This window comes from Corynebacterium glutamicum ATCC 13032 (assembly GCF_000011325.1).
Lineage (GTDB): Bacteria > Actinomycetota > Actinomycetes > Mycobacteriales > Mycobacteriaceae > Corynebacterium > Corynebacterium glutamicum.
The window spans coordinates 461,374-519,044 of sequence record NC_003450.3; the positions used below are offsets into that span (position 1 = coordinate 461,374).

Here is a 57,671-nt window from a genome sequence, read left to right on the forward strand (position 1 = left end):
ATTTCGCGGGCGGTGCGCTGCATGCGTTCCCCGCAGGTGGAGTGATGGGTATTCCAAGCAATCCACCAGCAGGCGCGCAAGACACCGCTTTTGATTGGACTCCTGGCCAAGACATTTCTGTTGGCGCCTTAGTGCGCCGTCAGTATGGCGATGAGATCGTCGATACTGTGGTGTCTTCGCTGCTTGGTGGCGTTTATTCCTCCACCGCTGATGATCTGGGTGTGCGCGCTTCCGTGCCGGCACTTGCTGCAGCCCTTGATCAGCTGGCTGAGGCCGGCGAGCCGGTGACTCTGTCAGCTGCGGTCAAGGCCGTGGAAGCTCAGCGGGAAGCCGCAAAAACAACTTCAGAAACCCGCCCCGTTTTCCAGACCTTCAAGGGCGGATACGCGGAGCTGTACGAAGCGTTGGCAGAGCAATGCGGTGCAGATATTCACTTGGATAGTTTCGTTTCCGCCATCACCAAAGATGGTGAAGGTTTTGCCATCAAGGGCGGTGGCGAAGGCACCTACGACAAGGTGATTTTGGCGGTTCCCGCTCCAACCGCCGCTGTGCTGCTCCGCGACTTGGCACCGGCCGCAGCGCCACATTTGCGCGCAATTAAGTTGGCTTCTTCAGCAGTCGTCGGCATGCGTTTCGATTCCAGCGAGGGCCTGCCCGACAACTCCGGCGTCCTGGTCGCTGTTAATGAGCCGGGCATCACGGCGAAGGCCTTCACGTTCTCCTCAAAGAAGTGGCCTCACCTGGAGGCTCGCGGGGGCGCGCTCGTGCGCGCGTCGTTCGGCAGGCTAGGCGATGAGGCGTCGGCACGCATGGACGAGGATTTGCTTGTCGACGCCGCCCTCGACGATCTCCTCACCATAACCGGGTTCGACGGCCGGGCTGCCGGACTGGGTGAAATTTTCGTGCAGCGCTGGTTCGGTGGGCTCCCAGCCTATGGAGTTGATCACATTGCTACCGTTTCGGCTGCGCGTGCAGAGATCGCAGCCGTGCCTGGCGTGGAAGCAATTGGCGCGTGGGCTGGGGGAGTGGGAGTTCCCGCAGTTATCGCAGATGCCCAGGCAGCAGTACACAGGTTGCTGGGATAAGCACCCAAAAACACTATTGACCACCCCAATCGCTGTTGAGAGTTTGTAAAGTTCGACTGTCAACGAGCTGGATTGGCTTCACAGATTGAATTAATACAATGACGCACATGACATCGTCCAATACGGCTCGATCCGCAGAGTGGTTTGAAAAGGCTCAGAAGCTCACCCCTGGTGGTGTGAATTCTCCTGTTCGCGCTTTCGGTTCAGTTGGCGGACAAGCCCGTTTCATCGAAAAAGCTCACGGTTCAACGCTGATCGATGTGGACGGAAATGAATACGTTGACCTGGTCTGTTCTTGGGGCCCCATGCTGATGGGTCACGCTCACCCAGCAGTGGTCGAGGCTGTGCAGAAGGCCGTCGTGGATGGTCTTTCTTTCGGCGCTCCCACCATCGGTGAGGTTGAGTTGGCCCAAGATATCGTCAAGCGCACTTCTGTGGAGGAAGTCCGCCTGGTCAACTCCGGCACTGAGGCCACCATGTCGGCGGTTCGTCTGGCGCGCGGTTACACTCAGCGTTCCAAGATTTTGAAGTTTGAGGGCTGCTACCACGGCCACGTCGATGCGCTGCTCGCATCTGCTGGTTCTGGTGTCGCAACTTTCGCTCTGCCTGATTCCCCAGGCATCACCGGCGCTCAGACTTCTGACACTATTGTTGTTCCTTACAACGACATTGAAGCCGTGCGCAACGCTTTTGCGGAGTACCCAGGCGAGATCGCCTGCATCATCGCAGAGGCAGCCGGTGGCAACATGGGCACCGTCGCTCCAAAGGACAACTTTAACGACAAGCTTCTCGCGATCGCTCACGCTGACGGCGCGCTGCTGATCCTCGATGAAGTCATGACCGGCTTCCGCACCTCTTACCGTGGCTGGTTCGGCGTAGACAAGGTTGCCGCTGACCTGGTCACCTTCGGCAAGGTCGTCTCCGGCGGCCTACCTGCCGCAGCGTTTGGCGGCAAGGCTGAAATCATGAACATGCTGGCCCCACAGGGCCCCGTCTACCAAGCAGGCACACTGTCCGGCAACCCGGTTGCGGTCGCAGCTGGTCGGGCATCGCTTAAGCTTGCCGACGAATCCCTCTACACAACCATCAACGCCAACGCAGATCGTCTCCACGGTTTGATCTCTGATGCCTTAACCCACGAAGGCGTAGCCCACCACATTCAGCGTGCCTCAAACATGCTGTCTATCCGTTTTGCAGAAGGTGAGGGCCACAACTTCTCTGATATGAAGGCAGCCGACATCTTCCGCTTCGCACCGTTCTTCCACACTTTGCTGGACAACGGCGTCTACGCACCACCAAGCGTTTTCGAAACCTGGTTTGTGTCTTCCGCTCTCACGGACGATGATTTCTCCAAGATCGAGCAGGCACTCAAGCCCGCCGCACGTGCAGCAGCAGAAGCGAAGGCATCATGACGCAAACCATTGTCCATCTAGTTCGCCACGGCGAAGTCCACAACCCAGAGAAAATCCTGTACGGACGCATGCCCGGATACAGGTTGTCTTCCCGTGGACGCAGCCAAGCCGCCCGCACTGCAGCTTCTTTTGAAGGCCACGATGTCACCTACATTGCGGCCTCCCCATTGCAGCGTGTGCAGGAAACCTCCGAACCGTTCATCAAGGTCACAGGCCTAGAACTGATCACCGACGAGGATCTTCTGGAAGCAGGCAACCGTTTCGAAGGCCTGCGCACCAAAGGTTGGCGTTCCCAGTTGTGGAACCCCGTGCGTTGGCCTTTGATGTACAACCCCACGCTTCCCAGCTGGGGCGAACACTACACCGACATTTTGGAAAGAATGATGGCGGCTGTGGAACGAGCTCGGGTGGCAGCGGAAGGACACGAAGCAATCCTGGTGACCCACCAGTTGCCGATCGTGTGCGTGCAACGCCACGCCCGCGGACAAAGCCTGTCCCATAACCCAGCGACCAGGCAATGCGACCTCGCCTCAGTGACATCCTTGGTGTTCCAAGACGATCAAATTGTCGGCGTGCATTACAACGAACCAGCTCAGGAGATTTGATCACTCGTGCGTTTGACCAAACTAGCAGCAACAATCGGCTGCGTGACACTCAGCGGACTTGCGCTAGTAGCCTGCAGCAGTGACAGTACCGCTGGTACTGACGCTGTTGCTGTCGGCGGAACCTTCCAATTCCACTCCCCGGATGGAAAGATGGAAATTTTCTACGACGAGGCTGACCGTCAACAACTCCCCGACATTGGTGGAGATTCCCTCATGGAAGAGGGCACACAGATCAACCTGTCTGATTTCGAAAACCAAGTTGTCATCCTCAATGCGTGGGGGCAGTGGTGTGCACCGTGCCGCTCCGAATCCGATGATCTCCAGATTATCCATGAGGAACTCCAAGCTGCCGGAAACGGCGACACCCCTGGTGGCACCGTGTTGGGTATCAATGTGCGTGATTACTCCCGCGACATCGCCCAAGACTTTGTCACCGACAACGGCCTTGATTACCCAAGCATTTACGATCCACCATTTATGACAGCAGCATCCCTCGGTGGTGTTCCCGCATCGGTGATCCCAACCACCATCGTGCTGGATAAACAGCACCGCCCCGCAGCAGTGTTCTTGCGCGAAGTCACCTCCAAAGATGTGTTGGATGTTGCGTTGCCATTGGTAGATGAGGCCTAAATGTCTGAGATTGTGGTAGCCCAAAGCATCGGCCAGCAGTTTGCTGACGTCGCAGCTTCCGGGCCACTGTTCCTTGGCATCCTTGCCGCAGCGCTCGCAGGTCTGGTGTCTTTTGCCAGCCCGTGTGTTGTGCCGTTGGTGCCAGGATATATTTCCTACCTCGCCGGCGTGGTCGGTGGGGAAGTGGAATACAGCGCGCAGGGCACCAAGGTGAAAACCAAGCGTTTCGCCGTGGGTGGCGCAGCCATGCTGTTCATCCTGGGATTCACCGTGGTGTTCGTGCTGGCTACGGTCAGTGTGTTTGGTGCCATCAGCGTGCTCACCCTAAACGCCGACACCCTCATGCGTATCGGCGGCGTGGTGACCATCATCATGGGTATCGTGTTCATGGGCTTCATTCCAGGCCTGCAGCGCGATACCCGCATGGCACCAAAGCGTTGGACCACCTGGTTGGGTGCGCCCCTTCTTGGCGGAGTGTTCGCTCTCGGTTGGACCCCTTGTTTGGGCCCCACCCTGGCTGCGATCATCTCCATTTCTGCAGGTACTGAAGGCATGACCGCTGCGCGTGGCGTGATCTTAATTGTGGGTTACTGCCTCGGACTGGGGCTGCCGTTCCTGCTGATCGCGTTGGGCTCCAGCAAGGCACTCACCGGAGTCGAGTGGTTGCGCAAGCATTCCCGCACCCTGCAAATTATCGGCGGTGTGTTTTTGATCTTGGTCGGAGTAGCGTTGCTCTCTGGCTCATGGGCAATTTTTATCAACTGGGTCCGTCAGTGGACCGTTGAATACGGCGCAACACTGCTCTAGAAAAAGACTTTTAGTAGGAAGAGAATCGGCACGACAATGCTCAAAACAGTCAAGCTGTATGCACGGAAAGCGTGGAACTGGCTCACCAGCATGCGCACAGCACTGGCGTTGCTGTTTCTTCTGGCGATCGCTGCCATCCCTGGCGCATTGCTCCCGCAGCGTTCCCTCAATGAATCAAACGTCATTGAATACATTGAGAACAATGGAAAGCTCGCTGAGTTCTACGACAAGATTCAGCTTTTCGACGTCTTCTCCTCCACGTGGTTTACCGCCATCTATGTGCTGCTCCTGATCTCTTTGGTCGGCTGTATTCTCCCTCGAAGCTGGGAACACTACAAAGCCATGCGCGCACCTGTGGTGCGGGCGCCAAGGAACCTCGAACGTTTGGCTCACAACGGCGAGGGGCTCGTCGAAAAGCGTGAAGAAGAGGTAGAAAAAGACGCCCGTAAACTCCTCAAAGGCTGGAAAATCACCGAATATTCCGCCGAGGAAGACCGCGCGGGAGTGCGCTCCATTGCCGCTGAAAAGGGCTACACGCGCGAACTCTTCAACCTGATTTTCCACCTGGGCATCGTGGGCATGATTGTGACCGCAGGCCTGGGACGACTGTTTTACTACGAAGGCCACGTCATCGTCGTGACCGACGGCGAGCAAAACCAACAGAACTCCGTGTTCTGCAACACTGCCACCGCCAACTACGACTCCTTCCGCGCCGGCGCCAACTTCGACGGCACCGGGCTGACCACCTTCTGCTTTGAAGCGCACGATTTCTCCGCCGACTACCTCGCCAACGGCCAGGCCGAGATGTTCCGCTCGAATATTTCCTACGCAGTCGGCGACGACATCCAAAACGACCCAGAAACCTGGGAAGACTACGAACTTCGCGTCAACCACCCACTGCGCATCGAAGGCGACCGCGTCTACCTTCAGGGCCACGGCTTCGCCCCAACATTCACCGTGACCTGGCCAAATGGCGAGACCCGCACCCAGACCGTGCAGTGGCGCCCAGACGACCCGACCTTCTTCCTGTCCTCAGGCGTGGTCCGTTTCGATCCACCCGCCGGCATGTACCCAGACCTTTACGAGCGCCGCCAAAACCAGTTGGCCATCCAGGGACTTTTCGCACCGACCGCGGAATGGGAAGGCGACAACAACGAACTGCTGACCTCCTCCTACCCGGCGATGCGTGACCCAGCCGTGGCGATCGATATTTACCGCGGCGACAATGGCCTCGATACCGGCATCGGACAGTCATTGTTCAGCCTGGACTCTAGTCTCATGCACAGCGGCGTGCTGCAAAAAATTGAGCGCGTCAACCTCCAAATCGGCGACACCGTCACCCTGGATGATGGCACCACCGTCTCCTTCGACGGCGCGTCAGAATTTGCCAACTACCAGATCAGCCGCGACCCCACACAAAACTGGGTGCTGGTCACCACCGTGATTTCGCTGGTCTCCCTGGTTGGATCCCTGATGATCCGACGCCGCCGCATTTGGGTGCGTTTCTATCCACAAGAAAACGGAACCACCCGCGTGGAAACCGGCGGACTTGCCCGCACCGACCGCGCAGGCTGGGGTGGCGAATACGAGAAATTCCACCGCGAACTGCTGGGTCTGAAGGAGGAAGATGAAGACGAAGAGTACTTCGACCACGACGACTAACACCGCAATTTAAAGGCTTTTCAAGCCTGCCCCACATCGAAGCAGTTTTCACAAAGAATAAGGTTGGAAAATTATGTTGCCCGTCAACCAAACGTATGCGCAGTTCTCAGACACTGCCTTCGTATCGGCATACATCATCTACGTTCTGGCACTCATCCTCTCCCTCGTCTACTACGTAAAACAACAAGGCATTATCGACGCCCGCCGCGAGCAAACCCGCGTCAGCGAACTCGTTGGTGCAGGCGGCAGCGCTGATGTTGATACTGACCTGCCTGATGACATCGCCGACGGTGTCCTCGCCGACGAAGACCTTGCAAAACGCGAAGAAACCGCACGCAAACTAGCCAACATGACCCAATCTCTCATGTGGCTCGGCGTCATGGTGCACCTCGTATCCGTCGTGATGCGCGCGCTGTCTGCCAGCCGATTCCCCTTCGGCAACCTGTATGAATACATCCTCATGGTCACCCTCTTCGCCATGATCGGAGCCGTACTCATCCTGCAGCGCCCACAATTCCGCGTGGTATGGCCATGGATCCTCACCCCAATGCTGGCACTGCTCTTCTACGGTGGCACCCAGCTGTACTCCGACGCAGCACCAGTCGTTCCAGCACTGCAGTCCTTCTGGTTCCCGATCCACGTTTCCTCCGTCTCCATCGGCGCATCCATCGGTATCGTCTCCGGTATTGCATCCCTGCTGTACCTACTGCGCATGTGGCAACCAAAGGGTAAAGAAAAGGGCTTCTTCGGCGCAGTAGCAAAACCACTCCCATCCGGAAAAACCCTGGATAACCTGGCATACAAGACCGCGATCTGGACTGTCCCAATCTTCGGCCTGGGCATCATCTTGGGTGCCATCTGGGCAGAAGCAGCCTGGGGTCGTTTCTGGGGATGGGATCCTAAGGAAACAGTCTCCTTCATCACCTGGGTTCTCTACGCTGGTTACCTCCACGCACGTGCAACTGCTGGTTGGCGCAACACCAACGCTGCATGGATCAACATCCTGGCGCTGGTCACGATGATTTTTAATCTGTTCTTCATCAACATGGTCGTATCTGGTCTGCACTCTTACGCCGGACTGAACTAAGCACTTTTGGTTGGCGGGGTTAGTGAGACCCGCCCTCGTTCTTCATTGAGCGAGGGCGGGTTTGTTGTTTTTTGGGGGCGCTCATGGATTTAGGGGCATTGTGTGCTTGCCTAGTCGATTATTTGTCATCCCTTTGGCTTTCCATCAGTCCTTGAAGCAGTCATAGGGGGAATGTCTTAGTCCACGAAAGTACAGGTACTTCCCGGAATCTCATTTAAAGGCGATCTAAGGGGGCGGGTTTTTCGAATGGGTGTGTGTCTGGGTTGGGTGGGGCTAGGCCCTTAAAAGCGATTCTGGGAGGGCAAGTTTTTCGAGGTTGGGGTGGCTTTTCGGGTGGCGTGTACGTATTAAACCAAGGAGCTTGTTTGAGGGGGAGCGCTTGGTTTGATTCGACAGTTTTCGGGAGTTGAAAGTGAAGAATTAGGCCAGAGGGGGCTCGAAAATCCGTCTCCTTGGTTCCAATCGCACGCTTTACTCTTTCTCGTGCCCCACATTGTCTTTGACTTTCGTTGGATCGTGGCTTTCACCCGCTCATACGTGCACGCCATTTAGCCAACGGATAGGAAGGGTTTTTAGGGAGGCCCTCTCTGGCGATTTAAGGGGTCGAGTTTTTCGAGGTTGGGGTGGCTTTTCGGGTGGCGTGTATGTATTAAACCAAGGAGCTTGTTTGAGGGGGAGCGCTTGGTTTGATTCGACAGTTTTCGGGCATTGAGCCTGACGGAAGGGGAGATCATTCCCATCCAAACAAAGCTCGGCCACTGGCGTGACGTGCGGGATTCCGAAGATCTGCCATTCCAAGTAATCGCATCGCGCACCAGCGTGACCATTATGGAAAACACCCTGGAATGGACCAACAGCCGCCTTGAGCGTGGCGAAGAGTTCACCGAGCTCGACATTTATGCTCACTACTTGGAAGAGTTGGAAGATTACGCCCTCCAATTCACCTTCGATGTCGAGCCCTACTTCACCAACCTGCACTCCTCCAACAGAATGCTCTTCCCTGGACCTCCTGTGGATTTCCCGATCAACGCAGAAACCCGATGCATTCAGCTCGACGCCGGTGTTGCAGTAAAGAAGGACGGCGTGGTGCTGGGTACCTCAGATATGGCGAGGTCCCTGCCTCGAACCGCCGCTGGCCAAGAAGCCTATGAGTACTTCTTCAAGGTGGTTCGTGAAGGCATCATCGGGCAGCTGCGCCCGGGCGTGATCTGCGCTGACGTGCACGAAGCAACCCTTGATTACCTAAGCCCGCAGCTACCTCGCATGATTGACATCGGAATGCTGGGTGCCGACACCGATTTCAACACCATCTACCGCAAGCGCAATGTTGGCCACCTCATGGGCAAGCAGGAATCCTTTGCCAATGAGCTTCGCCCTGGATACAAGCACATTCTTCACCACGGCTCCTATGGTGCCGCGGAGATCCCTTGGCGCTACAACGGTGTAGCCATTGGTACCGAGGATCTGTGGTACATCGGCGCAGACAAGACCTACATTTTGAGCCAGCGCTAAGGAGAACCCAGTGACAGAAATTGCAGAAAACCTTCAGCGCTTGGGTATTGAATTACCTGATCTACCAGCACCGCAGTATTCCTACGTACCGTTCAACCGCCAAGGAAACACCCTCTATGTATCGGGGCAGATTTCACGAACCGCAGCGGGAGACATCCTCGCCGGACGAGTTGGCGAAGACGCAACATTAGAAGAAGGAATCCACGCCGCAGAGGTAGCCACCATCAATCTGCTGGCCAGAATCCACCAATCCATCGGTTTAGACAATGTGGCCCAAATTCTGAAACTGAATGTGTGGGTCAATAGCTCCGATGACTTTATTCAGCAGCCTCAAGTGGCCGACGGTGCATCCCAGCTCCTTGAGGCAGTGTTGGGTGAGGCCGGAAAACATGCACGCACAGCACTACCCACAAATACTCTCCCCCAGGGAGCACTAGTGGAATTGGATGCTGTCGTTGCGGTCACCGAGGCCGCCGAAGTTTAGGACGCGTGGGCGAAAATTTCAGCAACCGTATCAATATGAGCGGAATTAATGCTGAAATACGCCCACTTTCCGCATTGTTCACGGTTGACCAAATTAGCTGCGATGAGCTTTTTCATATGGTGGGTCACCGTGGGGGCGGAAATATTGAGTGTGTGTGCCAGGGCATTCGCGCTCACCCGCGAGCTTTTTGTAGTGAAAATCAGGTACAAGATTTCTAGGCGGGTGGTGTCACCGAGTGCCTTGTAGAAATCGCTGGCCTCTTCGGCGATGTCCGTGATCCTGCTGGGTACGGATTTTAGCGGCGCGAAGCGCTGCTCTGTGGCACTGTCTGCGCTGGATGGGATAACGGAGGTCATTCACTCAATATATAGGTATGGCAAGCCTAAGTGAATTGATTGAGTGAATTGAATGCATCACACCCGATTACAGGGGTATTGAAAATCTTTTTAAAGAAGCCCTTTTAAGAATCCTCAGTGGGCTTCTCTGGACCTTCTTCTGAGCTTTCAGGCTTTGCGTAGCGTTCCCTGGCCCGTTTGAGACGTTCTTCCTCTTCTAATTGGGCAGCCTCGTCGGCGCGACGCTGTTTGAAGCGATTCTTTTCAATATTCCACAAGAATTCTTCATCATCGTCGGGGCCTTTCACTGCACGAGGTGCCTGGCCCTGATTGATCTCCGCGTTACGCTTCCATGTAGATGGCTTGAAGGCCTTCCACAGCAAGACGATTGCGACGATAACCAAAATAATCAGCAAAAGCCTACCCACTTGAACCTCTCCTTAAATATTTGCTTCAACCTCCCACAATACGGAACTTTGAGGCATTCTTGGGTATCGGTATGTATTGAGTAGGGTTGAATATGTGAGTGAGTCCAATACCCCCAATCTCCAGACACACCAAGCGCCGGAATTAAACCCGGAACTACAAAAAGCTGCCCGGAAAAACGTGCTGATTTACGGTCTGGCACGTTTGCTTCTGTTCGTCGTGCTGACCTTGATTATTCATAGCCTGGCTCTGCTGATTAGTGCGCCTGTGCCACTCGTTATGTCTGCGATGCTGGCTCTGATTGTGGCGTTCCCATTGTCCATGCTGGTGTTCAGCAAACTGCGCATGAATGCCACCCAGGCTGTTTCCCAGTGGGATGCACAGCGCAAGGCCCACAAGGAATGGGTTCGAAGCGAGCTGGCGGACCGCTAAAAAATTCCCCTCGTTCTTTGCGGAAGCGAGAGGAAAGGGGAGGGGAGCGTCGAAAAGCGTTTTAGCTAAACGCTAATGCCAGGCCCGTGAGCACGGCCCACAACGCCATGGCGCGCCCTGTTGAGCCGATGACGGGGATGAGATCCTTGCCGGTGGCGTTGTTGCGGATCGGCCCTGCGGCTTTCAGTGCCAGCGGGAAAACGATGATCGCGATCAGCGCTGGCCAGGCGACAAACGCCAGGCAGATGGACATGATGAACGGCGTGGAAATCAGCGCGAGGAACAGCTTACGAGCACCCGCATCGCCCAGGCGGACCGCGAGGGTAATTTTTCCGGTCTTGCTATCGGTTGGAATATCGCGAATATTGTTGGCCAAGTTCACGCCAGCAGACATCGACCCCACGCCAACTGCGGCGGCCAAACCGGCCCAGCTGACGGAACCGGTTTGGGTGAACTGCGTTCCCATGACCGCGACGAGGCCGAAGAAGATGAACACAGCAATCTCGCCGAGCCCGCGGTAACCATAAGGATTTTTACCGCCGGTGTAGAACCACGCGCCCAGCACACACAGGATGCCGATGAGGATCAGCCACCACGCGCTCAACAGGCTCAGCGCGGTGCCGGCGACACCTGCGATACCGAAAGAAATAAACGCCGCAGCTTTCACTTTCTTCGGCTCAGCCAACCCAGAACCAGTGAGTCGCAGAGGACCGGTGCGGTCTTCATCGGTGCCACGAATGCCATCAGAGTAATCATTGGCGTAATTCACACCGATGATCAAAGCCCACGCCACGACAAGCGCCAGCAAGGCCTTCCACCACACAAAACCATCATGAAAAGCGGCGACACCTGAACCGGCAATGACAGGCGCGAACGCATTTGCCCAGGTACGCGGGCGTGCGCCTTGAATCCAATCGGACAAAGTTACAGAATTCGGCTGGGGTTCCGTGTGAGACATAACCTCTATCTTTCCCCATCACATACTCGATCGCGCAATTGCTTGAAATACGTTCGGCAGGCTATGGGGGAGTGTGAAACGCTATTGTGAAATGAATAGATAGGTTCCATAGTCGATCGAGGAGGAGTCGCAGAAGTTTATGTGGGTTGGTTATGCGGTTCGACAGATCGCCAGTGTTTTTCTTACTCTTTTGCGCATGCTGCCACTAGCAGCGCGAAATCGAGTTGCCAGGGGACGCATCCCGGAAACCGGCGATGTGGTGATCTCATTGACCACCCATGGGAAGCGAATTAACTACGTTCACTTCACCATCGAATCGATCGCACGCGGCCATGTGAAAGCACCAATTGTGCTGTGGTTGGACAAACCAGACTTTGATGCGCCGTGGCCTGCCACCATTAAGCGACTTGTCGCCCGCGGTCTGCAAGTACGGTGCAGCGACGGCTTCTACGGCCCCCACACCAAATACTGGAACCAATTCCGAGAAATCCACGGCACCGGCGTGCGTGTCGCCACCGTCGACGATGACATGATCTACCCCGAGTGGTTCCTGCAGCGCTTGCTTTTTATTGGCGACCTGCGCATGGATGCGGTTGTCGCCTACCGGGCGCACAGAATTGAGCTTCGCGACGACCGAATGCTCCCGTACGTTAAATGGAGTGCCGCAGACACCTCAAAAGCGTCATTCCTGCACTTTGCCACGGGAGTGTCAGGCGTTTTGTACCCCGTGACCTTCATTGATTATGTGGTCTCCCAGGGCGATGTATTCCTTGAGAACTGCAAGCGCGCCGATGACGTATGGCTGCATGCCTGCGCACTGCGCTCTGATCACCCTATTCGCCAGGTCTACGCTCAGCCCCGACACTTCGCTGTCGTGCCCACCACCCAAGTGGGAGCACTAGTTGTTGGCAACACCCTCATGGGTGGAAATGATGAGCAGATCGCCAAAGTGTACACCGATGAAGATGTGGCAAAACTAGTTGCAGCCAGCAAGAATGAAGACTAAAACAGCTTCGCGATAGCACGTCGATCAGCTTTTCCAGGACCAATGCTGGGCAAAGATTCCAGATGCTTCAGCCGTTTGGGAAGCTGCCAACGAGGTAGATCGTCGAGGCCTTCAATAACTTCAGACGGACTGATCGATCCGGAGTACGCGGCCACAATTGCTTGGCCTAATCGGGGATCGGGAATACCCACAACACACGCCGCGGTGACACCTTTAATATCTGCGATGGCACGTTCCAGTACCTCTGGGTGCAACTTCAATCCACCGGAATCAATGACGGTATCCACGCGACCAGTCACGGTGAGAATCCCGTCGTGGAGTTCACCTGAATCAGAGGTGGTAAACCAACCCTCGTTGGCGAAATCCGGATGTTCAGGTGCATTTCTGTAGCCCTGCGCAATCATCGGGCCACCCAACTCAATGCGCTCATCCGAAATACGGACTTTCGCGCCGGGAATGGGCTTGCCATCATAAACGCAGCCACCTGAAGTCTCTGAGGAGCCGTAGGTGGTGACAATGTTGATGTCTAGCTGCTCCGCAGAAATTCGGGCCTGCTTAGACAATGCAGCACCGCCAACAAGAATGACATCAAAAAGTTTCAGGGCTTCAATGCCTTGCAAGGAGTCCATTGCTTTAAGTAACTGCATTGGAGTCAAGGATGTATAGACGCGGTCGCCGGTATTTTTCAGTTCTGCCGCGGCGCCTGCGAAAGCGTCAATGTGAAAACCTGTGCTGAGATCAATAGCTAGTGGCTCAACTCCAGCAATGAGGCTTCGAAGAAGCACCTGCATGCCTGCAATGTGGTGTGCTGGCATGGCAAGCAACCACTGGCCTTCGCCACCTAAAAACTGATGCGTAGCATCGGCGGAACTCACCAAATTCAACGGAGTGAGCTGAGCGCCCTTCGGGGTACCTGTAGAACCAGAAGTGGCCATCACCAAAGCGATCGAAGGATCGATGGCGAGGCCAACTCGTTGAGAATCGCGCAGCAACTGTGCACGGGTTTTATCTTGTACAGGGATGGGGAGGAAAGTTTTCTTCCCAGAGATTGCGTCCTCGAGATCTCCCAGAATTGCGGTGGGATCTGCAAGATCAACAGGTAGTGCTTCGAGGACGCGAGTATTCATATTCCGAGATTCTAGTGCCGATGGTTCAGAATTCGGAGTTGTGGCGCTAGATTTAGGCCTTGCGTTTTGCCAGAACCCCGTCGATGCTCCATGCACCTGCGCCAACTGCGATGAGAAGCAGCGCGCCAGCGCCGATTGCGCCGGTGAGTTCCCAACCATTGTTGGTGACAAAGATGCCGGAGGAGACGTGCGCAAACAGTGCTGCGAAGAGCATGTCTATGGCAACGAAGGCGGCAACGATGCGGGTAAATACTCCTAGGATGATAAGGATTCCTCCTAGGAGCTCGACGACTGCAGCAGCTATTGCGGCGATGCCGGCTGCTGGGATGCCGAGTGAATCGAAGAAGCCGGTGACGCCTTCAAGTCCTGTGATGGCGAACTTGTCCCAGCCGTGGGCGATGAGGATGACGCCCAAGAGGATACGTGCGATGAGGAATGCAATTTCCCTGGTAGTTGACATGGTCACTAAAGCTAGAATGAATTAGTTTCCGTGTCAACTATTGGGGTTTCGTCGGAGCTTTCTGGCAAATGTAAAGACCAGCTATTAACGGTCTATTTCCCGAGGTACAGCCCATTTATTCGCCTCAGAAACTGGATCTGGAAGCAGCTCAGCCGGGAAAGTTTGATAAGAAACCGGGCGCATAAATCTCTCGATTGCCAGGGTTCCAACACTTGTCGACTGCGCATTTGAGGTCGCCGGATAAGGGCCTCCATGGATAACCGTGTGCCCAACTTCCACACCCGTTGGCCAGCCGCCGTAAAGAACACGGCCCGCGAGATCCTCCAAGAGGGGGATAAGTTTCGAGACTTCCTGGAAATCATCCTGGGATGCGTGGATCGTGGCTGTTAATTGTCCCTCGAGTGAATTGGCTACTTGGTGGAGTTGATCCGGGGAATCATAACGCACCACCAGCGATGCCGCACCGAAGATTTCTTCCTGCAACACCACATTATTTAGCAACGCCTGCACATCACTTTCAAACACCACCGGGCCCGGCGCGTTCTCTCCATCTCCGGGGGTGCCTTGGGCGAGGATTTTTACACTTGGCTGTGCTGCAAGGTTGTCGACTCCGCGCTGCCATGCCTGAGCGATGCCTTGCGTGAGCATCGTTTGACCCGTGGTTTCTTTAAATTTGGCTGCTACGAGCGCCACAAAAGCATCACCAACAACACCGCGCGGGATGAAAACGAGGCCAGGCTTGGTGCACAATTGCCCGGAACTGCCGGTGACGGAAGCGGTAAACGCCTCAGCCAAGGAACTCGATGCATCCAAATCCGCCAGCGCGCCGGGGAAGACGAACACAGGGTTGGTGGCACTCATTTCTGCAAAGACTGGAACGGGAACTGGGCGGCTAAACGCAGTCTGTGACAGTGCCAAACCACCCTGGCGTGAACCGGTAAAACCGATTGCCGTGATATTCGGATCCGCAGCCAGCTCCTGGCCAATTTCCACGCCACGGCCGTAGACAAGGTTAAACACACCAGCATCAAACTCATGCTTTTCGACGGCTCCCCGCACCGCTTGCCCGACGAGCTCAGCTGTTCCAGGGTGCGCATTATGCGCCTTAAAAACCACAGGGCAGCCTGCAGCCAACGCTGATGCTGTATCGCCACCAGCAGTAGAGAAAGCGACGGGGAAGTTGCTTGCCCCGAATACCGCGACTGGTCCCAACGGAACCTGACGCTGGCGAAGATCAATCCGCGGTCCTCGTTCAATGCGTACTCGGTGGAACTGTCCGCTTCTCACGGTTTCTGCAAACAGGCGGAGCTGGTTGCTGGTGCGGGCTACTTCGCCTGTGAGTCGGGTAGTTCCCAAACCTGTCTCCAGGCTCGCCCGTTGCACGATCTCGCCGGATAGCGCATCGATGTTGTCAGCGATGGAATCCAGGAAATCTGCTCTAACCTCTGGAGTAGTGAGTCGGTAGCTTTCAAAAGCTCGCTTCGCCGATGTTGTGGCGGCGCGCAGCTGTGCGCTGTTTGCTAAAGAGTAGGAAGGGTTCAGACTCGCATTGGTGCGCGGATCGAATCCTGTAATCTCACCATTTTTTCCAGCGACCCACTCGCCATCAATCAGTGAACACCCATGCAGTGCGGTTGCGGTGATCATGCTTTCACCTCAACTGGAAGGCGGTAGGAACCTGCGCCAGAGGTGGCAAGCAAATCCGACAGGTCCGCGATATCTTGCTCGGAAAGGTTACGCAGTGGTGGGCGAACGCCGCCAGCGTTGCGGCCAACAGCCTTGAGTCCGCCCTTAACAATGGAGACACCGTAGCCTTGTGCGCGATCGCGGATATCCAAGTAGGGGAGCACAAAATCGCTCAGCTTCTGCTTTACTGCTGCGCTGTCCTGCGCACGAACATCGGCGTAGAAGCTCAGTGCGAAATCTGGAATGAAGTTGAACATTGCAGAGGAGTAGGTGCTCATGCCCATCTGAAGCAGTGGTAGTGCAAAGGTCTCAGCGGTGGGAAGTCCACCGAGGTAGAACAGGCGATCTCCGCATAGCGTGGTGATCTTTGCTAGGTGCTCGATGTTTCCGGTGCCATCTTTAAATCCAATGAAGTTGGGGTAGCGCTCAGAGAGTCGAGCGATAACCTCTGGGGAGTAGATGGCATTGGCACGGTTGTACACGATGACACCAAGAGAAGTGGATTCACAGACTGCGGCTGCATGGTTGTACAGGCCTTCTGCGTCGCATTCGGTGAGGTAGGGAGGAAGCAGGAGGACACCTTCAGCGCCTGCTGCCTCTGCGCCCTGTGCGTTTGCGATGGCAGACTTAGTTGAGCCAGTAGCAGACCCCAACACGGGAACTTCCGGGCTGGACGCCTGAACTGCAAGTTGAGTGACACGGTGGTTTTCCTCAACGGTAAGGCTGAATCCTTCGCCAGTACCGCCAGCTGCGAAGAGGCCGGCGACTGGGTAGCTGGACTGCCATTCAATGTGCTCGACATAAGCAGCTTCATCTACTTCGAGGTCATCTTGGAAAGCGGTGGCCGGGAAAGAGAGCAGTCCATCCTTGAGGTGGTCTGCGAGATCTTGTGGTGAAAAGCGTGCCATGAGGGCTCCTTGGGTGAGTGTTTTCTAAGACACTTTGGAGTCTAAGAGGAGCCAGTGATACCTGTCCAAGATTAGTTTGGCATGTTGAAATGCTTAAAAGGTATCGTCAATGTTTTTGATGAATTTCCGCACCGCAGGATTATCATTCGAGGTGGAATAAATAGCCTGCAGCTCCGCTAAACCAACAGGTAGATCATAAAAATGGCGATACTCAACACCGCTGTAATTGAGTTTTTTCGCAGACTCCGGAACCAGCGCAACACCCAGTCCAGAGGCCACCAGACTAACCATCGTGGTGATCTGGCTCAGCGTATGTTGCACCTGCGCATCATTGATCGTGAAGTTTCTAACAACGATGTCGTAGAGGTACTTCGCCTTGGTGGGAGAGTGCTGCAGAAAAGGAACCCCAGTCAGATGCTTCCGCAACAGTGGTCGATTCTGATCAAGAAGTGGATGCCCCTTCGGAGCTGCAAGAACCAAGGAATCTGCCTGGAGACGTCGAGTTTGAAGACCCTCAACTGGCGAGCTCAATCGGCCAATGCCAAGATCCAGTAGCCCAGATTCCAAGGCGGCGATCTGCTCGGTGGAGACCATCTCAAAAAGATCGACACTGACCCCCGGCATCTTCTCATGCAACTGATTCAACGTCGGGCCCAGAATGGAAAAACCCGCTGCAGCGGTGTATCCAATATTGAGCTGTCCCCACATGCCAGAGCTAGCCAATCGTGCGCGCTCAGCCGCCTTCTCGGTGGAATTGAGAATGAGGCGAGCATCCTTCAAAAATGCGAAACCCGCAGTGGTCAGTTCCACCTTGCGGTTGTCACGATCAAGCAGGGTTGCACCGACGATCTTCTCCAGCTTTTGAATCTGACGACTCAACGGCGGCTGCGTCATGGATAGCTCTGCAGCAGCTTTTCCGAAATGAAGATGATTGGCGACGGCGACAAAACACCGCAACTGTTCAAGAGTGAACAACAAAACTCCAATTAATTAATTGCGGGTGGGGAAGCCCTCAGCCTGCAGCTTTTTCTGAATTCGATCGATGTCTTCATCCTCAGGTGGCTGACTGTGAACATGCGTGATCAGCTTGCCGATTTTTTCACGCGTAATGGGATTATCGTGCAGCCCATTGTTCTCACCTTCCGCGATGAGAAGCTCTGCGAGCTCATTGAGATCTTCCTCAGTAAGTTCGCGCTCCAAAACGTAAAACAGAGCGAAAGTATCGTGCCGCGGAACACCGGTTGGATAACCTTGGCGGAGCCAATTGAGCGCTCGGCGAGCAAAGTTTGGGCTGTCGTTGTGGCTCATGATTTAAGTTTAGGCCTGTGGGAAAAGAAAATCATTGAATTTCACTATTGATTAATCCGTGGGCTTTGGGGTTACTACAACTCACGACATAGCAATGTCCCTCCCGCTTAACTTAAAAGCGGGAGAGACATTTCGGGTCTTAAAACTACTGGTCTCCGAGGTAGAACGCTGCAGCGTTGTTCCAGAAGACGTTGTCGACATGATCTTCGCCAACCGTTTCAGCGATCAAATCTAGGTCAGCGTCTTCGAAAGGTCGCTTAGTGCGGGTGGATGGAAGATCAGTTCCGATCATCAAAGCAGTGGGATCGACAGCCATGATTGCCTGGATGACTTCAGTTGGATCTAGTTCTACCCGTCCGAATCCGGTTGCTTTGACTTTAATGCCATTTTCTACCAAGCGAAGAAGTGCGGGAAGTCCATCGCGGTGGAGCCCTAAGTGATCAATGCTGACAGCAGGGAGGGAGGCCAAGGTTGATTCCAACTCGTCTAGTTCGCGAGCATCCACATAGAGTTCGGTGTGCCAACCGGCTAGGTCGTGGACTCGGCGTGCCAAGGTCTCGAGATCGTCAAGACCTGCCGAACCACCGCGCTTCAAGTTTAAACGCACAGCCTTCACGCCAGCTTTGTCCAGATCAAGAATCTCCTGATCAGAGGTATCTGCGGGGATCTGAGTGACACCGACATAGCCTGGGCCAAGCACTGCGAGAGCATCTTTGAGGTAGCCCTGGTCGAAAGCCTGGAAAGAACCGGAAACAATCGCTCCGCCAGCAACTTCGAGGCCTTCAACACGCGCAGTGTAATCCTCCACGGTGAAAGGCTCGGGGAGGTAGCCGTTGTTTTCGATCAGTGGGTGCTGGGGATCGATGATATGGAAATGGGAATCAAACAACTTGGCCATGATTTAGTTTTCCTTAGGTGCTTCAGGCAGACGGGAGACAAACTTCTCACGGTTAACCACACCGCGCTGGTGGGTGCCGGTGCTGATGGTGGCGAACTCATCAGCTGCAGTGATGTTGAAGGTAACTGCACGACGGTTGATCTCTGTCACCTCAACATCGATGGTGACCGTGGATCCAGGAACCGTTGGAGCTGCGTGGGAGAAGTTCACATGAGTGCCCAGCGAGATTTCACCGTCGTCCAAATGGGGACGCAGAAGTTCCATGCAGGCCCACTCGATGATGCCGACCATATATCCAGTGGCCAGGACATCTGGCATGGTTTCAAATTCTGCTGCTTCGGGAAGCAGATGCGGAACTGTGCGGTTTGCTGGCACTATGTAGGTCATTTGGTGGGTTAAACCGGTGGTCAGTGTCTCTTTCATGAGGACTCTCCTGAAGCGTTGCGTCGGATGTTAATAATTTCTGTTGCTGTTTGTTTTGCGTCCACGATGCCAGTGATCTCGCCGGTGGTGATGGCACGGACGCTGGCGCCGTCGATAAGCAATGAAAAGAATGACCCGCACTTTGCTGGGTTCGCCAGGCCATCTTGAGCGGAAAGCTCGGTGAGCGTGTGGCGAATCCAGGTATTCGGTGATGTCCCATTTTCTGGTATCACTACGGCGTTAAAGAACTGCGGCGACCAGGCCGGATTCAGCCACGACCCGGTCGACTCAGATCGCGCAGAGTCCTTCGGCGTAGAACAGCCGAGTGGCTTCGGAGAGGATTTTCTCTCCGCTTGTCGAGTACACGCCATCACCATAACTTACAGGTCAGTAAAGCATCTTGCTTTTGGAAAAACTTCTCATATAGGTCTCTGGAATGACAAAAACCAGGCCCCTTTGAAGAGACCTGGTTTGGAGAAAGTTGTTATTCGCAGCTGGTGCTTTTAGCCTTCAGTGCCGAAAATGTCGAAACCAGAGTACTGGTAGATCGTTGCTTTGGTGACCCAGAGAATGCCAGCGATGATAGCAACCGCAATGATGGCAAAGCAGATGGTTGAAGCAATTTTTCCAAGAGCGTTGGTGCCGTTGGAAGAAGGGCTGTGAGCAAAGCGGATTCCTAATGCAAAAAGGGCTGGAAGGCCTGCGCCGAGCAAAATGCCCACGAGGGTGACCTCAAAGATGCTTCCGAAAATAGTAGCGAAGTTCATTACTTGGTTACCTCATTCTCGTTGTTGAGATCTTGAACGGCTTGAGCGGCTGGAGCGGCAGGAGCTTCTGTAATCTCAGAAGCAGCCGGGGCGGAAGGTGTTGCAGGTTCCACGCTGTTTGATTCTTCATTCCAGTCAGCGTTGACGTTGCTTGGATCAACAGGCACGCGACGGGAACGGGCGTAAATGTAGCCAGACAGAATGACCAGAATGGCGAATGCAACGAGGACTCCGAGGAGGTCTGAGCTGATAAGACCAATTCCGTGAGCTACCCACCAGCAGAAAACGCCAACGATCGCGGAGGCAGGGAGGGTGATAACCCAGGCCATTGCCATGCGTCCTGCGACGGACCAACGAACCTTCGCCCCTTTACGTCCAATGCCGGTACCCATGATGGAGCCAGTAGCAACGTGAGTGGTGGACAGTGCCATACCGAAGTGGGAAGAAGTCAAAATGATTGCTGCAGAAGAAGTTTCTGCTGCCATGCCCTGAGGGGAATCAATCTCAACCAAGCCTTTGCCCAGTGTGCGGATAACGCGCCAACCACCCAAGTAGGTACCGATTGCGATTGCCAATGCACATGTAGCCTTGACCCAGAATGGGATGTCAGCGTCAGTTCCCAGGTGACCGGTGGCAACCAGGGAAAGGAAGATAACGCCCATGGTCTTCTGGGCATCGTTGGTGCCGTGTGCCAGGGAAACCAAGGAAGCGGAGCCGATCTGACCCCAGCGGAAGTAACGGTTCTTCTCGTTGTCTCCAACTGCCTTTGTGATGCTGTACACGGCGAAAGTGCCGATGGCGGCCACGAGACCTGCAACAACTGGTGCAGCCAATGCTGGGATGATCATCTTGGACAAGACACCTTCCCACACCACTCCGCCGAAACCGAGTGAAGCAATTGCGGCGCCAATGAGGCCACCGAAAAGTGCGTGAGAGGAGCTGGAAGGAATGCCTAGCAGCCAGGTCAGAAGGTTCCAGACGATGGCGCCAATGAGGCCGGCGAAGACGACAAGCAGGAGCTGGTGGGAATCCCAGGCATTGCTTAGGTCGAATTGGTCGAGGTCAACAACGCCTTTGGCAACAGTTGTCGCAACTTCTACAGAGAGGAATGCGCCAACAAGGTTCAGTGAGGCGGATAGTGCCACGGCGACTTTAGGTTTTAGAGCGCCTGTGGCAATGGATGTGGCCATCGCATTGCCGGTGTCGTGGAATCCGTTTGTGAAATCGAAGGCGAGCGCCGTCACGATAACAATCAATAAAATAATCAGCTCGGTCACGATTGGGAAGTATGCCCTAAAAAGCGTAGAAACCAAATGTCGATTTTGGATTTTCTGACGGTAAATGCCCAGGATAGAGTTCGAATTCCCCATGATTGGGGTGACCATTTGTATTGGGGCTATAGCTATTATTGGTTTGCACCAACTAGCAACATGGGGTTTTAGGTCAGTTTCGAGACCAAATTCGTTAAATTACTTAAGAAAGTAAAAACCTTAAATCAAGGAACCAACAAGATGAACAGTGAGTGAATTCTTTTGATCTTGCTGATATTAACGAGTTTCGGGGGTGGAAAGTTCCTGAATTTCAGAAACTACATGTGCGTACTTTTGGAGTGCCGAAGTTTTCCCCTCACCGTGTGTCAATGGAGATGAGCTGAGCGTGACAAGGGAGTTTGTTGCTGGCAATTAAGATTCTCATCCTGATTTCAGCTAAAGCTTCACGGAAAATGTTTTTAACTTCATTTACGGTGTGCACAGATCAGCTTTTGAAGGCGAATGGTAGTTGGTATAGCACCAATGGCGATTCCGCATTCATATGGATAACTCGATGTCCGAATAAAAGGGATTGAGCGGTGCACCCATGAGGGGGATCGTGATAGCATGAAAGCATTGCCTCCTGTTACGACAGTGAAGGAAGAAGACCCTAGGACCCCAGCCGGACGACTGGACCTAGGGTCTTCGCTTTGTTTTATTCTCATAGTGATTCCGGGGTTAATGAATTGAGAACAACTCTGTCTTGCAATTGTTTCCAGTAGAGATCATTTCCAAGATAGTTAGAGTTAATTTCTCCTAAGAAAATATCTGGAATCCAGAGTAAAGGTTCATCTCCGCCCCGGATGTGTACTATACGAATCTTTGAGGCTTGTCCACGCCCTTGTAGTGCGACGATATGTTCGATGTCCTTTTTATTTTGAGCCACTTGTCGACTTTCCAGGACGACCTATTGGACTCCCATGTTGGATAGCTCAAAATACATATTTTCGAGGCATTTCCTTCGGTAGCGTTCTGTCTTTACTTATCTCGCTGCGATGAGTAACTACAGCTTGCATGGAATCAAGGGTGGATAATGTCTTGACTATCGTTCTGCGACGACTCTCACGCTCGTCTGTCCAATGCAGCTTAATCTGACCTGGAAGGCGTAACGGTATGAGTTCAGTGCGTATCGCGTCCGAGTTGACAGAATCAATAATAGCCGCGCACACCATGTAATCTTGGCGGTTTTGGGATCGCATGGCTGATGATTCGTCTATATAGGCAACTAGCTGCGATTCCACATGTTAAAGCGTAACCTGTTCTGGTTTTTCTTCCGGCGGTCTCGTTGTAAAAAAGGAAAGCAAGCCTCCCCCTCTCAAAGTGAGGCGGAGGCTGGGCATGAAAAACAATTAAGACAGCCGAGCTCGTACCCGGTAAGTGTTTTAGGACCCCATGAACTCACTAGTAGTAGTAAGGGAATTCATTCCAGTTGGGTTCGCGCTTTTCTAGGAATGCTTCCTTACCCTCTACGGCTTCATCCGTCATGTAGGCCAGGCGGGTGGCTTCGCCGGCGAAGACTTGTTGTCCCATGAGGCCATCGTCGGTGAGATTGAAGGCGAATTTCAGCATGCGTTGCGCGGTGGGGGATTTGGTGTTGATTTCGCGGGCTGCTTGGATGGCTTCTTTTTCTAGGTCGCCGTGGTCGGCCACGATGTTGACTGCGCCCATTTGTTGCATGCGTTCGGCGTCGTAGGTGCGTCCGAGGAAGAAGATTTCGCGGGCGTTTTTCTGTCCGACCATTTTCGCTAGGTAGGCGGAGCCGTAGCCAGCGTCGAAGGATCCCACGTCAGCGTCGGTTTGCTTGAAGCGTGCTTCTTGGCGGGAAGCGATGGTGAGGTCGCAAACGACATGGAGGGAGTGCCCACCGCCGGCTGCCCAGCCGTTGACTACTGCGATGACAACTTTAGGCATGGTGCGGATGAGGCGTTGGACTTCCAAAATGTGGAGGCGTCCGCCTTCAACTTTGGTGCGGGCAATATCTACCGTGGAGACATCAGCGGTGGCATCGTCGCGCGCGTGTTCGGTGGCGTATTGGTAGCCGGAGCGGCCGCGGATGCGTTGGTCGCCGCCGGAGCAGAACGCCCAGCCACCGTCTTTTTCGCTGGGGCCGTTGCCGGTGAGCAGGATGGTTCCAACATCTGGGGTGCGGCGCGCGTGGTCGAGGGCTTGGTAAAGCTCGTCGACGGTGTGGGGGCGGAAAGCATTGCGAACTTCGGGGCGGTCGAAGGCGATGCGCACGATGCCATCGGCGCGGGTGGTGCCCACGTGGCGGTGGTAGGTGATGTCGGTGAATTCTTCAAAACCTGGAACGGTGGCCCATTGGGTGGGATCAAAAGGGTTGTCGGTGCTGTAGTTGCTCATAATCTTTAACCTTAAGCCTCTGCCGAAATGGCCAAGGTCTTGGCGTGGGCGTCGATGACTTTTGCTAGGGCGACATCACGGTCGGTTATCTCACCCACATCGTGGCTGGTGAGGGTGATTTCCACAAAACCATAGGTGAGAAGGATATCGGGGTGGTGGTTGGCTTCTTCTGCGGAGTCGGCAATGAGGTTGACAAATTTCATGCCAGTGGAGAATTTTCCGGTGTTGAAATGTGCGGTGAGCTTGGCGTTGGCGGAGGACCAGTGTGGGGAGACGTCGAAAAGCGAATTCATGGCCCCATCTTGCCTTAAAATGGCGCACATGCGCTTACTGCTGACCTCCTTTGGCCATGATCATATTCGGGATTTTGTACGCGGTACCGTGGCGTATATCCCTGATGCGACCAGGCTTTTTGCTGATAGTCCCGAGGCTGCTCCTTTTATGGAGACGGAGCGAAATATGCTGCGCGAGCACGGCTTGAGCATTCGTGAGCTGCCGATTTCCACGTCGACTCCGGAGGAAGTGGATCGGGTGCTTGGTGAGGTTGATGGGGTGTATGTGGCGGGCGGTGAGACTTTTGATCTGATGTGGCTGCTGCGTTCCACAGGCAATGATGAGGTGTTGATTAAGCATGTTCGCGCTGGTCTACCGTATATTGGAACGAGCGCCGGCGCGGTAATTGCAGGTCCTTCGATTGAACCGATCAGCTTTTTGGATAGCCCCGATGTCGCGCCGAATTTAAGCGACTATTCAGGTCTAGGCCTGTGCGAGCATGTCGTGGTGCCCCATGCTGGTGGCACGATCCCGCAATTTCCCATCGATGTGTTTGCGGAAACCGTGCGCACCTACGGCGCCGAATTCCCGCTGGTCCTGCTTAAAGATGGACAGGCACTGCTTATCGACGACCACGGCGTCCACCTAATTTAGGATGGTTCCCCATGAGCACCCCAACTGTTGATGAGATTCTAGAGCGCGCCCACGTGGTGTCGCTGCCGATGCGTGTGAAGTTTCGTGGCGTCACCACCAGGGAGGCTTTGCTGATTGAAGGCCCTGCTGGTTGGGGAGAGTTCGCGCCCTTCCTTGAGTATGACCCGCAAGAATCGGCCAGTTGGCTAAAGTCCGGCATTGAAGCAGCGTGGGAGGGTTTTCCGGCGCCGTTGCGTGATCGCGTGGAAGTCAATGCCACCATCCCAGCTGTTCCGGCCGATCAAGTGGCAGAAGTTTTGGACCGTTTCCCAGGCTGTCGCACCATCAAAGTAAAGGTCGCGGAACCAGGCCAGACCTTGGCTGATGACATCGCGCGAGTTGCCGCTGCCCGTGAGGCACGCCCCGGCGCGATCATCCGTGTTGATGCCAATTGTGGGTGGAGTGTGGAGCAGGCGGTGGAGGCGGCTCAGGCGTTGGCGCCGTTGGATTATTTAGAGCAGCCGTGTGCCACCGTGGAGGAACTGGCGGAAGTGCGCATGACGGTGCAGCGGCGCGGACTTTTTGTGCGCGTTGCAGCGGATGAATCGATCAGAAAATCTGATGATCCTTATCGGGTGGCGGATCTGCGTGCTGCGGATGTGGCTGTGGTGAAGGTTGCTCCTTTGGGTGGTGTGAAAAGGGTACTTGAGGTGGTGCAACATTTGCGGGCGCGCACGATGGACATCACTGTAGCAAGTGCGTTGGACACGGTTGTGGGGATGAATGCTGGGTTGGCTGCGGTGGCGGCGTTGCCGAAGTTGGATGATGACGATCTCATTGATGTGCCACCAGCGGCGGCGGGTCTTGCGACTTCGCAGTTGTTCCTGGAGGATGTCGCGACCCCGCACGCAATCACTGATGGGTTCATGGAAACGCGTGTAATTGCCCCGGAAATGGATCGTTTGGAAACGCTTGCTGCCAGCAAAGATAGGCGTGATTGGTGGTTTGAGCGCGTGCGTGAATCGTATCCGTACCTGGAGACGATCTAGACTGTTGTGCATGTCCAGCACGCCAGCTCAAGATCTTGCCCGCGCCGTTATTGATTCCCTCGCACCACACGTCACTGACGTGGTGTTATGCCCAGGATCCAGGAACTCACCGTTGTCGCTTGAGTTGCTGGCGCGGCAGGATCTGCGTGTCCATGTGCGTATCGACGAGCGCAGCGCCTCATTTTTGGCGCTGTCCCTAGCGCGTACCCAGGCCCGGCCGGTGGCTGTGGTGATGACCTCCGGCACGGCTGTAGCTAACTGCCTGCCTGCTGTTGCTGAAGCTGCGCATGCCCATATCCCGTTGATTGTGCTCTCTGCTGACCGTCCTGCACATTTGGTGGGAACGGGGGCGAGCCAAACGATTAACCAGACCGGTATTTTTGGTGATCTTGCACCGACGGTCGGTATCACTGAGCTGGATCAGGTAGCGCAGATTGCTGAAAGCCTTGCTCAGGGGGCTTCCCAGATTCCGCGTCATTTCAATCTTGCACTTGATGTTCCTTTGGTTGCTCCTGAACTGCCAGAGCTTCATGGTGAGGCAGTTGGAGCATCATGGACGCATCGCTGGATCAACCACGGTGAGGTGACCGTGGACCTGGGGGAGCACACCCTCGTGATTGCCGGTGATGAAGCATGGGAAGTGGAAGGGCTGGAAGATGTGCCCACCATCGCTGAACCTACTGCACCAAAGCCTTATAATCCGGTGCACCCACTGGCTGCTGAAATCTTGCTGAAGGAGCAGGTCTCCGCGGAAGGCTATGTGGTAAACACCAGGCCTGATCATGTGATCGTGGTGGGACACCCCACGCTGCACCGCGGAGTGTTGAAGTTGATGTCAGATCCTGGCATTAAATTAACTGTGCTTTCACGCACCGATATCATCACTGATCCCGGCCGCCATGCCGATCAGGTGGGCAGCACAGTGAAAGTCACCGGCACCCAGGAAAAGCAGTGGCTAAAGATCTGTTCGGCAGCATCAGAACTTGCGGCCGATGGTGTGCGTGACGTCCTGGACAACCAAGAATTCGGTTTCACCGGCCTCCATGTTGCCGCAGCCGTGGCGGATACCTTAGGCACCGGCGATACTCTCTTTGCTGCAGCATCCAACTCAATCCGTGACCTCTCCCTGGTGGGTATGCCTTTTGATGGCGTGGATACCTTCTCCCCACGAGGTGTCGCAGGCATTGATGGTTCTGTTGCTCAAGCAATCGGCACTTCACTTGCTGTGCAGTCCCGCCACCCCGATGAAATCCGCGCGCCACGCACTGTGGCCCTTCTGGGCGATCTGTCGTTCCTTCACGATATTGGCGGACTGCTCATCGGCCCTGATGAACCACGCCCAGAAAACCTCACCATCGTGGTCTCCAACGACAACGGTGGCGGAATCTTCGAACTCCTAGAAACCGGCGCAGATGGTCTCCGCCCCAACTTCGAGCGTGCTTTCGGTACCCCACACGACGCGTCCATCGCGGATCTCTGCGCAGGCTACGGCATTGAACACCAAGTGGTAGACAACCTCCAAGACCTCATCATCGCGCTAGTTGATACCACCGAAGTATCCGGATTCACCATTATTGAAGCTTCGACCGTCCGAGATACCCGCCGTGCACAACAGCAAGCTCTCATGGACACGGTGCACTAAATGGAGTGGTACCAAGTGCGCCGACGGGCCCGACAACTGCTCATTGTCCTTTTTATAGCAGCGATGCTCGGAGCAGCCTCCATGGTGATCGGGCCATTCCTTAACGACCGCACTATCGAAGGCAACTCCGGGCGCGCCTTGGCACAAGTAACCAACGTCGGCAGCTACCGCACAACGGTGGATTTCCAAGATGAAAACGGCATCTATCACTCACCAGCCACCGGCCTGTTGTTCCCCACGGGACTGGGCGAGGGGCAACGCGTGTGGGTGAACTACGCCAAATCAGATCCAGACCTGGTCAAAGTAGAAGGCCGCAAGTGGACACTGTCCATCATCCCAGCGCTTAGTGTCGCAGCTGTCGCCACCGCTACCTGGTCAGTACTATGGCTGGGAGTGGGCAGATTCGGAAGACGATCCGACGACGCCAACGAAACCACAGTGTAAAGCTCTATGCCGGGAGCATTCACCAGGATGTAACCGAAAAGATCTCAACACTTAAATAAAGTTCTCGATAAAGCCATGTTCGGTTAACTGCGATGTAGGCATGATGTGGAGATAATAAGGCCCATGCGGGTAGCAATTGTTGCAGAGTCGTTCCTTCCAAATGTCAACGGAGTCACCAACTCGGTGCTCCGGGTGTTGGAGCATTTGAAAGCCAACGGACACGACGCGCTCGTCATCGCGCCGGGTGCCCGGGATTTTGAAGAAGAAATCGGCCACTACCTGGGCTTTGAAATTGTGCGCGTCCCCACCGTTCGGGTCCCACTGATTGATTCACTGCCCATCGGTGTTCCTCTGCCCTCAGTTACCTCTGTGCTGCGCGAGTACAACCCAGACATCATTCACCTGGCATCCCCATTTGTGCTCGGTGGAGCGGCAGCATTCGCAGCAAGGCAGCTGCGCATCCCAGCAATTGCTATCTATCAAACTGATGTCGCAGGGTTCTCCCAGCGCTACCACCTGGCACCGTTGGCCACTGCAAGCTGGGAATGGATCAAGACGGTCCACAACATGTGCCAGCGCACCCTTGCTCCCTCATCCATGAGCATTGACGAGCTGCGTGACCACGGAATTAATGATATTTTCCACTGGGCTCGGGGCGTGGACTCCAAGCGTTTCCACCCTGGAAAGCGTTCCGTAGCGCTACGTAAGTCTTGGGATCCAAGTGGAGCAAAGAAGATCGTTGGTTTCGTTGGGCGCCTTGCATCCGAAAAGGGCGTGGAGTGCCTTGCTGGATTATCCGGACGCTCAGACATCCAATTGGTCATCGTCGGTGATGGCCCAGAGGCCAAGTACCTGCAGGAAATGATGCCGGATGCGATCTTCACAGGAGCTCTCGGCGGCGAGGAACTAGCCACCACCTACGCATCACTCGATCTGTTTGTGCACCCAGGTGAGTTTGAAACCTTCTGCCAGGCGATCCAGGAAGCCCAAGCATCAGGTGTGCCCACCATTGGCCCACGCGCAGGTGGTCCCATTGATTTGATCAACGAAGGCGTCAACGGCCTGCTTCTTGATGTTGTAGATTTCAAGGAAACCCTCCCCGCTGCAGCCGAATGGATTTTGGACGATTCCCGCCACTCCGAAATGTGCGCAGCTGCTTGGGAAGGTGTGAAAGACAAGACCTGGGAAGCTTTGTGCACCCAGCTTCTCCAGCACTACGCGGATGTAATCGCATTGTCACAGCGCATCCCACTGACATTCTTTGGCCCTAGCGCTGAAGTAGCAAAGCTTCCACTGTGGGTTGCTCGCGCGCTGGGTGTTCGCACCCGCATCAGCATCGAGGCTTAACTCTGCAGAATTAATCCATGGGAGTAGGATTAGCGCCCATTAACGCTTCACATCCTTATATTCCCAAGGAGCACGACCATTTCTGATTCAGCAGTCCAGGAGAATCACGAACCGCACCTCAAGCGCGGTTTGAGCAATAGACACCTTCAGCTCATCGCCATCGGCGGAGCGATCGGTACGGGTCTGTTCATGGGGTCCGGCAAGACGATCTCCGTTGCGGGGCCATCAGTAATTTTGGTGTACGCCATTATTGGTTTCATGCTTTTCTTCGTCATGCGTGCCATGGGAGAGCTGCTGCTCGCCAATTTGAATTACAAATCTTTGCGCGATGCGGTCTCTGATATTTTGGGTCCTGGCGCAGGTTTTGTCACCGGCTGGACATATTGGTTCTGCTGGATTGCCACAGGCATGGCGGACATCGTGGCGATCACTGGATACACCCAATACTGGTGGCCTGAGATCCCATTGTGGCTTCCAGGTGTGCTCACCATTGCGTTGCTGTTTGCCCTGAACTTGGCTGCGGTACGACTGTTCGGTGAGATGGAGTTTTGGTTCGCCATCATCAAAATCGTGGCTATCGTGTCCTTGATCGTCGTGGGACTTTTCATGGTGGTCACAGCCTTTGAATCACCTAATGGCACCACCGCGCAGTTCAACAACCTCATTGAGCATGGCGGATTTTTCCCCAACGGCATCACCGGTTTCTTGGCTGGTTTCCAGATCGCTATCTTTGCGTTCGTCGGGATTGAACTTGCCGGCACTGCAGCTGCAGAGACTGAGAATCCCACCAAGACGCTTCCTCGGGCAATCAACTCCATTCCCATCCGCATCGTGGTGTTCTATGTTTTGGCGTTGGCTGTCATCATGATGGTCACCCCATGGGATCAGGTCCGTGCTGACAACAGCCCATTCGTGCAGATGTTCGCGCTGGCAGGAATCCCAGCGGCGGCAGGCATCATTAACTTTGTGGTCATCACTTCTGCAGCGTCGTCTGCCAACAGTGGTATTTTCTCCACCTCCCGCATGTTGTATGGATTGTCTTTGGAAGGCGCAGCTCCGAAACGGTGGAGCCGGTTGTCCAAGAACTTGGTGCCAGCCAGGGGATTGACTTTTTCTGTGATTTGCCTCATTCCAGCGGTGGGTTTGCTGTACGCTGGCGGCACTGTCATCGAGGCATTCACACTGATCACCACGGTTTCTTCGGTGTTGTTCATGGTGGTGTGGTCCTACATTTTGGTGGCTTATATCGTCTACCGCCGCAACAGCCCGGAATTACACAAAAAGTCGATTTTCAAAATGCCTGGCGGCGTGGTCATGGCAGTTGTGGTGTTGGTGTTCTTCGCAGCGATGTTGGTGGTGCTGTCCCTGGAGCCGGATACCCGTGCAGCGCTCATCGCGACGCCAGTGTGGTTCATCATTTTGGGTATCGGTTGGTTGTCCATCGGTGGAGCTAAGGGCGCTAAGCATCGCAGCCAAATAACCTCCCACTAAAGCTCCTGGGTTAGACTCGAACGCGTGGCTAAAGCAGATTTAGACAAGGACCCCTTCGACGTAGCGTCAATGTTCGATGACGTCGGAAAGAACTACGATCTCACCAATACCGTGCTTTCTTTTGGTCAGGACCGTGTGTGGCGAAAGCGCACTAGGCAGCGCCTGGACCTCAAGCCAGGGGAGAAGGTGCTTGATCTAGCTGCAGGAACAGCCGTTTCCACCGTGGAGTTGGCAAAATCCGGCGCGTTTTGTGTGGCGTGTGATTTCTCCCAGGGCATGCTCGCCGCAGGTAAAGACCGCGATGTGTCCAAGGTTGTGGGCGATGGCATGCAGTTGCCGTTTGCAGACAACAGCTTTGATGCTGTGACCATTTCTTATGGTCTGCGCAATATTCACGATTTCCGCGCTGGCCTGAAAGAAATGGCCCGCGTGACTAAACCTGGTGGACGCCTCACCGTGGCGGAGTTCTCCACCCCCGTGATCCCTGTGTTCGGCACCGTGTACAAGGAGTACCTCATGCGCCTGCTGCCCCAGGCGGCGCGCGCAGTATCGTCCAACCCGGAGGCCTACATTTACCTGGCTGATTCCATCCGCGCATGGCCTAGCCAGGCGGAACTAGCACGGGAGATCAACCAGAATGGTTGGTCAGATTGCGGTTGGCAGAACCTGACCTTCGGCATCGTCGCGCTGCACTCGGCGATTAAACCAGAGAACTAGTCGAGTCCCACAGAGGGGAGCCCTTCCGCGCCCAACTAATCGCGGATCCGGCGGCCTGCCAACCCCTGGCGAGCAGGTCTTTATCCTCCTCTGTGATCAGGTTGCCCATCAAACGCGCAGCCGCCGGCATGATGGCCTTTTGCAGCGGCCCGCGGAATGCGAGCGGCCCAGCCATCGGCAAAAACTGCGGGTACGTCAGCAGTCGAGCAGCCGTGCGCGCCAACATGAAGGTCTCGCCGTACGCGTCGCGCAACCTATGTGGCCATACCAAGGTCAAATCGCGCTTGGGGTTTTCCACAAGCGTGTCGACGGCCATCGCCGCGGTTTCCAGGCCATAGTCGATGCCTTCGCCGTTCAGCGGGTTCACACACGCGGCGGAATCGCCGATCAGCATCCAGTTCGCGCCAGCCACATTCGACACCGCGCCGCCCATAGGCAGCAGGGCAGAGGCGACGTCGTGCTCGGGCCCGAGTTGCCATGCTTTACGACGCTGACCCGCATAGAAGCTCAACAATTTCTTCGTATTGATCTTCGCTGGTCTCGTATCCGTCGAGAGCGCGCCACAACCCAAATTCACCGTGCCGTTGCCCAGCGGGAAAATCCACCCATATCCTGGCTGCACCACACCATCTTCATCGCGCAGTTCCACATGGGAGTGAATCCACGGTTCATCAGACAGCGGAGTTTCACAATAAGCACGAGCCGCAATGCCATACACCTCATCGCGTTGCCACTGCCTACCCAGTTTCTTACCGAAAGGGGAGCGGACACCATCGGCAATAATCACATGCTTCGCCTTGACGGTTTTCTCTTGCCCTGCGTGATTAATCACAACGCCTTCCAAGAAATTCCCCCTCAAAATGGGGTCTTGGGCGCTCGCGTTCTCCCACGTGGTTACTTCCTCATGAGATTTTGCCAAGCGGAATAACAAATCATCGAACTCCATCCGCGACATCGCGGAACCCTTATTCGTGAAATATGTCTCCGGCCACGGCGCCTCAACAGAGCCACCAAAACCATGCAGTTTCAAGCCCTTGTTGAAATAATCCCCGGTAACCTGATCAGCAACACCTAGAAGTTCTAGCTGGTGAATCGCACGGGGAGTAAGGCCATCGCCACACGTTTTATCCCGCGGGAAGGAGGAGGCGTCGATAAGCAATGTTTGAAGCCCAGTCCTGGCCGCATGGACGGCGGCGCTGGCACCTGAGGGGCCCGCGCCGATGATCAACACATCAAAAGTTGTAGACACAAACCCCATTGTCTCAGTCCGGAGAGCAAGAAGACTAACCCAAGGTGCTTCAAGTGCCTTCCGTCGACTACGGTTAAACAAAAAGCTTTTTGTCCATTTCACTGGATTCACCGAAAGAATGAATCCACACTCGATCACCAAAGGTAGCGATGAATGAGTAGCGGCCGAACCGTTCCAACCCGTTCCCACGGGCTCGGAAAAGAAGGTGTATCCACCACAGGAGCATCTCAGGTCGAGTTTGGTGATCCCGAGCTAACGGCCAGGATCAATGACGCCATGGTGCAGGTAGAAGAACTCCTGCACACTGAACTATCGTCCGGGGAAGACTTCCTCGTCGATATCGTCATGCACCTAACACGAGCCGGCGGCAAACGATTCCGCCCCATGTTTGCACTGCTGGCCTCCGAGTTCGGTGAAAAACCACTCTCCGAAAACGTCATCAAAGCCGCCGTTGTCGTAGAGATCACCCACCTGGCCACCCTGTACCACGACGATGTCATGGACGAGGCATCCATGCGCCGCGGCGTCCCAAGTGCTAACGCGCGATGGGACAACTCCGTAGCCATCCTCGCAGGCGACATCCTCCTAGCACATGCATCAGGTCTGATGAGTCAGCTGGGTACCGACACAGTCGCCCACTTTGCCGAAACATTCGGCGAACTAGTCACCGGCCAAATGCGCGAAACAGTCGGGCCACGCGACACCGACCCGATCGAGCACTACACCAACGTAATCCGTGAAAAAACTGGTGTCCTCATCGCCTCCGCAGGCTATTTGGGAGCCATGCACGCAGGCGCCGCACCTGAACACATCGACGCCCTGAAGAACTTCGGCGCAGCCGTCGGCATGATCTTCCAAATCGTCGACGACATCATCGACATCTTCTCGGAAACCCACGAATCCGGAAAAACGCCCGGCACCGACCTCCGCGAAGGTGTATTCACCCTCCCAGTGCTCTACGCACTCCGTGAAGACACCCCCGTCGGCGCAGAACTCCGCGACATCCTCACCGGCCCTCTAGAAGACGACGAGACCGTCAACCACGTCCTCGAGCTCCTCTCCCAATCCGGCGGACGCCAAGCAGCCCTCGACGAGGTCTACCGCTACATGGACATCGCCAACGCAGAACTCGACCGCCTCCCAGACAGCACCGTCAAGGAAGCCCTCCGCAACCTTGCAACCTTCACAGTCAAGCGCGTCGGATAACCCCGTAATCCACCACTTAACCTGCCGATTTGCATAACAGGCGGGGTCTCATAGTAAAGTATGAGGCGCACCAAACGAGGTGCCCGCCAGATTGCCCGAGCGGCCAATGGGAGCGGACTGTAAATCCGTCGGCTTGCGCCTACGTAGGTTCGAATCCTACATCTGGCACAATCACCCGCTGCACTTTCTTAGGAAAGTGCAGCGGGTTTTTGCATGCGTGGACTTTTTGAGGATCTTTCTGGGATCCCCAGAGGAGTAGCGGCGGCGTTGGCTCCGTAAGTTCGATTTCACGGTAGCGGTTTCTCAACTACGGTTTCTTGCGCTCAATTTCTTAAGAGCGATTTCACTCGGTTTTTGGTGGTTTTGCGAATGGTCTCGAAGGTAAGAAATTGGATTTGAGAAATTGTATTTGAGGTATCGAACTTAAGTGGGGGAGTCCTTCGCCTCGATATGGCGGCAGCAGTCCTATTGCTCGACTTCGCGTGTGCTGACTTCTCATACTCAACTTCTCGTCAGACGACTTCAGTAGGAAATCCTGACAGCACCGACTGAAGTCGAGCATAAGAAGTCGGTGTTAAGATGTCGTCGTTGAGGTGTTGCCTTCGAGAAATTGAACTTAAGGCAACCACACCAAGCGTCTGTTGCAGATAACTCAATCCATTGTCACTTTAGGGCGTCTTTGAGTGCTGAAAAGTGGCGCCTGACCAGTGATTTTGTGTTTCTTCAAGTTCACGCTAATCTACTTAAGACTTCAACGGAGCACAGCCAGGCTGTTTTTGAAGAAGTAGATGCCCCCTTAGCTCAGTCGGTAGAGCGTTTCCATGGTAAGGAAAAGGTCAACAGTTCGATTCTGTTAGGGGGCTCTTTTTGCATTTCTGGACCATTTTGGAATCATTTCTGGATCTCTTTAGGTCACAAATGCACACCTGGCAGACGCACTCAAGGCGTGAGTTTTTAGTTTCAGGCCACATGCATCGCAGTAGGGGTGCAATTTAATCCAAGAAAACCTTTAGCTTCCTGCAGATTTGTGTTGCGGTAGCGGTTCGGGTTAAAGTTCTTAAGGCTTCAACGGAGCGCAGCGGTAGTTATACGGACTGCATTTCAAAGAGCTTGACGCCCCCTTAGCTCAGTCGGTAGAGCGTTTCCATGGTAAGGAAAAGGTCAACAGTTCGATTCTGTTAGGGGGCTCTGTTGCTTTTATTCTCGTAAGAGATGTTGAGCAATGTGGCGGTGTAGCTCAGTGGTAGAGCAAGCGACTCATAATCGCTGTGTCGCGAGTTCAATTCTCGCCATCGCTACCGCGGATGAAACCGCTTCTAACTGCAAATTTTTTGAGGTTAGAAGCGGTGTTTTCGCAAATTGACAGGCTGATGGTAACATTGCCTGTGCTCCATAGGGGCGTAGCTCAATTGGCAGAGCAACGGTCTCCAAAACCGTAGGTTGCAGGTTCGATTCCTGTCGCCCCTGCAAGATGAACACCCTTGATCTGGTTAAACAATAAAACCAGATCAAGGGTGTTTTTTGTTTCATCAAGGGATCTTTCACCTGTAGCAGGTATGTCCTAATAAATATTGCGAGGGTTCGCGGGATTAATGTACTCTCGAAGGTTGAACACAGGGCTGCGATTGTGCTGGATCAAATGTCTGCACGAAAAATTGTTATCGCCCCTGGATGAGTAGTGATTTAGAGGAGTGCTGTGAGCGACGAGCAGAATTCTGGCGTAGGCGGAACGTCTCGCCCAACGGGTAAACGCCAGCTGTCGGGTGCTTCCACTACCTCTACCTCTTCTTATGAGGCTAAGCAGGTATCTACACAGAAGAAGTCATCCGGTTCGGATTCTAAGCCTGGCGGCGGTGTTATTTCTTTTCTGCCTGAGGTTGTGGGAGAAGTCCGTAAGGTTATTTGGCCTACTGCGCGCCAGATGGTCACGTACACCCTTGTCGTTTTGGGATTCTTGATTGTTTTGACCGCTTTGGTGTCTGGTGTGGATTTCCTAGCTGGTCTTGGAGTTGAGAAGATTCTGACTCCGTAGGTAGGATGTGTAACATCTTTTTTGAAAAGTCCCGCTGGTTCCCTGGAGGAGCCGGCGGGATAATTTTTGCCCAGGTGGTTGGTTTGGGGCAGCGGTTGCAATTGGATGTAATTGGTTGTTTGTCGCAGTAGCATGGGACGAAAGCTGTTAGATAGCATGTTGCATCCCTGCGTTGGCTGATTATCGCTGGGTTTTAGGGTCGATAGATAGGTTGGGAGAACACGCATTATGAGCGATGAGAACATTAACGAGTTTGAGCAGGACGAGGATCTGAACTTCGGCGCGAGCTTTAGTGATGAATTCGCAGATGACGATTTCGATGCAGAAGCAGACGTAGAAGCAGATGCTGCTGCAGAGGCCTCTGCCCTGGAAGCTGAGCAGGATCTGGAAGAAGAGACCCTAGATGCTCCAGAAGAAGCCGCAGAAGAAGCTCCTGCTGCTGCAGAGTCCGAAGCTCCAGTAGAAGAGGACGAAGAGGCTGACAGCCTTGCTCAGGCGGCTGCTGCACTTGGTGACACCGATGAGCAGGACGCGGATGCAGAGTACAAGGCTCGTCTGCGTAAGTTCACTCGTGAGCTGAAGAAGCAGCCTGGTGTTTGGTACATCATTCAGTGCTACTCCGGCTACGAGAACAAGGTGAAGGCGAACCTTGACATGCGTGCTCAGACCCTTGAGGTTGAGGATGACATCTTTGAGGTTGTTGTTCCTATCGAGCAGGTCACTGAGATCCGTGATGGTAAGCGCAAGCTGGTTAAGCGTAAGTTGCTGCCGGGCTACGTTTTGGTCCGCATGGACATGAATGACCGCGTGTGGTCTGTTGTTCGCGATACACCTGGTGTGACCAGCTTTGTGGGTAACGAGGGCAATGCAACTCCTGTGAAGCACCGCGATGTTGCGAAGTTCTTGATGCCTCAGGAGCAGGCTGTTGTCACCGGTGAGGCTGCTGCTGCGGCTGCCGAGGGTGAGCAGGTTGTGGCTATGCCTACCGATACCAAGAAGCCTCAGGTTGCTGTGGACTTCACTGTTGGTGAGGCTGTGACCATTCTGACTGGTGCTTTCGCTTCTGTTTCTGCAACGATTTCTTCTATCGATCCTGAGCTGCAGAAGCTGGAAGTTTTGGTGTCCATCTTTGGTCGTGAAACTCCTGTTGATCTCAGCTTCGACCAGGTTGAGAAGGTTAGCTAGTAGCTAAACTGCACCACTTACCCCGCATTTCCTAGGCCACATATAAGGGCTTTGGTGATGCGGGGTTTTGCGTGTAGGGTAGACAATCGCGTGTTTTTTAAGCATGCTCAAAATCATTCATCCCCGGTGGCCCGGTTACGTAAAGATCAGCAAAGATGATCAACTAAAGCGATCATCTGAAGTTGTAGCGGGACCGAGCATCCGGACGGTTACTAGTGGGGTTTCATCGTCCCAGTTGTGGCCGGTAACAAGGAAGCAGGTTTAACGATGGCTCCTAAGAAGAAGAAGAAGGTCACTGGCCTCATCAAGCTCCAGATCCAGGCAGGACAGGCAAACCCTGCTCCTCCAGTTGGCCCAGCACTTGGTGCTCACGGCGTCAACATCATGGAATTCTGCAAGGCTTACAACGCTGCGACTGAAAACCAGCGCGGCAACGTTGTTCCTGTTGAGATCACCGTTTACGAAGACCGTTCATTCGACTTCAAGCTGAAGACTCCTCCAGCTGCAAAGCTTCTTCTGAAGGCTGCTGGCCTGCAGAAGGGCTCCGGCGTTCCTCACACCCAGAAGGTCGGCAAGGTTTCCATGGCTCAGGTTCGTGAGATCGCTGAGACCAAGAAGGAAGACCTGAACGCTCGCGATATCGACGCTGCTGCGAAGATCATCGCTGGTACCGCTCGTTCCATGGGCATCACCGTCGAAGGCTAAAAGCTTTCACACCGGTTAGTGGCTCATTCAAAATGAATGGCCACCAACCAATTTTCACCAAAGTTTTATGTGGCAGGGCCAGCTCCGGCCCGTTAAACCACAGAATTCCATGAAAGGGAATTTCTAATGAGCAAGAACTCTAAGGCGTACCGCGAGGCCGCTGAGAAGATCGACGCTGGTCGCATCTACTCCCCACTCGAGGCTGCAAACCTGGTCAAGGAGACCTCCTCCAAGAACTACGACGCTTCCATCGACGTAGCTATCCGCCTGGGCGTTGACCCACGTAAGGCTGATCAGCTTGTTCGTGGCACCGTCTCCCTGCCTAACGGCACCGGTAAGACCGTTCGCGTTGCTGTGTTCGCACAGGGCGAGAAGGCTACTGAGGCTGAGGCTGCTGGCGCTGACTTCGTTGGCACCGACGAGCTCGTTGAGAAGATCCAGGGTGGCTGGACCGACTTCGACGTTGCTATTGCAACCCCTGATCAGATGGCTAAGATCGGCCGTATCGCTCGTGTCTTGGGCCCACGTGGTCTGATGCCTAACCCTAAGACCGGCACCGTCACCAACGATGTCGCTAAGGCTATCGAAGAGGTCAAGGGCGGCAAGATTTCCTTCCGCGTTGACAAGGCTTCCAACCTGCACGCTGCAATTGGTAAGGCTTCCTTCGATGCGAAGAAGCTGGCTGAGAACTACGGCGCTCTCCTCGACGAGATCATCCGTATCAAGCCTTCTTCCGCTAAGGGCATCTACGTCAAGCGCGTGACCCTGTCTTCCACCACCGGTCCTGGTGTTGAGGTTGACACTCACGTCACCAAGAACTACGCAGAAGAGGCATAAGCCTTCCCACGCGTAACTCTTTAGGCCCCATGCTTTGCATGGGGTCTTTTTATTGCTTTTCGACGTCTCCCTCCTTCGTTGCGATCACTAAGAGCAGCTCCGCTCTGGTCAGTGGATCATTGAGGTCGATTTCGCAGATCTCTTCAATGCGGATCATGCGGGTGCGCACGGTGTGGCGGTGGATGCCCAGTTCTTTGGCGGTGTCGCCTATATGTCCGCTGTGCTGAGTAAAAGACACCAAGGTGGGGGCGAGCTCGGTGTTGTTGGTGCGGTCGTGGTCGAGGAGACGGTCGTAGGTGTCGCGGGATCGGATCTTAAGGATTTTGCGCAGCTCGGGGTTTTGGAGCCACAGCAAGGTGCCGTCACGGGGTTCGGCGTGGGTTCCAAGTTGTAGGGTTTTTGCGGTGGCAGTGAGTTCGCGGATGAGTTTCTTATCGATGTTTTCCGCTCGGGTGGGCAGACCAATGCAGAGGCGAACTCCGCTTGCGGCAGTACCAAAAAGTTGCACGATGTTGTGCACGCTGCGGCTTCCGCGAAGGAAGAGGAGTTCGGTGGATTCGGCGAGGCGTAGATGAGCTAGTGCTCGTTCCTGTTTGTACAGTGCGGTGGCGACACTGGAGAGTGCTTTTCGTACTGATTGGGGTGTGTTGCCGGTGATGAGGATGGGGCGGATATTTCCGGAAGCATCAGTGATGTCAGCGAACACGCGGTGAATGGTGGCTAGGTCGTCGCTTCGACCCAGAAGTAGTGACATGGCAAGTGAGCGCACTTCGATTTCTCGGTCGCGCATGGCTTCGGGGCGTTGAAGCAAAATATCGGCAAGGCCTGCGCAGTGTCTGATCAGTGCGCGGTGTTGTTCGCTGGGGCGGGTGGGCATAAGGACTGAGAGCACGTGGTGGCGGTCGCCGTACCGGGTCATACGGTGGATGAATCCAAAGTTGGTGGCATCCGTGAGTGCTTGACTGGATCCGTTAAGGCGCGAGACAGCTTGGGGGAGTGCGTCTAGGTCATCGGTGGTAATAGAGCAAGCCACGCGGCCGTCGCTGTCCACGATGGCTACTGCACCACCCAAATAGTCGGCGGCAGCACGGCACAGGGCTTCGATGCCACCGGAGATGGCGATGGAGTTAAGCCGTTCCTGTTCCAGGAGGAGTTCTTGTTGCAGGCGGCCGGCACGGCGGGTTTGCTCATCACGCACGCTGGAGGTGATCGAGATAAATGGAATTTCACGGGGGACTTCAAAGAGGCCGAGGCCAAGGTGGAGGGAGGCGTCGATAAGCGCCTGCGGAACCTGTGGGAAGGTGAGGCCGGAGCCGAACCCGATCGCGATGACCCCTGCGTCGGCGAGTCGGTGTGCCCAATCGCGAAGCCCGTCGGGCGTTTCTGCGAAGGCGATGCCAACGGATAAGACCACGCTGTTGGGGCTGATGAAGTCGGTGGGGTCAACGAGTTCGCTGATTTGGATGACATCGAAGGTTTTGTTTGTGGGGAGAATTTCGCGGAGTTTGAGCTGGCTTTGGGTGTATAACCAGCGGACATCCATGTCTTGGGTTGGGGTTTCCATGGCGTTAAACTCCTGTCAATTATCCATATGGGCGAAATATTGTCTACAACTTCGCCCTCATGGACATATTAACTTCGTTGCCTCGGAGAGAATACTCATCACCTAGACAACAGTTTGTATCTCACCTCACAGGAGGAACCGTGGAAGATCTCTCATACCGCATCCCGCAGTCGCGCACCGTGGCCGAGCAGGTGCCAGGGCCGAAGTCGAAAGCGCTGGATGAGCGTCGACAAGCAGCAGTAGCACGAGCACTTGCACCGGGTCTGCCTGGATACGTGGTGGACGCAGACGGTGGCATCTTGGCTGACGCGGACGGCAACCGTTTCATCGACCTGGCCTCCGGCATCGCCGTGACCACGGTCGGCGGATCCAACGCGGCCGTCGCGAAAGCCGTCGGCGCCGCAGCTGCCCGCTTCACCCACACCTGCTTCATGGTCTCACCTTATGAAACTTACGTGGCCATGGCGGAGAGACTCAACGCCTTGACTCCAGGCGATCACGACAAGAAGAGCGCGCTGTTTAACTCTGGCGCCGAAGCCGTGGAAAACGCCGTCAAGGTGGCACGCGCCTACACCGGCAAGGGCGCGGTCGTGGTGTTCGACAACGCGTACCACGGACGGACCAACCTCACCATGGCGATGACCGCGAAGAACCGCCCATACAAGTCCGGATTCGGACCACTAGCCGCAGACGTCTACCGTGCACCAATGTCTTACCCACTGCGCGACGGACTGTCCGGCCCGGAAGCCGCAGAGCGCGCGATCTCCGTGATCGAATCCCAGGTCGGAGCCGAAAACCTCGCCTGCGTGGTCATTGAACCGATCCAGGGCGAAGGCGGATTCATCGTCCCCGCACCAGGATTCCTCGCAGCCATTTCCACCTGGTGCCGCGAGAACGACGTGGTGTTCATCGCCGATGAAATCCAATCTGGCTTCCTGCGCACCGGCGACTGGTTCGCCAGCGACGCAGAAGGTGTGATCCCCGACGTCATCACCACCGCAAAAGGCATCGCCGGCGGCATGCCACTATCCGCAGTGACCGGCCGCGCAGAAATCATGGACGCACCCGGCCCCGGCGCGCTCGGCGGAACCTACGGCGGAAACCCCGTTGCTTGCGCCGCGGCACTTGCAGCCATTGAAGTGATGGAACAAGCCGACCTTAAGACCCGCGCGCAAGAAATCGAGACCATCATCCGCGATGAATTCGCGCAGCTGAGTGCCTTCCCGGAGGTCGCCGAAATCCGCGGCCGCGGAGCAATGATGGCCATTGAGCTTATCGACGCTACCGGCCGCCCGAACGCAGCTTTAACCGCCGCAGTGGCTGCGCGCGCAAAAGCTGAAGGTGTGCTGCTGCTGACTTGCGGCACCGATGGCAACGTCATCCGCCTGCTGCCACCACTGGTCATTGCAGAGGACACTCTCCGTGATGGTCTTCAGGTGTTAGTCGCAGCCCTAGAGCGCGAAACCGCGCACCAGAAGGTGGGCTAAAGTGTCTTTGACCTTCCCAGTAATCAACCCCAGCGATGGCTCCACCATCACCGAGCTAGAAAACCACGATTCCACCCAGTGGATGTCCGCGCTCTCTGATGCAGTTGCAGCTGGTCCTTCATGGGCTGCGAAAACTCCCCGCGAAAGATCCGTGGTACTCACCGCAATCTTCGAAGCACTGACCGAACGCGCCCAAGAACTTGCAGAGATCATCCACCTGGAAGCTGGAAAATCCGTTGCAGAAGCTCTTGGTGAAGTCGCTTATGGTGCAGAATACTTCCGTTGGTTTGCGGAAGAAGCAGTGCGCCTGCCCGGCCGCTACGGACAGTCACCTTCCGGAATCGGTCACATCGCCGTCACCCGCGCACCCGTGGGACCAGTGCTGGCGATCACCCCATGGAATTTCCCCATCGCCATGGCCACCCGCAAAATCGCCCCAGCCCTGGCCGCTGGTTGCCCCGTGTTGGTGAAACCTGCTTCCGAAACCCCACTGACCATGGTCAAAGTGGGGGAGATCATCGCCTCCGTCTTTGATACCTTTAATATCCCGCAGGGCTTGGTCTCAATCATCACCACCACTCGAGATGCAGAGCTATCGGCAGAACTCATGGCTGATCCTCGCTTGGCTAAAGTCACCTTCACTGGATCAACCAACGTGGGACGCATCCTGGTCCGCCAATCCGCGGACCGACTGCTGCGCACCTCCATGGAACTCGGCGGAAATGCAGCTTTTGTTATCGACGAAGCCGCAGACCTCGACGAAGCCGTATCCGGTGCCATCGCCGCAAAACTCCGCAACGCCGGCCAAGTATGCATCGCAGCTAACCGTTTCTTGGTTCATGAATCCCGCGCTGCCGAATTCACCTCAAAGCTGGCGACAGCCATGCAGAACACTCCCATTGGGCCGGTGATTTCTGCCCGCCAACGCGACCGGATCGCAGCACTAGTGGATGAAGCCATCACCGACGGCGCCCGCCTCATCATCGGTGGGGAGGTCCCCGACGGCTCCGGCTTCTTCTATCCAGCCACCATCTTGGCCGATGTCCCTGCACAGTCACGGATTGTGCATGAGGAAATCTTCGGACCTGTGGCCACCATTGCCACTTTCACCGACTTGGCCGAAGGCGTTGCACAAGCAAATTCCACCGAATTCGGCCTCGCAGCCTACGGATTCAGCAACAATGTGAAAGCAACACAGTACATGGCGGAACACTTGGAAGCCGGAATGGTCGGAATCAACAGAGGCGCCATCTCTGACCCAGCAGCACCTTTTGGCGGCATCGGACAATCCGGCTTCGGCAGAGAAGGCGGAACCGAAGGAATCGAAGAATATCTCTCCGTGCGTTACCTCGCTTTGCCGTGACACATGAGCTGTCCGGTGAATAACCCGAAGGAAAAAACATGACTACCGAATCAATAGTTGCGCACAATGCTGCAGGTACAGCACCTCAGAATGTGTCCTCTGCTAAGAAGAAGTACCTCAGCGTTGCCCAAGGCGTTGCCCTTATCTACGGAACCAACATCGGCGCCGGTGTGCTCAGCCTCCCATACGCTGCCCGCAACGGTGGTTTCCTCGCCCTGGTTGTTGCCCTGCTCATTGCGGGAACACTGACCACCATCTCCATGCTCTACATCGCCGAAGTATCCCTGCGCACCAAGAAGCCACTGCAGCTTTCCGGCCTGGCAGAAAAATACCTGGGGCAGTGGGGCCGCTGGCTGGTGTTCATTGCCATTGTGGTCAACAGCGTGGGTGCACTGATTGCCTACGCATCAGGATCCGGCATTTTGATAGGCAACCTCACCGGCCTGCCACCAATCGTGGGCACCCTTGGATTCTTTGTTTTAGGCACCTTGATCATGTGGAAAGGCCTGCACACGGCAAGCTTCGTGGAGGCATTGATCACCACTGGCATGGCAACGATCATCATCGTGCTGTGTGGATGGACAGTGCTTGGCCCTGGAATTTCCGCAGACAACCTGATCGTGTTCCACCCATTCTTCATCGTTCCGATCATGAACCTCGCGGTCTTTACCTTCCTTGCCCAATATGTGGTTCCAGAAATCGCACGAGGAGTTAACCCTGCCACCCCGAAGGCAGTGCCACGCGCGATCATCATCGGCATGGTCGCAACTGGTGTCACCCTGGCAGCTGTACCATTCGCGGCACTAGGGCTTCTGGGCACAGGCGTCAGTGAAGTTGTCACCATCTCCTGGGGCGAAGCACTCGCCCCAGTGGCCTATTACATGGCCAATGCCTTCGCACTATTGGCCATGTTCACTTCATTCATCGCCATTGGATTCACCGCGATGCGCAACGTACTAGATATTGGCCACTGGCCACAACACGGATGGCAGCGATCCGTTGCTGTCGGACTAACTGTTCTTCCACCACTGGCAATTTCACTTGCGGGATTAGGCGGATTCGTGGCAGCACTGAGCTACGCCGGAGGATTTGCCGGAGCAATCATGTCCATCATCCCCGTGCTGTTGCTGCGCAACTCCCGCAAGAGTGGTGACCAAGAACCAGTGTGGAAAGCCACCTGGCAAGCGCACCCCATCTTCCAGATCCTGTTGATTGTGGTGTACTCCCTGGCGTTTGTGTACTCGGTTCTCGCGATCGTCGGATTAATGCCTGCGGGTTGGGCATAGTCACTTCCTGTTGTGGCTGCCTGTTGCAGCCAAATACGGCCAACGGCTCCTTGGAAATTTAAGGGGTCGTTGGCCTTATTATTTTAGGGAAAGCCCATCCTTACCTTGCCAAGGGAAGCCTGTACATGCTGGTCAGGGACATTTTTATGGGTGATAATGGGGTTATGAATAAAAAACTTAATACCCCAAATCCCTGGATGTTATTCATCCGCTCATTTGATGGCATCATCACTGTCGCAGCCCTTGTTGCCATCGCAATACATCTCATTTTATGGCTGGCTCTAGATCTAGATGGCCTTGCTAAAAACTGGCCTTTAATAGCCATCGTTATCGTAGGTGGCATTCCGTTGATGTGGGATGTGCTGAAATCAGCCATTAAAACTCGCGGTGGCGCGGATACTTTAGCAGCAGTCTCCATCATTACTTCTGTGTTGTTAGGGGAGTGGTTGGTTGCCGCGATCATCGTGCTCATGCTCTCTGGTGGTGAAGCGCTAGAAGAGGCAGCATCACGGCGAGCCAGTGGCACCTTGGACGCACTTGCCCGGCGCGCACCAAGTACAGCTCACCGCCTGTTGGGTGCAACCATTCTTGATGGAACCGAAGAGATCGCCGTGGAAGAGATCACGGTTGGTGATTTAGTGGCGGTGCTCCCGCATGAACTTTGTCCCGTGGATGGTGAAATCGTGGCAGGCCACGGCACCATGGATGAGTCTTATCTCACGGGTGAGCCCTATGTGGTGAGTAAATCTAAAGGTTCGCAAGCAATGTCGGGTGCAGTCAATGGTGATACTCCGCTGACGATTGTTGCCACAAAGCTTGCCCATGATTCCAGATACGCCCAAATTGTTGGTGTACTCCATGAAGCAGAAAACAACCGCCCAGAAATGCGCAGGATGGCTGACCGTCTTGGCGCGTGGTATACGGTGATTGCACTTGCCCTCGGTGGTCTTGGCTGGATTGTCTCCGGCGACCCAGTGAGGTTCTTGGCTGTTGTCGTTGTCGCCACCCCATGTCCATTGCTCATTGCAGTGCCAGTGGCGATCATCGGTGCGATTTCTCTTGCGGCTCGTCGGGGCATCATCGTGAAGAACCCTGGAATGCTGGAAAACGCTTCAGGAGTAAAGACAGTGATGTTCGATAAGACTGGAACGCTCACCTATGGCAGGCCAGTGATTACTGATATCCACACTGCTCCCGGAGTTGAGGAAGATACAGTCCTAGCTTTGGCTGCTTCAGTAGAGCGCTACTCCAGACACCCGTTGGCTGACGCGATTCGTGAGGGCGCAAAAGCCAGGGAACTTCATCTGCCTGATGTAGTGGAAGTATCGGAACGTCCAGGACAGGGACTAACCGGCACGGTGGGCGAGCACCTGGTTCGAATAACCAATAGGCGCAGCACACTAGAAATTGATCCAGACAGCAAGAACTACATTCCGGTGACAAGTTCCGGCATGGAATCTGTGGTGCTTGTTGATGATAAATATGCAGCACTCATTCGCCTCCGGGATGAACCTCGTGCATCTGCCAGTGAGTTCATCGCGCACTTGCCCAAGAAGCACAAAGTGGACAAGCTCATGATTATCTCTGGTGATCGCGCATCTGAGGTTCGTTACCTTGCGGACAAGGTTGGCATTGATGAGGTACACGCAGAGGCCTCACCGGAAGACAAGCTGAACATTGTTAATCGGCATAATGAGCACGGCGCCACCATGTTCTTAGGTGATGGAATCAACGATGCGCCAGCCATGGCCGTTGCCACCGTTGGTGTCGCGATGGGAGCAGACTCCGATGTCACGTCCGAAGCAGCAGATGCTGTGATTTTGGATTCTTCCCTGGAACGTCTCGACGATCTGCTCCACATCAGTGCACGGATGCGTCGAATAGCGTTGCAATCTGCGGGCGGTGGCATGGCGTTGAGTGTCATAGGAATGATCCTCGCGGTATTTGGATTCTTGACGCCACTGATGGGTGCGATCTTCCAAGAGGTCATTGACGTGCTGGCTATCCTCAATTCCGCTCGGGTCGCACTGCCACGCGGAGCGATTAGTGATTTTGATACGCAAGAAAAAGTTTCTTAGCAGGGTAACCTAAATGTCGTGACATTTCGAGGCGGAAACACTGGCGCAAAGCACGCGGTCGTTGTTGGTTCTGGCCCCAATGGGTTGACCACGGCGGCGGTGCTGGCCAAAGCAGGTTGGCAAGTAGATGTGTATGAGGCGGCGCCAACCCCTGGAGGGGCGGCGCGCTCAGAAAGCGTTCTGGGGGAGGGGACTATCAGCGATTTGGGTGCCGCAGGGCATCCTTTCGGGGTGGCAAGCCCAGCTTTTCACTATTTGGGTCTGGAAGATCACGGCCTGGAATGGGCGTATTCTCCCTTTGCGATGGCCCACCCGTTAGATTATGGCAGGGCCGGACTGCTGGAAACGTCACTCCCAGAGACCGCCAAAAAGCTTGGACCTGATGCACGTCGTTGGAAGAATTTGCACCAGGGCTTAACCAAAAACATTGATAAACACTTGGCCAATCTATTAGGGCCGGTGCTGAAATGGCCAGCACATCCGATTCGGATGGCAAAGTTTGGCCCATTTGCGTTGCTGCCCGCGAAACGTCTAGCCAGTGCCGCTTTTGAAACAGAAGAAGCCCGATCCCTGTTTATCGGTTCGGCGATGCACTCGGTGACTCCACCACACAAGCCGATGACCGCATCACTTGGATTGCTTTTTGGCGCTCTGGGGATGTCGCGAGGATGGCCGGTTGCAGTTGGGGGAAGCGGACGGATCGTCGATGCTCTGGTCAATGTCATAAACCATCACGGTGGCACCATTCACTGCGATTCACAGATTGATTCCCTCTCACAATTCCGCGACACCGATGCCATTATTCTGAACCAAACCCCCTCACAGGTGCTGAAACTCAAAGGAACTGACCTTAATGCAGGGCTTCCGCAACGCATGAGCACCTGGAAACACGGACCAAGTTCCTACAAAGTGGACTACCTCCTCGACGGACCAATTCCCTGGAGCAATCCCCAGGTAGGCCAGGCCACAACCGTCCATGTGGGCGGAAGCTCTGAGGAAATCGCTTTCGCAGAAGCAGAAGTCGCAGCGGGGCGGATGCCCGAACGCCCGTTTATCATTTTGTGCCAACAACAAGTGGCGGATCCTTCACGCGCCCGGGAGGGGCGCCACGTCGTGTGGGCCTACGCGCATGTGCCGCGGGGTTTCGTCGATAAGCGAGCTGCTTTATTAATCACTGCGCAGATTGAACGCTTCGCCCCCGGTTTCCGTGATCGCATCGTGCATTCAGTGGATACCAACGCGGAGGATTTAGAGGCGTGGAACCCCAATCTTGTTGGCGGAGACATCACCGCAGGGTCCGCGCTGCTTCGGCGAATGCCGACCAAAATCGGCGAGAAAACGTACATGGCATCCGCCTCCAACGCGCCGGGCGGGGGAGTCCACGGAATGCCCGGCTGGTGGGCAGCGCAAGCCGTTTTAGCAGATCACAGGTAGAATTGCGACATGGAGCCCACCGTAAAAGCCAGCGCGCGCCACACCATCCACGTCACCGCCGACACCTGGCGCATCCGCCTGAGTGCCTCAGCCCACTCACACCCCAACGACGCGTACGCGCGCCGGGCTACGGCAATTTCCGCCATAGGCAGCGTGCTTATCGACGTCCCCCTCCAAGGCGAACGCATCTCTGAATCCACTGCATACGACGGCCAAATCAACGCCGACTGGAACGCAGAAGTCACCGGCACCGATGTGAACATCGCACGCGACATCATCTCCCGGCTCGCAGCGGTGCCAGACGTTCAAGTCGACGGCCCGTTGTGGTCCTTGAGTGACAGTTTGGCTGCAGAGGCTGCTGTGGAGGCATTGCAAGGTGCTGCCGACACTGCGCGGAACACCGCGACCGCCATCGCAGAATCCCTCGGCGGGCAGCTAGGTGCACTTCTCTACGCAACAACCGACACCCACAGCTCCACACCGATACCAGCACGCGCAGAAATGATGGCAGCAAAAGCCTCCATACCACCGCGCACACTCGACCTAGAACTCGCCCCCTCTGACATCGAAGTCACCAAAGAAATCGCCGTGACCTTTGAATTCCTTGCAGGCTAAACCGCGATTTGGTATTTCGGCCGATCCTGCCCTAAAGTAATAGACCGAAGTTTGAACGATCGGCCACGCGCCAGATCGAGCTCAAGGTTCACCGAAGACCGTAGGTCATCCGCATGACGGATCGAAGGTTTCCTACCCTTAGGAACGGCCCACGCAGGAGACACTTGAACGCCTTAGATTCCTTATGTGGAATGTATAGCGCCCTGTGCTCTTGCACGGGGCTTTTCTCATTGGTTTATTGACCGTGTGAAAGCTCCGCGGATCAGTAGATTACACATAAGAGGAAGGAGGCGAAGTAATGGCAAACCCAAGAAACGAAGCAGCTCTGGCAGAGCTCAAGGCACGTTTCGCTGAGACCGACACCGTCGTTCTCACCGAGTACCGTGGCCTGACCGTGGCTCAGACCACCGAACTGCGTAAGGCACTGGGCTTCGATGTCCAGTACTCCGTCGCCAAGAACACCCTTGTTAAGATCGCCGCTAACGAAGCTGGCGTCGAGGGCCTTGATGATCTCCTGACCGGTCCAACCGCTGTTGCCTTCATCAAGGGCGAAGCAGTTGACACCGCTAAGGTGCTGAAGAAATTCGGCGAAGAAAACAAGGCATTCGTAGTCAAGGGTGGCTACATGGATGGCAACGCGCTGACCGCTGAACAGGTCAACGCAATCGCCGAGCTGGACAACCGTGAGACCACTCTCGCGAAGCTTGCCGGCGCCATGAAGGGCAGCTTGGCAAAGGCCGCAGGCCTGTTCAACGCTCCTGCTTCCCAGGTCGCACGCCTCGCCGTTGCGCTCCAGGACAAGAAGGACGCATAAGTCGCCACCAGGCGCACCAGTTTTACCCCAAACTTTTTCGAGCGTGTTAAACGCTCAACAACAGGAAGGATGCCACCATGGCTAAGCTCACCAAAGACGAGCTCATCGAGGCTTTCAAGGAAATGACCCTCATCGAGCTCTCCGAGTTCGTTAAGGAATTCGAAGAGGTCTTCGACGTAACCGCAGCTGCTCCAGTTGCAGTTGCTGCTGCAGGCGCTGCAGGCGGCGAAGCTGCTGCTGCAGAAGAGAAGGACGAGTTCGACGTCGTTCTCGAAGACGCAGGCGCAAAGAAGATCGGCGTCATCAAGGCTGTCCGCGAGCTCGTCTCCGGCCTGGGCCTGAAGGAAGCAAAGGAGCTCGTTGAGGGCGCACCTAAGGCTATCCTCGAGGGCGCAAACAAGGACGACGCTGAGGCTGCAAAGGCTAAGCTCGAAGAGGCTGGCGCAAAGGTCACCCTTAAGTAAGAACTTTCTTACACCTTTTCAAAACCCCACACCCTGGACTCGATCCAGGGGTGGGGTTTTGTGCTGTCTGGGGTGGGTTTGGGTTGGGTTTTGGGGTTTGTTGGGGTCGGCGGTGTCTTAAGTTCGATTTCACGGTAGCGGTTTCTCAACTACGGTTTCGCGGGCTCAATTTCTTAAGAGCGATTTCACTCGGTTTTTGGTGGTTTTGCGAATGGTCTCGAAGGTAAGAAATTGGATTTGAGAAATTGTATTTGAGGTATCGAACTTAAGTGGGGGAGTCCTTCGCCTCGATATGGCTGCAGCAGTCCTATTGCTCGACTTCGCGTGTGCTGACTTCTCATGCTCAACTTCTCGTCATACGACTTCAGTAGGAAATCCTGACGGCGCCGACGGAAGTCGACCACGTGAAGTCGAGTGTGTGAAGTCGCCCTTTAAGGCCCGTAAAGCACTCCACAACACTTCACGGCAGGCCGTAATTTCCCTGTGAGGTACTTTCTTGCAAGTTGTAGCGCACCGCCGATACCAATGCCTGGCGGGTGCTCCGGTAACATCGTCCGCATGCTGCCTAAATCCCGGATTTTCTCCGCAATCTTGCTCGGAATTGGTGTGGCACTTGTGGTCTGGGGTCTGGTGGCTCCGCGCTTTGTGCACGCTGATGGCCGTTTGCCTCTTGATTTGGAGGCGACGACGTACGTTCTCCATGACTCTGACGCTCAGACCACTATTAATTCTGATCCGTTGGCCGGTGTGGTGACTACGCCGGTGACTCGTCAGTTGCATTTTGAGGTGATGGATCCGGCGAGTGCTGATGATGCCACTATTCGTATTGGTGATTCGATGTTGCGTGGTAATCCTGATACTCAGGGTTTTGAGCAGGAACGGCTCCTGTCAGCGACTGTGTCGAGTTTCCGCATTGATCGCACCTCTGGTGAGGTTTTGTCCGATATTGCGCTGACTAATCAGTTGGCGAGCCCTACGGTGCAGTATTCGGTGGATGGCATTTGGTTGAAGTTCCCAACTGACGCGCAGGAGACCACTTACAACGTGGTGGATCCGGTGCTGAGGTCTGCGCTGCCGGCGGATTTTGTGGAGTCCACGGAGATCGATGGCCGTGAGGTGCTGCATTACCGTCAGGTGATTGATAACGTGAATGTGGCGGAGTATTTCGCGGATGCCAACAACACCACCACGTTGACTAAAGAGGATGGCGGTACCACGACGGGCTATTTTTATCACAATGTGACTCGTGATTTTTGGGTGGATCAGCGTACCGGTTTGGTTGTCGATCTAGCTGAAAATATTGATGATTTTTACGGCGACCGCAGCGGCCAGAAGTACGAACAGAAATTGCTTTTCGACGCCTCCCTCGACGATGCAGCTGTCTCTAAGCTGGTTGCACAGGCCGAAAGCATCCCTGATGGAGATGTGAGCAAAATCGCAAATACCGTAGGTATTGTGATCGGTGCGGTATTGGCTCTCGTGGGCCTGGCCGGGTGTTTTGGGGCGTTTGGGAAGAAACGTCGAGAAGCTTAACCTGCTGTTCAAATAGATTTTCCCTGTTTCGAATTGCGGAAACCCCGGGTTTGTTTGCTAGGGTGCCTCGTAGAAGGGGTCAAGAAGATTTCTGGGAAACGCGCCCGTGCGGTTGGTTGCTAATAGCACGCGGAGCACCAGATGAAAAATCTCCCCTTTACTTTCGCGCGCGATTGGTATACTCTGAGTCGTTGCGTTGGAATTCGTGACTCTTTTTCGTTCCTGTAGCGCCAAGACCTTGATCAAGGTGGTTTAAAAAAACCGATTTGACAAGGTCATTCAGTGCTATCTGGAGTCGTTCAGGGGGATCGGGTTCCTCAGCAGACCAATTGCTCAAAAATACCAGCGGTGTTGATCTGCACTTAATGGCCTTGACCAGCCAGGTGCAATTACCCGCGTGAGGTGCTGGAAGGACCCATCTTGGCAGTCTCCCGCCAGACCAAGTCAGTCGTCGATATTCCCGGTGCACCGCAGCGTTATTCTTTCGCGAAGGTGTCCGCACCCATTGAGGTGCCCGGGCTACTAGATCTTCAACTGGATTCTTACTCCTGGCTGATTGGTACGCCTGAGTGGCGTGCTCGTCAGAAGGAAGAATTCGGCGAGGGAGCCCGCGTAACCAGCGGCCTTGAGAACATTCTCGAGGAGCTCTCCCCAATCCAGGATTACTCTGGAAACATGTCCCTGAGCCTTTCGGAGCCACGCTTCGAAGACGTCAAGAACACCATTGACGAGGCGAAAGAAAAGGACATCAACTACGCGGCGCCACTGTATGTGACCGCGGAGTTCGTCAACAACACCACCGGTGAAATCAAGTCTCAGACTGTCTTCATCGGCGATTTCCCAATGATGACGGACAAGGGAACGTTCATCATCAACGGAACCGAACGCGTTGTGGTCAGCCAGCTCGTCCGCTCCCCGGGCGTGTACTTTGACCAGACCATCGATAAGTCAACTGAGCGTCCACTGCACGCCGTGAAGGTTATTCCTTCCCGTGGTGCTTGGCTTGAGTTTGACGTCGATAAGCGCGATTCGGTTGGTGTTCGTATTGACCGCAAGCGTCGCCAGCCAGTCACCGTACTGCTGAAGGCTCTTGGCTGGACCACTGAGCAGATCACCGAGCGTTTCGGTTTCTCTGAAATCATGATGTCCACCCTCGAGTCCGATGGTGTAGCAAACACCGATGAGGCATTGCTGGAGATCTACCGCAAGCAGCGTCCAGGCGAGCAGCCTACCCGCGACCTTGCGCAGTCCCTCCTGGACAACAGCTTCTTCCGTGCAAAGCGCTACGACCTGGCTCGCGTTGGTCGTTACAAGATCAACCGCAAGCTCGGCCTTGGTGGCGACCACGATGGTTTGATGACTCTTACTGAAGAGGACATCGCAACCACCATCGAGTACCTGGTGCGTCTGCACGCAGGTGAGCGCGTCATGACTTCTCCAAATGGTGAAGAGATCCCAGTCGAGACCGATGACATCGACCACTTTGGTAACCGTCGTCTGCGTACCGTTGGCGAACTGATCCAGAACCAGGTCCGTGTCGGCCTGTCCCGCATGGAGCGCGTTGTTCGTGAGCGTATGACCACCCAGGATGCGGAGTCCATTACTCCTACTTCCTTGATCAACGTTCGTCCTGTCTCTGCAGCTATCCGTGAGTTCTTCGGAACTTCCCAGCTGTCTCAGTTCATGGACCAGAACAACTCCCTGTCTGGTTTGACTCACAAGCGTCGTCTGTCGGCTCTGGGCCCGGGTGGTCTGTCCCGTGAGCGCGCCGGCATCGAGGTTCGAGACGTTCACCCATCTCACTACGGCCGTATGTGCCCAATTGAGACTCCGGAAGGTCCAAACATTGGCCTGATCGGTTCCTTGGCTTCCTATGCTCGAGTGAACCCATTCGGTTTCATTGAGACCCCATACCGTCGCATCATCGACGGCAAGCTGACCGACCAGATTGACTACCTTACCGCTGATGAGGAAGACCGCTTCGTTGTTGCGCAGGCAAACACGCACTACGACGAAGAGGGCAACATCACCGATGAGACCGTCACTGTTCGTCTGAAGGACGGCGACATCGCCATGGTTGGCCGCAACGCGGTTGATTACATGGACGTTTCCCCTCGTCAGATGGTTTCTGTTGGTACCGCGATGATTCCATTCCTGGAGCACGACGATGCTAACCGTGCACTGATGGGCGCGAACATGCAGAAGCAGGCTGTGCCACTGATTCGTGCCGAGGCTCCTTTCGTGGGCACCGGTATGGAGCAGCGCGCAGCATACGACGCCGGCGACCTGGTTATTACCCCAGTCGCAGGTGTGGTGGAAAACGTTTCAGCTGACTTCATCACCATCATGGCTGATGACGGCAAGCGCGAAACCTACCTGCTGCGTAAGTTCCAGCGCACCAACCAGGGCACCAGCTACAACCAGAAGCCTTTGGTTAACTTGGGCGAGCGCGTTGAAGCTGGCCAGGTTATTGCTGATGGTCCAGGTACCTTCAATGGTGAAATGTCCCTTGGCCGTAACCTTCTGGTTGCGTTCATGCCTTGGGAAGGCCACAACTACGAGGATGCGATCATCCTCAACCAGAACATCGTTGAGCAGGACATCTTGACCTCGATCCACATCGAGGAGCACGAGATCGATGCCCGCGACACTAAGCTTGGCGCCGAAGAAATCACCCGCGACATCCCTAATGTGTCTGAAGAAGTCCTCAAGGACCTCGACGACCGCGGTATTGTCCGCATCGGTGCTGATGTTCGTGACGGCGACATCCTGGTCGGTAAGGTCACCCCTAAGGGCGAGACCGAGCTCACCCCGGAAGAGCGCTTGCTGCGCGCAATCTTCGGTGAGAAGGCCCGCGAAGTTCGCGATACCTCCATGAAGGTGCCTCACGGTGAGACCGGCAAGGTCATCGGCGTGCGTCACTTCTCCCGCGAGGACGACGACGATCTGGCTCCTGGCGTCAACGAGATGATCCGTATCTACGTTGCTCAGAAGCGTAAGATCCAGGACGGCGATAAGCTCGCTGGCCGCCACGGTAACAAGGGTGTTGTCGGTAAAATTTTGCCTCAGGAAGATATGCCATTCCTTCCAGACGGCACTCCTGTTGACATCATCTTGAACACCCACGGTGTTCCACGTCGTATGAACATTGGTCAGGTTCTTGAGACCCACCTTGGCTGGCTGGCATCTGCTGGTTGGTCCGTGGATCCTGAAGATCCTGAGAACGCTGAGCTCGTCAAGACTCTGCCTGCAGACCTCCTCGAGGTTCCTGCTGGTTCCTTGACTGCAACTCCTGTGTTCGACGGTGCGTCAAACGAAGAGCTCGCAGGCCTGCTCGCTAATTCACGTCCAAACCGCGACGGCGACGTCATGGTTAACGCGGATGGTAAAGCAACGCTTATCGACGGTCGCTCCGGTGAGCCTTACCCGTACCCGGTTTCCATCGGCTACATGTACATGCTGAAGCTGCACCACCTCGTTGACGAGAAGATCCACGCACGTTCCACTGGTCCTTACTCCATGATTACCCAGCAGCCACTGGGTGGTAAAGCACAGTTCGGTGGACAGCGTTTCGGCGAAATGGAGGTGTGGGCAATGCAGGCATACGGCGCTGCCTACACACTTCAGGAGCTGCTGACCATCAAGTCTGATGACGTGGTTGGCCGTGTCAAGGTCTACGAAGCAATTGTGAAGGGCGAGAACATCCCGGATCCAGGTATTCCTGAGTCCTTCAAGGTTCTCCTCAAGGAGCTCCAGTCCTTGTGCCTGAACGTGGAGGTTCTCTCCGCAGACGGCACTCCAATGGAGCTCGCGGGTGACGACGACGACTTCGATCAGGCAGGCGCCTCACTTGGCATCAACCTGTCCCGTGACGAGCGTTCCGACGCCGACACCGCATAGCAGATCAGAAAACAACCGCTAGAAATCAAGCCATACATCCCCCGGACATTGAAGAGATGTTCTGGGGGGAAAGGGAGTTTTACGTGCTCGACGTAAACGTCTTCGATGAGCTCCGCATCGGCCTGGCCACCGCCGACGACATCCGCCGTTGGTCCAAGGGTGAGGTCAAGAAGCCGGAGACCATCAACTACCGAACCCTCAAGCCTGAGAAGGACGGTCTGTTCTGCGAGCGTATCTTCGGTCCAACTCGCGACTGGGAGTGCGCCTGCGGTAAGTACAAGCGTGTCCGCTACAAGGGCATCATCTGTGAACGCTGTGGCGTTGAGGTCACCAAGTCCAAGGTGCGCCGTGAGCGCATGGGACACATTGAGCTCGCTGCACCAGTAACCCACATTTGGTACTTCAAGGGCGTTCCATCACGCCTCGGCTACCTTTTGGACCTTGCTCCAAAGGACCTGGACCTCATCATCTACTTCGGTGCGAACATCATCACCAGCGTGGACGAAGAGGCTCGCCACAGCGACCAGACCACTCTTGAGGCAGAAATGCTTCTGGAGAAGAAGGACGTTGAGGCAGACGCAGAGTCTGACATTGCTGAGCGTGCTGAAAAGCTCGAAGAGGATCTTGCTGAACTTGAGGCAGCTGGCGCTAAGGCCGACGCTCGCCGCAAGGTTCAGGCTGCTGCCGATAAGGAAATGCAGCACATCCGTGAGCGTGCACAGCGCGAAATCGATCGTCTCGATGAGGTCTGGCAGACCTTCATCAAGCTTGCTCCAAAGCAGATGATCCGCGATGAGAAGCTCTACGATGAACTGATCGACCGCTACGAGGATTACTTCACCGGTGGTATGGGTGCAGAGTCCATTGAGGCTTTGATCCAGAACTTCGACCTTGATGCTGAGGCTGAAGAGCTGCGCGACATCATCAACAATGGCAAGGGCCAGAAGAAGATGCGTGCACTGAAGCGCCTGAAGGTTGTTGCAGCCTTCCAGCGTTCCGGCAACGATCCTGCCGGCATGGTTTTGAACGCGATCCCAGTGATCCCACCAGAGCTTCGCCCAATGGTTCAGCTTGACGGTGGTCGCTTCGCTACCTCCGACTTGAACGACCTTTACCGTCGTGTGATCAACCGCAACAACCGTCTGAAGCGCATGATTGAGCTCGGTGCACCTGAGATCATCGTGAACAACGAGAAGCGCATGCTGCAGGAATCTGTGGACGCGCTGTTCGACAACGGTCGTCGTGGTCGCCCAGTTACCGGACCGGGTAACCGTCCGCTGAAGTCTCTGTCTGACTTGCTCAAGGGCAAGCAAGGCCGTTTCCGTCAGAACCTTCTGGGTAAGCGTGTTGACTACTCTGGTCGTTCCGTAATTATCGTTGGTCCTCAGCTGCGCCTCCACGAATGTGGTCTGCCTAAGCTGATGGCTCTCGAGCTCTTCAAGCCTTTCGTCATGAAGCGCTTGGTGGAGAACGAGTACGCACAGAACATCAAGTCTGCAAAGCGCATGGTTGAGCGTCAGCGCCCTGAGGTGTGGGACGTCCTCGAAGAGGCCATCTCTGAGCACCCAGTGATGCTGAACCGTGCACCAACCCTGCACCGCTTGGGCATTCAGGCTTTCGAGCCTGTCCTTGTTGAGGGTAAGGCTATTCAGCTGCACCCACTTGCTTGTGAAGCTTTCAACGCCGACTTCGATGGTGACCAGATGGCAGTTCACCTGCCGCTGTCCGCTGAAGCTCAGGCTGAGGCTCGCGTGCTGATGCTTGCATCCAACAACATTTTGTCCCCAGCTTCCGGTAAGCCTTTGGCTATGCCTCGTCTGGATATGGTGACCGGTCTGTACTACCTGACTCTGGAGAAGTCTTCCGAGGAGTTCGGTGGACAGGGCGCTTACCAGCCTGCAGATGAAAACGGTCCTGAAAAGGGCGTGTATTCCTCACTGGCAGAAGCAATCATGGCTTATGACCGTGGTGTACTTGGCCTGCAGGCCCCAGTTCGCATCCGTTTGAACCACCTGCGCCCACCAGCTGAGGTAGAAGCAGAGCAGTTCCCAGATGGATGGAACCAGGGCGAGACTTGGTTGGCTCACACCACCTTGGGTCGCGTTATGTTCAACGAGATCCTGCCTTGGAACTACCCATACCTTGAGGGCGTTATGGTCCGTAAGGGTGGCGGCTCCGACAAGATCATGCTTGGCGACGTAGTCAATGACCTCGCTGCTAAGTACCCAATGATCACCGTGGCTCAGACCATGGACAAGATGAAGGATGCTGGCTTCTACTGGTCAACCCGTTCCGGTGTGACCATCGCTATGTCTGACGTTTTGGTTCTTCCTAACAAGGAAGAAATGCTGGACCGCTACGAGGAATCTGCACGCCAGATCGAAGTTAAGTACAACCGCGGTAAGCTCACCGGCCGTGAGCGCTACGACCGTCTGGTCGAGCTGTGGAAGGACGCAACTGACGAGGTTGGACAGGCTGTCGAGGATCTGTACCCAGACGACAACCCAATTCCAATGATCGTGAAGTCTGGTGCTGCCGGTAACATGCGTCAGATCTGGACCCTTGCTGGTATGAAGGGCATGGTTGTGAACTCGAAGGGTGACTACATCACCCGCCCGATCAAGACTTCCTTCC

53 protein-coding genes and 5 tRNA genes (2 of these 58 only partly in view) are annotated in these 57,671 nt (G+C 55.1%); 39 read left to right on the forward strand and 19 right to left on the reverse strand.

Annotated features, from left to right (window positions below; all coding sequences use genetic code 11):
* From CGL_RS02220 to CGL_RS02260, 9 genes are all read left to right on the forward strand, one after another.
* On the forward strand, positions 1 to 1,085 hold the 3' portion of the coding sequence (locus CGL_RS02220) for a protoporphyrinogen oxidase (protein ID WP_011013650.1). The gene continues 262 nt to the left of window position 1, outside the view; the window shows 1,085 of its 1,347 coding nt (coding positions 263–1,347); the start codon falls outside the window, past its left edge; the stop codon is at positions 1,083 to 1,085.
* A 98-nt stretch (positions 1,086 to 1,183) separates the two neighbouring features.
* Positions 1,184 to 2,497 (forward strand): glutamate-1-semialdehyde 2,1-aminomutase, encoded by a 1,314-nt coding sequence (hemL, locus tag CGL_RS02225; protein WP_011265562.1) that lies wholly within the window; start codon positions 1,184 to 1,186, stop codon positions 2,495 to 2,497.
* Positions 2,494 to 3,102, forward strand: a complete 609-nt coding sequence (locus tag CGL_RS02230) for a histidine phosphatase family protein (RefSeq protein WP_003855583.1) — start codon at positions 2,494 to 2,496, stop codon at positions 3,100 to 3,102. The genes hemL and CGL_RS02230 overlap by 4 nt, the downstream gene beginning before the upstream one ends.
* 6 nt (positions 3,103 to 3,108) lie before the next feature.
* Positions 3,109 to 3,732, forward strand: coding sequence for a TlpA disulfide reductase family protein (locus CGL_RS02235; RefSeq protein ID WP_003855585.1), 624 nt, complete (start codon positions 3,109 to 3,111; stop codon positions 3,730 to 3,732).
* Positions 3,733 to 4,539 carry a cytochrome c biogenesis CcdA family protein gene (locus CGL_RS02240; protein ID WP_011013652.1) on the forward strand — a complete coding sequence of 269 codons (807 nt, stop codon included), beginning with the start codon at positions 3,733 to 3,735 and terminating at the stop codon, positions 4,537 to 4,539.
* Positions 4,540 to 4,575: 36 nt separating this feature from the next.
* A complete protein-coding gene (locus CGL_RS02245; RefSeq protein ID WP_011013653.1) occupies positions 4,576 to 6,201 on the forward strand; it encodes a cytochrome c biogenesis protein ResB in 1,626 nt (541 codons plus the stop codon).
* Between the two features lie 73 nt (positions 6,202 to 6,274).
* Entirely contained in the window at positions 6,275 to 7,288 is a 1,014-nt protein-coding gene (gene ccsB, locus CGL_RS02250; RefSeq protein ID WP_003855590.1) for a c-type cytochrome biogenesis protein CcsB, read from the forward strand.
* A 708-nt stretch (positions 7,289 to 7,996) separates the two neighbouring features.
* The gene (locus tag CGL_RS02255; RefSeq protein ID WP_011013654.1) at positions 7,997 to 8,800 is read left to right on the forward strand and encodes a M24 family metallopeptidase; all 804 of its coding nucleotides are present in this window, start codon (positions 7,997 to 7,999) and stop codon (positions 8,798 to 8,800) included.
* 10 nt (positions 8,801 to 8,810) lie between these two features.
* The gene (locus CGL_RS02260; RefSeq protein ID WP_011013655.1) at positions 8,811 to 9,284 is read left to right on the forward strand and encodes a RidA family protein; all 474 of its coding nucleotides are present in this window, start codon (positions 8,811 to 8,813) and stop codon (positions 9,282 to 9,284) included.
* Here the strand turns inward: CGL_RS02260 and CGL_RS02265 are convergent.
* Entirely contained in the window at positions 9,281 to 9,640 is a 360-nt protein-coding gene (locus CGL_RS02265) for an ArsR/SmtB family transcription factor (protein WP_011013656.1), read from the reverse strand. The two genes, CGL_RS02260 and CGL_RS02265, sit on opposite strands and share 4 nt — an antisense overlap.
* A gap of 104 nt (positions 9,641 to 9,744) precedes the next feature.
* Positions 9,745 to 10,047, reverse strand: a complete 303-nt coding sequence (locus tag CGL_RS02270; protein WP_011013657.1) for a hypothetical protein — start codon at positions 10,045 to 10,047, stop codon at positions 9,745 to 9,747.
* A gap of 94 nt (positions 10,048 to 10,141) precedes the next feature.
* Between CGL_RS02270 and CGL_RS02275 the strand changes: the two genes are divergently transcribed.
* Positions 10,142 to 10,477: a DUF4229 domain-containing protein gene (locus CGL_RS02275; RefSeq protein ID WP_231838284.1), complete on the forward strand. Its 336-nt coding sequence runs from the start codon at positions 10,142 to 10,144 to the stop codon at positions 10,475 to 10,477.
* A 61-nt stretch (positions 10,478 to 10,538) separates the two neighbouring features.
* On the opposite strand, the gene CGL_RS02280 is transcribed toward CGL_RS02275, so the two are convergent.
* Entirely contained in the window at positions 10,539 to 11,435 is an 897-nt protein-coding gene (locus CGL_RS02280) for a 1,4-dihydroxy-2-naphthoate polyprenyltransferase (RefSeq protein WP_011013659.1), read from the reverse strand.
* Positions 11,436 to 11,574: 139 nt separating this feature from the next.
* On the opposite strand from CGL_RS02280, the gene CGL_RS02285 reads away from it, so the two are divergent.
* On the forward strand, positions 11,575 to 12,441 hold the full coding sequence (locus tag CGL_RS02285; RefSeq protein WP_003855600.1) for a hypothetical protein: 867 nt from the start codon (positions 11,575 to 11,577) through the stop codon (positions 12,439 to 12,441).
* On the opposite strand, the gene menE is transcribed toward CGL_RS02285, so the two are convergent.
* From menE to CGL_RS02355, 14 genes are all read right to left on the reverse strand, one after another.
* A complete protein-coding gene (menE, locus tag CGL_RS02290) occupies positions 12,438 to 13,568 on the reverse strand; it encodes an o-succinylbenzoate--CoA ligase (protein ID WP_011013660.1) in 1,131 nt (376 codons plus the stop codon). The two genes, CGL_RS02285 and menE, sit on opposite strands and share 4 nt — an antisense overlap.
* Positions 13,569 to 13,620: 52 nt before the next feature.
* Positions 13,621 to 14,028, reverse strand: a complete 408-nt coding sequence (locus tag CGL_RS02295; RefSeq protein ID WP_006286612.1) for a DoxX family protein — start codon at positions 14,026 to 14,028, stop codon at positions 13,621 to 13,623.
* 84 nt (positions 14,029 to 14,112) lie between these two features.
* On the reverse strand, positions 14,113 to 15,675 hold the full coding sequence (locus CGL_RS02300; protein WP_011013661.1) for an aldehyde dehydrogenase (NADP(+)): 1,563 nt from the start codon (positions 15,673 to 15,675) through the stop codon (positions 14,113 to 14,115).
* A complete protein-coding gene (locus tag CGL_RS02305; protein ID WP_003860476.1) occupies positions 15,672 to 16,622 on the reverse strand; it encodes a 5-dehydro-4-deoxyglucarate dehydratase in 951 nt (316 codons plus the stop codon). Before CGL_RS02305 ends, CGL_RS02300 begins: the two co-directional genes overlap by 4 nt.
* A 93-nt stretch (positions 16,623 to 16,715) precedes the next feature.
* Complete coding sequence (locus CGL_RS02310) at positions 16,716 to 17,600, reverse strand: LysR substrate-binding domain-containing protein (protein ID WP_011013662.1); 885 nt, start codon at positions 17,598 to 17,600, stop codon at positions 16,716 to 16,718.
* Positions 17,601 to 17,612: 12 nt separating this feature from the next.
* Entirely contained in the window at positions 17,613 to 17,930 is a 318-nt protein-coding gene (locus CGL_RS02315) for a DUF3349 domain-containing protein (RefSeq protein ID WP_003860484.1), read from the reverse strand.
* Positions 17,931 to 18,075: 145 nt separating this feature from the next.
* The gene (locus CGL_RS02320) at positions 18,076 to 18,828 is read right to left on the reverse strand and encodes an amidohydrolase family protein (RefSeq protein WP_011013663.1); all 753 of its coding nucleotides are present in this window, start codon (positions 18,826 to 18,828) and stop codon (positions 18,076 to 18,078) included.
* A gap of 3 nt (positions 18,829 to 18,831) precedes the next feature.
* Positions 18,832 to 19,251: a thioesterase family protein gene (locus CGL_RS02325; protein WP_011013664.1), complete on the reverse strand. Its 420-nt coding sequence runs from the start codon at positions 19,249 to 19,251 to the stop codon at positions 18,832 to 18,834.
* A complete protein-coding gene (locus CGL_RS02330) occupies positions 19,248 to 19,622 on the reverse strand; it encodes a hypothetical protein (RefSeq protein WP_020948510.1) in 375 nt (124 codons plus the stop codon). Before CGL_RS02330 ends, CGL_RS02325 begins: the two co-directional genes overlap by 4 nt.
* Positions 19,623 to 19,754: 132 nt before the next feature.
* Positions 19,755 to 20,018, reverse strand: coding sequence for a hypothetical protein (locus CGL_RS02335; protein WP_003860492.1), 264 nt, complete (start codon positions 20,016 to 20,018; stop codon positions 19,755 to 19,757).
* On the reverse strand, positions 20,018 to 21,295 hold the full coding sequence (locus CGL_RS02340) for an inorganic phosphate transporter (RefSeq protein WP_011265565.1): 1,278 nt from the start codon (positions 21,293 to 21,295) through the stop codon (positions 20,018 to 20,020). The genes CGL_RS02335 and CGL_RS02340 overlap by 1 nt, the downstream gene beginning before the upstream one ends.
* Before the next feature lie 694 nt (positions 21,296 to 21,989).
* Positions 21,990 to 22,214, reverse strand: coding sequence for a hypothetical protein (locus tag CGL_RS15610; protein WP_231838285.1), 225 nt, complete (start codon positions 22,212 to 22,214; stop codon positions 21,990 to 21,992).
* Between the two features lie 515 nt (positions 22,215 to 22,729).
* A complete protein-coding gene (locus tag CGL_RS02350; protein ID WP_003860502.1) occupies positions 22,730 to 23,689 on the reverse strand; it encodes a 1,4-dihydroxy-2-naphthoyl-CoA synthase in 960 nt (319 codons plus the stop codon).
* Between the two features lie 11 nt (positions 23,690 to 23,700).
* A complete protein-coding gene (locus CGL_RS02355; protein ID WP_011013667.1) occupies positions 23,701 to 23,982 on the reverse strand; it encodes a 4a-hydroxytetrahydrobiopterin dehydratase in 282 nt (93 codons plus the stop codon).
* A gap of 28 nt (positions 23,983 to 24,010) precedes the next feature.
* On the opposite strand from CGL_RS02355, the gene CGL_RS02360 reads away from it, so the two are divergent.
* From CGL_RS02360 to CGL_RS02390, 7 genes are all read left to right on the forward strand, one after another.
* Complete coding sequence (locus CGL_RS02360) at positions 24,011 to 24,616, forward strand: peptidase E (RefSeq protein ID WP_020948511.1); 606 nt, start codon at positions 24,011 to 24,013, stop codon at positions 24,614 to 24,616.
* 11 nt (positions 24,617 to 24,627) lie between these two features.
* Positions 24,628 to 25,644 carry an o-succinylbenzoate synthase gene (locus CGL_RS02365; protein WP_011013669.1) on the forward strand — a complete coding sequence of 339 codons (1,017 nt, stop codon included), beginning with the start codon at positions 24,628 to 24,630 and terminating at the stop codon, positions 25,642 to 25,644.
* A 10-nt stretch (positions 25,645 to 25,654) separates the two neighbouring features.
* Positions 25,655 to 27,286: a 2-succinyl-5-enolpyruvyl-6-hydroxy-3-cyclohexene-1-carboxylic-acid synthase gene (gene menD / locus CGL_RS02370; RefSeq protein WP_011013670.1), complete on the forward strand. Its 1,632-nt coding sequence runs from the start codon at positions 25,655 to 25,657 to the stop codon at positions 27,284 to 27,286.
* On the forward strand, positions 27,287 to 27,730 hold the full coding sequence (locus CGL_RS02375) for a DUF3592 domain-containing protein (protein WP_011013671.1): 444 nt from the start codon (positions 27,287 to 27,289) through the stop codon (positions 27,728 to 27,730). It begins immediately after the preceding gene.
* A 123-nt stretch (positions 27,731 to 27,853) separates the two neighbouring features.
* On the forward strand, positions 27,854 to 29,077 hold the full coding sequence (locus tag CGL_RS02380) for a glycosyltransferase family 4 protein (RefSeq protein ID WP_011013672.1): 1,224 nt from the start codon (positions 27,854 to 27,856) through the stop codon (positions 29,075 to 29,077).
* Positions 29,078 to 29,206: 129 nt separating this feature from the next.
* Entirely contained in the window at positions 29,207 to 30,568 is a 1,362-nt protein-coding gene (gene cycA, locus CGL_RS02385; RefSeq protein ID WP_011013673.1) for a D-serine/D-alanine/glycine transporter, read from the forward strand.
* Between the two features lie 24 nt (positions 30,569 to 30,592).
* Positions 30,593 to 31,285 carry a demethylmenaquinone methyltransferase gene (locus CGL_RS02390; RefSeq protein WP_011013674.1) on the forward strand — a complete coding sequence of 231 codons (693 nt, stop codon included), beginning with the start codon at positions 30,593 to 30,595 and terminating at the stop codon, positions 31,283 to 31,285.
* On the opposite strand, the gene CGL_RS02395 is transcribed toward CGL_RS02390, so the two are convergent.
* The gene (locus CGL_RS02395; protein WP_011013675.1) at positions 31,269 to 32,543 is read right to left on the reverse strand and encodes a geranylgeranyl reductase family protein; all 1,275 of its coding nucleotides are present in this window, start codon (positions 32,541 to 32,543) and stop codon (positions 31,269 to 31,271) included. The genes CGL_RS02390 and CGL_RS02395 overlap by 17 nt on opposite strands.
* Before the next feature lie 144 nt (positions 32,544 to 32,687).
* Here CGL_RS02395 and CGL_RS02400 point away from each other — a divergent pair, with 144 nt between their 5' ends.
* From CGL_RS02400 to rplA, 10 genes are all read left to right on the forward strand, one after another.
* A complete protein-coding gene (locus CGL_RS02400) occupies positions 32,688 to 33,740 on the forward strand; it encodes a polyprenyl synthetase family protein (protein ID WP_011013676.1) in 1,053 nt (350 codons plus the stop codon).
* 85 nt (positions 33,741 to 33,825) lie between these two features.
* Positions 33,826 to 33,908: transfer RNA gene (locus tag CGL_RS02405), tRNA-Tyr, on the forward strand.
* 622 nt (positions 33,909 to 34,530) lie between these two features.
* Positions 34,531 to 34,603 (forward strand) — tRNA-Thr (locus CGL_RS02410).
* A 252-nt stretch (positions 34,604 to 34,855) separates the two neighbouring features.
* A tRNA-Thr gene (locus CGL_RS02415) sits at positions 34,856 to 34,928 on the forward strand.
* Positions 34,929 to 34,966: 38 nt separating this feature from the next.
* Positions 34,967 to 35,038: transfer RNA gene (locus CGL_RS02420), tRNA-Met, on the forward strand.
* A gap of 96 nt (positions 35,039 to 35,134) precedes the next feature.
* Positions 35,135 to 35,207 (forward strand) — tRNA-Trp (locus tag CGL_RS02425).
* A 229-nt stretch (positions 35,208 to 35,436) separates the two neighbouring features.
* A complete protein-coding gene (gene secE / locus CGL_RS02430; RefSeq protein WP_011013677.1) occupies positions 35,437 to 35,772 on the forward strand; it encodes a preprotein translocase subunit SecE in 336 nt (111 codons plus the stop codon).
* A 228-nt stretch (positions 35,773 to 36,000) separates the two neighbouring features.
* Complete coding sequence (gene nusG / locus CGL_RS02435; RefSeq protein ID WP_011013678.1) at positions 36,001 to 36,957, forward strand: transcription termination/antitermination protein NusG; 957 nt, start codon at positions 36,001 to 36,003, stop codon at positions 36,955 to 36,957.
* A gap of 267 nt (positions 36,958 to 37,224) precedes the next feature.
* On the forward strand, positions 37,225 to 37,662 hold the full coding sequence (gene rplK, locus CGL_RS02440; RefSeq protein WP_011013679.1) for a 50S ribosomal protein L11: 438 nt from the start codon (positions 37,225 to 37,227) through the stop codon (positions 37,660 to 37,662).
* Between the two features lie 126 nt (positions 37,663 to 37,788).
* Positions 37,789 to 38,499 (forward strand): 50S ribosomal protein L1, encoded by a 711-nt coding sequence (gene rplA / locus CGL_RS02445; RefSeq protein ID WP_011013680.1) that lies wholly within the window; start codon positions 37,789 to 37,791, stop codon positions 38,497 to 38,499.
* A gap of 49 nt (positions 38,500 to 38,548) precedes the next feature.
* On the opposite strand, the gene CGL_RS02450 is transcribed toward rplA, so the two are convergent.
* A complete protein-coding gene (locus tag CGL_RS02450; protein WP_011013681.1) occupies positions 38,549 to 40,063 on the reverse strand; it encodes a PucR family transcriptional regulator in 1,515 nt (504 codons plus the stop codon).
* Between the two features lie 140 nt (positions 40,064 to 40,203).
* Between CGL_RS02450 and gabT the strand changes: the two genes are divergently transcribed.
* From gabT to CGL_RS02505, 11 genes are all read left to right on the forward strand, one after another.
* On the forward strand, positions 40,204 to 41,550 hold the full coding sequence (gene gabT, locus CGL_RS02455) for a 4-aminobutyrate--2-oxoglutarate transaminase (protein ID WP_011013682.1): 1,347 nt from the start codon (positions 40,204 to 40,206) through the stop codon (positions 41,548 to 41,550).
* 1 nt (position 41,551) lies between these two features.
* Complete coding sequence (locus CGL_RS02460) at positions 41,552 to 42,913, forward strand: NAD-dependent succinate-semialdehyde dehydrogenase (RefSeq protein ID WP_011013683.1); 1,362 nt, start codon at positions 41,552 to 41,554, stop codon at positions 42,911 to 42,913.
* A gap of 38 nt (positions 42,914 to 42,951) precedes the next feature.
* Positions 42,952 to 44,199 (forward strand): aromatic amino acid transport family protein, encoded by a 1,248-nt coding sequence (locus CGL_RS02465; RefSeq protein ID WP_011013684.1) that lies wholly within the window; start codon positions 42,952 to 42,954, stop codon positions 44,197 to 44,199.
* A gap of 125 nt (positions 44,200 to 44,324) precedes the next feature.
* On the forward strand, positions 44,325 to 46,277 hold the full coding sequence (locus CGL_RS02470) for a heavy metal translocating P-type ATPase (RefSeq protein WP_011013685.1): 1,953 nt from the start codon (positions 44,325 to 44,327) through the stop codon (positions 46,275 to 46,277).
* A gap of 18 nt (positions 46,278 to 46,295) precedes the next feature.
* The gene (locus CGL_RS02475) at positions 46,296 to 47,711 is read left to right on the forward strand and encodes a phytoene desaturase family protein (protein ID WP_011013686.1); all 1,416 of its coding nucleotides are present in this window, start codon (positions 46,296 to 46,298) and stop codon (positions 47,709 to 47,711) included.
* 9 nt (positions 47,712 to 47,720) lie between these two features.
* Entirely contained in the window at positions 47,721 to 48,326 is a 606-nt protein-coding gene (locus CGL_RS02480) for an SIMPL domain-containing protein (protein ID WP_011013687.1), read from the forward strand.
* A 298-nt stretch (positions 48,327 to 48,624) separates the two neighbouring features.
* The gene (gene rplJ / locus CGL_RS02485) at positions 48,625 to 49,140 is read left to right on the forward strand and encodes a 50S ribosomal protein L10 (RefSeq protein ID WP_011013688.1); all 516 of its coding nucleotides are present in this window, start codon (positions 48,625 to 48,627) and stop codon (positions 49,138 to 49,140) included.
* Between the two features lie 77 nt (positions 49,141 to 49,217).
* A complete protein-coding gene (gene rplL, locus CGL_RS02490) occupies positions 49,218 to 49,604 on the forward strand; it encodes a 50S ribosomal protein L7/L12 (RefSeq protein WP_003854210.1) in 387 nt (128 codons plus the stop codon).
* Positions 49,605 to 50,162: 558 nt separating this feature from the next.
* Positions 50,163 to 51,137, forward strand: coding sequence for a DUF3068 domain-containing protein (locus tag CGL_RS02495; protein WP_011265568.1), 975 nt, complete (start codon positions 50,163 to 50,165; stop codon positions 51,135 to 51,137).
* Positions 51,138 to 51,539: 402 nt separating this feature from the next.
* Positions 51,540 to 55,037, forward strand: coding sequence for a DNA-directed RNA polymerase subunit beta (locus tag CGL_RS02500; protein ID WP_011265569.1), 3,498 nt, complete (start codon positions 51,540 to 51,542; stop codon positions 55,035 to 55,037).
* Positions 55,038 to 55,120: 83 nt separating this feature from the next.
* On the forward strand, positions 55,121 to 57,671 hold the 5' portion of the coding sequence (locus CGL_RS02505) for a DNA-directed RNA polymerase subunit beta' (protein ID WP_011013691.1). 1,451 nt of this gene lie beyond the right edge of the window; the window shows 2,551 of its 4,002 coding nt (coding positions 1–2,551); it begins with the start codon at positions 55,121 to 55,123; its stop codon lies off the right edge, out of view.

Coding starts and splice junctions, on each gene's coding strand:
- CGL_RS02305 (WP_003860476.1), bottom strand. CDS start 16,622: ATGGCACGCTTTTCACCACAAGATCTCGCAGACCACCTCAAGGATGGA.
- CGL_RS02365 (WP_011013669.1), top strand. CDS start 24,628: ATGAGCACCCCAACTGTTGATGAGATTCTAGAGCGCGCCCACGTGGTG.
- CGL_RS02265 (WP_011013656.1), bottom strand. CDS start 9,640: ATGACCTCCGTTATCCCATCCAGCGCAGACAGTGCCACAGAGCAGCGC.
- CGL_RS02400 (WP_011013676.1), top strand. CDS start 32,688: ATGAGTAGCGGCCGAACCGTTCCAACCCGTTCCCACGGGCTCGGAAAA.
- CGL_RS02330 (WP_020948510.1), bottom strand. CDS start 19,622: ATGGCGTGTACTCGACAAGCGGAGAGAAAATCCTCTCCGAAGCCACTC.
- CGL_RS02295 (WP_006286612.1), bottom strand. CDS start 14,028: ATGTCAACTACCAGGGAAATTGCATTCCTCATCGCACGTATCCTCTTG.
- CGL_RS02355 (WP_011013667.1), bottom strand. CDS start 23,982: ATGAATTCGCTTTTCGACGTCTCCCCACACTGGTCCTCCGCCAACGCC.
- CGL_RS02395 (WP_011013675.1), bottom strand. CDS start 32,543: ATGGGGTTTGTGTCTACAACTTTTGATGTGTTGATCATCGGCGCGGGC.
- CGL_RS02245 (WP_011013653.1), top strand. CDS start 4,576: ATGCTCAAAACAGTCAAGCTGTATGCACGGAAAGCGTGGAACTGGCTC.
- CGL_RS02450 (WP_011013681.1), bottom strand. CDS start 40,063: ATGGAAACCCCAACCCAAGACATGGATGTCCGCTGGTTATACACCCAA.
- ccsB (WP_003855590.1), top strand. CDS start 6,275: ATGTTGCCCGTCAACCAAACGTATGCGCAGTTCTCAGACACTGCCTTC.
- rplJ (WP_011013688.1), top strand. CDS start 48,625: ATGGCAAACCCAAGAAACGAAGCAGCTCTGGCAGAGCTCAAGGCACGT.
- rplL (WP_003854210.1), top strand. CDS start 49,218: ATGGCTAAGCTCACCAAAGACGAGCTCATCGAGGCTTTCAAGGAAATG.
- CGL_RS02230 (WP_003855583.1), top strand. CDS start 2,494: ATGACGCAAACCATTGTCCATCTAGTTCGCCACGGCGAAGTCCACAAC.
- CGL_RS02285 (WP_003855600.1), top strand. CDS start 11,575: ATGTGGGTTGGTTATGCGGTTCGACAGATCGCCAGTGTTTTTCTTACT.
- CGL_RS02280 (WP_011013659.1), bottom strand. CDS start 11,435: ATGTCTCACACGGAACCCCAGCCGAATTCTGTAACTTTGTCCGATTGG.
- hemL (WP_011265562.1), top strand. CDS start 1,184: ATGACGCACATGACATCGTCCAATACGGCTCGATCCGCAGAGTGGTTT.
- CGL_RS02300 (WP_011013661.1), bottom strand. CDS start 15,675: ATGATCACCGCAACCGCACTGCATGGGTGTTCACTGATTGATGGCGAG.
- CGL_RS02320 (WP_011013663.1), bottom strand. CDS start 18,828: ATGGCCAAGTTGTTTGATTCCCATTTCCATATCATCGATCCCCAGCAC.
- CGL_RS02325 (WP_011013664.1), bottom strand. CDS start 19,251: ATGAAAGAGACACTGACCACCGGTTTAACCCACCAAATGACCTACATA.
- rplK (WP_011013679.1), top strand. CDS start 37,225: ATGGCTCCTAAGAAGAAGAAGAAGGTCACTGGCCTCATCAAGCTCCAG.
- CGL_RS02470 (WP_011013685.1), top strand. CDS start 44,325: ATGCTGGTCAGGGACATTTTTATGGGTGATAATGGGGTTATGAATAAA.
- CGL_RS02350 (WP_003860502.1), bottom strand. CDS start 23,689: ATGAGCAACTACAGCACCGACAACCCTTTTGATCCCACCCAATGGGCC.
- menE (WP_011013660.1), bottom strand. CDS start 13,568: ATGAATACTCGCGTCCTCGAAGCACTACCTGTTGATCTTGCAGATCCC.
- CGL_RS02335 (WP_003860492.1), bottom strand. CDS start 20,018: ATGAACTTCGCTACTATTTTCGGAAGCATCTTTGAGGTCACCCTCGTG.
- CGL_RS02315 (WP_003860484.1), bottom strand. CDS start 17,930: ATGAGCCACAACGACAGCCCAAACTTTGCTCGCCGAGCGCTCAATTGG.
- CGL_RS02465 (WP_011013684.1), top strand. CDS start 42,952: ATGACTACCGAATCAATAGTTGCGCACAATGCTGCAGGTACAGCACCT.
- rplA (WP_011013680.1), top strand. CDS start 37,789: ATGAGCAAGAACTCTAAGGCGTACCGCGAGGCCGCTGAGAAGATCGAC.
- nusG (WP_011013678.1), top strand. CDS start 36,001: ATGAGCGATGAGAACATTAACGAGTTTGAGCAGGACGAGGATCTGAAC.
- CGL_RS02495 (WP_011265568.1), top strand. CDS start 50,163: ATGCTGCCTAAATCCCGGATTTTCTCCGCAATCTTGCTCGGAATTGGT.
- CGL_RS02360 (WP_020948511.1), top strand. CDS start 24,011: ATGCGCTTACTGCTGACCTCCTTTGGCCATGATCATATTCGGGATTTT.
- CGL_RS02480 (WP_011013687.1), top strand. CDS start 47,721: ATGGAGCCCACCGTAAAAGCCAGCGCGCGCCACACCATCCACGTCACC.
- CGL_RS02380 (WP_011013672.1), top strand. CDS start 27,854: ATGCGGGTAGCAATTGTTGCAGAGTCGTTCCTTCCAAATGTCAACGGA.
- menD (WP_011013670.1), top strand. CDS start 25,655: ATGTCCAGCACGCCAGCTCAAGATCTTGCCCGCGCCGTTATTGATTCC.
- CGL_RS02375 (WP_011013671.1), top strand. CDS start 27,287: ATGGAGTGGTACCAAGTGCGCCGACGGGCCCGACAACTGCTCATTGTC.
- CGL_RS02240 (WP_011013652.1), top strand. CDS start 3,733: ATGTCTGAGATTGTGGTAGCCCAAAGCATCGGCCAGCAGTTTGCTGAC.